Here is a 57430-nt window from a genome sequence, read left to right on the forward strand (position 1 = left end):
GTCTTGTTGCGGCGCCGGATGCGACGGTCTTGTTGCGGCGCCGGATGCGACGGGACAGCGTGTTGAAGCTGGCGGCGGGAATGCCGACGTGCATTGTCGCGATGGAAGCATGCTGCGGCGCTCATCATCTGGGTCGCCAYYTCCGTGATCAAGGTCACAACGTCCGGCTGATGTCGCCTGAGTATGTTCGTCCCTACGTGAAGGCTCAGAAGAACGACGACCGGGATGCTGAGGCGATTGCGGAAGCGGCGACCCGCCCGACGATGCGCTTCGTCGATCTGAAGAGTGACGCGCAGCTCGATATGCAGACGCTGCACCGGGCTCGTGATCGCCTGGTCGGTGAGCGCACGACGCTGATCAACCAGCTTCGAGCGATCCTCCTTGAGCGGGGGATCGTGGTGGCCAAGGGACGGCGTAAGCTCGAGTTCCGGTTGGATCAGCTTCTCGCCGACGAGATTGCGATCAGCAGCCGCATCCGGGGGCTGATCGAGGACATGCGGGCCGAATGGCGCGCCTTGGATACCCGGATCGGCGCTTTCGACGCGGAGTTTACGAACCTAGCCCGCGAGGACGCGTCGATGAAGTTGCTCTCGACKATCCCAGGGATCGGCCCGTTGAACGCGACCGCCTTCGTGGCCTCGGTCGGGAAGGCCGAGACGTTCGGACGAGGCCGCGACCTTGCCGCCTGGCTCGGCCTGGTGCCCCGGCAGATGACGACCGGAGGAAAGCCGAAGCTCCTCGGGATCAGCAAGCGCGGGAACGGCTATCTTCGCAAAATGCTGATCCACGGAGCACGGGCAGCTTTGCCGTCCCTGGCAAAAGGAAAGACCCTGCTRGGCGAGTGGCTTCGCGGCCTCCTGTCGAGAACGCACATGAACACGGCCGTCGTCGCGCTGGCGGCGAAGATGGCGAGGATCATCTGGGCGGTGCTGAGAAGCGGCCGTCCCTTCGAGCTGGCGGCAACACCGTCGGCTGGCTGATGGCAGATCGACCGGAAGGGAGACCTTCAGGTCGCAGATGTCTGTGAGTGGATTGGAAAGATGGCCTGACAGTCGAACGGTGTACCGACATCCTGACCAAAAAAATGGCGCCAGACGCCGTTTCGTTTATGAGGACCGGTACGCGCGAAAGCTCCATCTTGGCCGGGGACGATTGCAGCCCCGAGACCGGATACGTTGGCGCAGACTGAACAGCCGTCAAAAAGTCGCTTGCAGGCGGGGCGAGCCATACGTTTGGCCTGACAGTCGAACGGTGTACCGACATCCTGACCAAAAAAATGGCGCCAGACGCCGTTTCGTTTATGAGGACCGRTACGCGCGAAAGCTCCATCTTGGCCGGGGACGATTGCAGCCCCGAGACCGGATACGTTGGCGCAGACTGAACAGCCGTCAAAAAGTCGCTTGCAGGCGGGGCGAGCCATACGTTTTTTGAGGGGATATCGCATCATGCAGATCGGCATTATCGGGCTTGGGCGCATGGGCGCCAACATCGCGCGCCGCCTGAAGCGAGGCCGCCACGACTGCGTCGTCTACGACCGGTCGGCGGATGCCGTGGCGACGCTGGCGAAGGAGGAGATGACGGGCGTATCCTCGCTCGAGGCCATGGCGGGCGCTCTCGCCAAGCCGCGGATCTTCTGGGTCATGCTGCCGGCCGGCGATCCGACGGAGGAGACCATCCGGCAGCTCTCCGAGATCGCCGAGCCCGGCGACATCGTCATCGACGGTGGCAACAGCTTCTACAAGGACGACATCCGGCGCGCCGAGGCGCTGACGGAGAAGGGCCTGCACTATGTCGACGTCGGCACGTCCGGCGGCGTCTGGGGTCTGGAGCGCGGCTATTGCATGATGATCGGCGGCGAGGCGGAGACGGTGCGCCTGCTCGATCCGATCTTCGACTGCCTGGCGCCCGGCCGCGGCATCGTCGAGCCGACGAAGGGACGCGACGTCGCCGACGACCGGGCGGAGCGGGGCTATATCCATGCCGGCCCGGCCGGTGCCGGGCACTTCGTCAAGATGGTCCACAACGGCATCGAATACGGGCTGATGCAGGCCTATGCCGAAGGCTTCGAGGTCTTGAAGACGAAGAACTCGCCGCTGCTGCCGGAGGGCGAGCGCTACGATCTCGATCTGCGCGACATCGCCGAGGTCTGGCGTCGCGGCAGCGTCGTCTCCTCCTGGCTGCTCGATCTGACGGCGGAGGCTCTGGTGAAGAACCAGGAGCTCGAACAGTTCTCGGGCAAGGTCGCCGATAGCGGCGAGGGCCGCTGGACGATCCATGCGGCCATGGAGCAGGCCGTGCCGGTCAACGTGCTCTCGGCCGCGCTCTATGCGCGCTACCGCTCGCGCGAGGAGCACTCCTATGCCGACCGGCTGCTGTCGGCGATGCGCTTCGGCTTCGGCGGGCATGTCGAGATCCCGCAGTAATGGCAGCTTCCGCTGACGGAGCCGGAGGCGGCGGGGCCGCCCTCGGCAACATCCGCCTCGTCGTTTCCGACATCGATGGGACGCTCGTGCGCCCGGACAAGTCGCTGGCGCCCGAGACGATCGAAGCGGTGGGACGGCTGCGGGCCGCCGGCGTGGGCTTCACGCTGATCAGCGCCCGCCCGCCCAGCGGCCTTGGCCAGCTGATCGAAGCGCTTGGTCTTGACACCCCGCTCGGCGCCTTCAACGGCGCGACGATCTTTGCGCCGGACGGCCGGATCGTCGAGGCGCATCGCCTGGACGCGGCGGTCGCGCGCGGGCTGATCGAGACCTATGACGGCTTCGGCATTCCCGTCTGGCTCTTCGCCGACGGGCACTGGATGACGCAGACGCTCGATATGCCGCATATCGCGCAGGAGACGGTCGCGGCCGCGCTGTCGCCGACCGTGGTCGACGGGTTCGAGCGGTTTCTCGACCGGGCCGACAAGATCCAGGCCGTCTGCGACGATCCCGCTCTGCTCGCCCGCGCCGAACGGGCGGTAACGGAGCGTTTCGGCGCCGATGCCACGATCGCGCTCTCCCAGCCCTATTATCTCGACGCGACGGCACCTCGCACCGACAAGGGCCACGGCGTCTCCGAACTCGCCCGCGCCTTCGACGTGTCGCTCGGAGCGGTCGCGGTGCTCGGCGACATGCCGAACGACCTGCCGATGTTCCGCGTCGCCGGCCTCGCCGTCGCCATGGGCCAGGCGCCGGGCGAGGTGCGGGCGCAGGCGCATATCGTGACGGATTCGAACGAGGCGAACGGCGTCGCCACGTTCATCGACAGGCTGGTCCGGGCCCGGACCTAGGCACGGATTGGATCATCGAACGAAACGGCGTCTTCGACGCATGGATGGAGGACTTTCCCGCATGAGGAATTCGATCTGGCTTGCGACCGCGACAGGCCTTCTCGGCGCGACGCTTCCGGCTCCGGCGCAGACGGCGGATTTCAACCTGACCTATCACGTCGAACGCACGCCCGCGGCCAAGCTGAGCATCGAGACCTGCGGCGCAGAGGTGCAGAAGGCCGCCGGCGAGGCCGGGCTGACGGCCGACGTTCGAAGCTTTCCCGGCGAACTCGTGACGGTGAGCGGCGGCGCCGAGGGCTCCGGGGTCTTCGTCGTCCAGTGCATCGCCGTGGACGACACGACGGTCAGCGTCGTGCAGGGCATCGACTATCGCAACGAGAAGGGTCTGCTCGGCAGCTTCGCCGATGGCGCCATCGCGGCGGTGAAGGCGGCGGCGCAGTAGCGATCCGCCGGGAGGGCATCATCGGACCCCGCCCGGCCCAGGCCCGTTGCGACGGGCGGCCTCATCTGTTGCGGCGCAGGTGGTTGATGAGGTCGATGCGGGTCACGAGGCCGATGAACTCCTCGCCGTCGAGGACGATGGCGACCTCGTTCTGGTCGAAGACCGGCATCAGCGATTCCAGCGTCTGGCTGGCCTGGAGCGTGTGGACCTTCTGCGACATGGCCGAGCGCACGGGCGCGGCGAACCGCTCCCAGCGGCCCTCGCGGGGCCCATCCACCTTGGCGAGGAGATCGCCCTCGTCGATCAGCCCGACCAGTCGCCCCTCCTCCAGAACGGGCAGCTGCGAGACGTCGGCCCGGCGCATGCGGCCATAGGCGTCGAGGAGCGAATCGTCGGGCGAGGCGACGATCGCGGCGCCGTCGCGATGGCTGCGTGCCACGACGTCGCGCAGGTCCCCGTGCTGCTCCCGCTCGGCCAGGCCCTGCTCGGCCAGCCAGACATCGTCGAAGACCTGGCTGAGATATTTGTTGCCGCTGTCGCAGACGAAGGTGACGACCCGTTTGGGCTCCGTCTGCTCGCGGCAGTATCGCAGCGCCGCCGCCAGAAGCGTGCCGGAGGAGGAGCCGCCGAGAATGCCCTCGCGCGCCAGAAGATCGCGCGTCGCGGACATGCTCTGCTTGTCCGTGATCGTGTAGGCCTTGGTGACGAGGGAGAGGTCGGCATTGGGCGGGATGAAGTCCTCGCCGATGCCTTCCACGGTCCAGCTGCCCGCGCTCTCCACGATTCCGGTGCGGATGTAGGGGGCGAGCACGGAGCCGGCGGGATCGGCGAGGATGATCTCGGTCTTCGGCAAGACGGCGCCGAAATAGCGGCCGAGCCCGGTCAGCGTGCCGCCGGACCCGACGCCGACGACGACCGCATCGACGTCGCCGCCGAGCTGCTGGTGGATCTCCGGGCCCGTCGTCTCCTCGTGCGCGGCGGGATTGGCCGGATTGGAGAACTGGTCGAGATAGAGCGCGCCCGGCGTGCGCTTGGCGATGGCGAGCGCCCGGTCCTGGTAATAGTCGGGATGGCCCTTGCCGACGTCGGAGCGGGCGAGGTGCACCTCGGCGCCGAGCGCGCGCAGGTGCTGCACCTTCTCGCGCGACATCTTGTCGGGCACGACGAGGATGATGCGGTAGCCGCGGGGCACGCCGACCTGCGCGAGGCCGAGGCCGGTATTCCCCGCCGTCGCCTCGACGATCGTGCCGCCCTTCGGCAGCACGCCGCTGCGCTCGGCCGCCTCGATCATCGACACGGCGATCCGGTCCTTGATCGAGCCGCCGGGATTGTGGCTCTCGAGCTTGAGAAAGAGCCTGCAGCGGCCGGTGTCGAACTTCGTCAGCTCGACCATGGGAGTCTCGCCGACGAGATCGAGCACCGAACGCACGGGCGGGCGCAGGCGGCCTTTGCCGGCGGTCGGGCGAACGGACTGGATCGTCATCGGGCGAGCTCCGGTGATCGTAGGGTATGGCATGGGAGACGCCGTCGCCGGCGCCCGTGTTTCGTTCGCGCAGCATAAGGTTCGCCCGCGCGCTGCACAGGCCGAGCCGGCACGAACGATCGGCGAAAACCGGAATAGACATCTACCAGGACCGGCGAGAACGCAGCGCGCATACCTTCGGGGGCGCGGGACCGCGCGGGGACGAGCGGTGCCATGATCGTAAGTGCGTCTTCCATGTCATCCTTTTCCTGACATGACAGACGGGCGTCTCTCCTGGAAACTCGGGTGTTTTCAGACGAGGTTTTCAGCCATGCCCCAGCTTTTCATGTGGTTCGATTCCTTCGCGCCCTTCAGCGGCGGAGACCTCGATCAGGGCAGCGACCGCGGCCCCGCCCTGGGCATCGTGCTCGGCGCATGCCTCGGCCTCATCGGCTGGCTCACGATCATCTGGCTGGCGTTCAACTGACCGGCCGATGTGTCGGGGAGGGCGGGCAGCGCGCGGGCGGTGACGACATTCCGGTGGCCGCCAAGCAGCAGTCTTTGCCCCGCCCCGGCTGAGGCTTCGGTTTCCCGCGTCTGCGTTCGACGGCGCCTCCCTCTGTCCTGCCGGACATCTCCCGTCGAGAGGGGAGATCCGCGGCTCGATCGGCAGAGACAGGCCTGATGTCCCATCCATGAGGGGGAAGCTCCGGCAGGCAGAGCGGGCGCCTCGACGTTCCTTCGGATGAAAGTCCGCCACACCCCGACCACACCCAAATCGCTCGCAAAACGAAAATGGCGCCCGAGGCGCCATTTCGAATTCATCAATGATTTGAAAGGGTCGGATGGTGGGCGTGACAGGGATTGAACCTGTGACCCCTACGATGTCAACGTAGTGCTCTCCCGCTGAGCTACACGCCCATCCGACGAAGCGGGGTAGACCACAGGACCCGAGTTGCCGTCAAGAGGGCTCGGAAGAAAGTCGTGTCCGACCCTCATAAGGCCTGTGGAAAATCCGCTTCGGGACGAAAAATCAGGCGGCCTGCTCCAGCATCTTGCCGACTTCCTCGACGAGCTCGCGCAGGTGGAAGGGCTTGGACAGGATCTTGGCGTCTTTCGGCGCCTTGGAATCGGGGTTCAGCGCGACGGCGGCGAAGCCGGTGATGAACATGACCTTCAGGTCCGGGTCGAGCTCGGTGGCGCGGCGCGCCAGCTCGATGCCGTCCATCTCGGGCATCACGATATCGGTGAGGAGAAGCGAGAAGGGCTCCTCGCGCAGACGCTCGTAGGCGCTGCCGCCATTGTCGTAGGCGGTGACCTCGTAGCCGGCCTTCTCGAGGGCCTTGGCCAGGAAGCGGCGCATATCGTTGTCGTCTTCGGCGAGCAGGATCTTCGACATTCGGATCAGGTCCTTTTGCGCCGCGGCGACGTGTCTCGGCGGGCGGATTGTGGCAGCACAAACCCTCTTCTACCAGATCGTCCCTACAAATTCTAAAGGGAATGGAGTGACGATCGCCGCAGCAAGACATATTTTCCTTGCAGCCGCCAGACCGGGAAGGGGATGCCTTGTCCGAATCGACGCCGACCCTTCAGACGCTCGCGGGACGATGCCCCGCGTTCGAGATTCTCCGGCCGCCGGTCCAAACCCTCCCGATCGTCTTCTCCTCGCCCCATAGCGGGCGCGTCTATCCCCGGGCCTTCATGGAAAGCGCCAAGCTTTCCGCCGATGCGATCCGCCGCTCGGAGGACCTCTTCGTCGATCAGCTCTTCGACTTCGTGCCCTCGCTCGGCGCGCCGCTTCTCTTCGCGCGCTTTCCCCGCGCCTTTCTCGACGTGAACCGCGAGCCTTACGAGCTCGACCCGAAGATGTTCGACGCGGACCTGCCGGGTTTTGCCAATGTCGCTTCCGTGCGCGTCGCCGGCGGGCTCGGCACGATCCCGCGCATCGTGGCGGAAAAGGAGGAGATCTACCGCGGCCGGCTCTCCGTCGCCGAGGGGCTCGACCGGATCGAGACGATCTACAAGCCCTATCACGCGAGCCTCGAAGCCCTGCTGCGCGAAACGCGCGAGCGCTTCGGCATGGCGCTTCTTCTCGACTGCCACTCCATGCCCTCGACCGTTCGCGCGCTGCCGGGCGGGCGGCGGCCGGACATCGTGGTCGGAGACCGGTTCGGCACCAGCGCCTCCGGGCGAATGGTCGCGCAGGTCGTGACGTCCCTGGCGCGCCTCGGCTACGACGTGACGCGCAACAAGCCCTATGCCGGCGGCTACATCACCGAGCGCTACGGCTCGCCGGCGACGGGCATCCACGCCATCCAGATCGAGATCAACCGCGGCCTCTATGCCGACGAGCAGCGCTACGTGCCGACGCACATGTTCGACGCGGTGCGCGGCGATCTCTGCGCCTTCGTCACCGAGCTTGCCGCCGCCATCGGCGCCGATTTCGGCTATGCCGCGGCGGCGGAATAGCAACGGCTTTCCGCTTCCCGGCAAAAAAGAACCGCACTGCCGGGGGCAGCGCGGTCAAGTCTCGGGAGGAACACCCAGAATGGGCGGCGGCAGGGGGAGGCCTGCCGCATCGCGAAGGGTAATCCACGAGCCGGCAATCCGTCAATTAATATGATTTAATCCCGTCCGTCAGTTTTTCCGATCCTCTCCGATGTTGCGTTTGGCGGAGCCTGCCGGAGATTGCGCGGCGTGCTCCCGCCGCCTATGGCTGGCCGGACCGCGAAACCTCGCGACGACATGGGAGCCCCCGATGAAAGCCCTGCCGGACAAGGACTTCCTCTTCGGGCTGGCCGACGCCGCGGATGCGCAGAGCCTGCCGCGATTTCGGATGAACGGGGCGATCGACAACAAGATCGAAGGCGACTTCGATCCGGTGACGGAGGCGGATCGCGCCTGCGAGCAGGCGATCCGGGCGCTGATCGAGGCGCGATATCCCGACCATTCGATCCTCGGCGAGGAGTTCGGGACCTCCGGCGACAGCGCGCTGCAATGGGTGATCGACCCGATCGACGGCACGCGCGCCTTCATTTCCGGCGTGCCGCTCTGGGGCACGCTGGTCGGGCTGACCGTGGACGGCATCGCGCGCGTCGGCATCATGTCGCAGCCCTATATCGGCGAGCGCTTCTGGGCGGATGGCGGGGCGTCCTGGTGCGAGGGGCCGGCGGGCCTTCGGCAACTGGCGGTCCGGCGGACGGAGGAGCTTGCCTCCGCCACCGTCTTCACGACCTCGCCGCATCTCTTTTCCGCCGATGCGCGCGGAAGGTTCGAGGCGCTGGAAAGCGCCTGCCGCCTTACGCGATACGGCACGGACTGCTATGCCTTCGCCATGCTCGCGGCCGGCCAGATCGACCTCGTCGTGGAGCCCGGCCTGAAGCCTTACGACATCGTCGCGCTGATCCCGATCGTCGAGCAGGCGGGCGGGGTGATCTCGACCTTCGGCGGAGGGCGCGCCGAAGGCGGCGGCGACATCATCGCGGCCGCGACGCCCGCGCTGCACGCGGCGGCGATGAAGGCCATGGCGGGCTGAGAGATCGTTGCCGTCTGTTATCCGGACGAGATCTTCGATTCGCGGCGATCGCCGCGCGAAATCTCAATGGTTTTCCTGTCTACTTCCGGATGTGGTCCCGGGCGCCGATGAACGACGCGATGCCGGAAGGCCCAAAGGTCGGGAGGACGTCTCGCATGCCCGTGTCCATCGCAAGCCTCATCATCTGCAGCCAGACACAGCGCGATCCCATGGCGGAACGCCGACGCTGACGCTTCATGGCTGATCCGCGCCTCTAAGCGAAGGATCGGCCGGCCTCTTCGTGCCTCTTCGCGCCGGCGCTTCGGTCGCCTGCCGTCATTCCAGCGGCAGGGCTCCGCCCGCGAAGGCATCGAAGGCGGCGAGGAACGGCGCCCGGTGGCGGTCCGCCTCCTGCATCAGCTCGTGGCGCGCGCCGGGCAGGGTGATCGAATGGCCCGAGCGCATGCGCCAGGCGAGGCGCTCGGCTGCGGTGGACGAGACGACGCGGTCGGCGCCCGCCGTCACGAAGAGCGTCGGCACCTGGAGCCCCGCGATCACGTCGGAATCGTCGAGATGGCGCATCGTGGCGGTGGCGGCGCGCAGCCAGGCCGCCGTCGGGTGCCCGACGAAGAGCTGCGGGGCCGTCTCCACGAGCGCCGTGTTGCGCCGCAGCCGCCTCTCGTCGCCGGTGAGAAAGCTCGTCGCGATGCTCGGCGGGCCCTTGGCGCGGGCGGGCGAGGGCATGGGCACGCGGCCGAGGCCCATCCAGCGCATCGCCGTCGTGCCGGCCAGAAGCCGCCGCGGATCGGGGCCGCTCTCGGGCAGCGAGATCAGAGGGGCGGCGCAGACGATGCGCTCCACCCGGTTGAGCAGCCGGGGCGCGGCCAGCATGGCGACGGCGCCGCCCATGGAATGGGCGAGAATCACGAAGGGCCCGCGGCAATCGGGCAGGACCACCTCGCGGAAGACCGCTTCGAGATCCTCGGCATAGGCGGCGAAGCTCGTGACATGGCCGAGGCGGCTGCGCTTCAGAAGGCGGGCGGAGCCGCCCTGGCCGCGCCAGTCGAAGGTCGCGACCATGTAGCCGAGGGCGGTGAGGTCGTCGATCGTCTCGAAATACTTCTCGATCGCCTCGTTGCGCCCCTGGAGAAGGATCACGGTGCCGCGCGTCGCGGGCAGGCGGCTCGGGATCAGGGCGAAGCGCAGGGCCACCCGGTCGCGCGTCGTCACGGTGCCGGCGACGATGCCCTGCGGCAGCGGATTGTCCGGCGTCTCGAAAAGCCTCACGGGCCCAAACGTCTGATTCATCGATGCAAGACCTGCGCGCCCGTCGCGCCTTCGTCAATTCTAGACGGCACTCGTTCAAGCGACGTCAACGAGAGCAAGGCATGGAAGGCCGAGCCTGAACATAAGTAGGCCGGGAGCCCCGCGAACGGAACTCCCGGCCCAAGCGACCGCGGCGGAAGGGACGGGACGCCGCGGCCGTTTCGATATCCCGGTCGGCCGCAGGACGCGGTGACGCCGGGAAAGAGAAATCAGCGCGTGTAGATGCCGACGGATGCGCCGCCGAGATCGAACTCGATGCCGTCGCGGTCGCGCGGCGGGTGTGGGCGGCCGAAATCGCGCGGATCGGAACCGCGGTCGCGCCCATAGTCGGCGCGGGGACCGCGCGGGCCGCGATCGCCGGCCCAGCCGATCCGCTCGCGGGCCAGAATCTCGCCGTCATAGGCATCGACCGCGAGGCGAACGAGCGCGCCGTTGGGACGCACGGCCCGGACGATGTAGCGGTCGCGGCGCAGATCGATGTCCTCGATCTCGACGAAGCCCTGACGCCTCAGCTGGCGGGCGAGGCGGCGCTCGGAGATGATGTCGTCGTCGTCGCGTGCATCGCGCCAGTCGCCGCGGTCGCGAACCTGCTCATAGGACTGGACGACGACGATGTCGCGATCGTAGCGCCCGCCTGCGGAGGCGGCGCCGGTGAGGGCGATGGCTGCGACGAGCGATGCTAGAACGACGCGGACGGGCTTCATGCGGGCGGTCTCCTCGGTGGTTCCCTCGAACCATGGAGAGCACCCTAGACGCCGCCACCTGAACGCATCCGGACCGACGCGTTCATATCGCGTTCAGGCGGCGGAGACCGGGCCGCGACCGCGCCCACAAGGCGGCCCGAAAAAAGTGGAGCCGGCTCGCGACGAGTTCTTGAAGCCCCAAAATCGTGTCACCACCTTTGTTCTGCGGTCGCCGAAAGGGACCGCTGGCCCGGCCGGTCCGCCCGTTGAGGGGTGCCAAAGCGCCGTGTGCCAGACCGCAGACATCATGTTGCTTCTCAAGGAGAACATACCATGCGTGCCATCGATTTCGCTCCTCTCTATCGCTCCACCGTCGGCTTCGACCGCCTCTTCGCCAAGCTCGACCAGCTCAGCCAGCCCGAGAACGCCCAGTCCTACCCGCCCTACAACATCGAGCGGACGGGCGAGACGGCCTATCGCGTGACCCTCGCGGTCGCAGGTTTCTCGGATTCCGAGCTTTCGATCGAGAGCCGGGAGACCGTCCTGACGGTCAAGGGCGAGAAGACCGAGGAGAAGCCGGAGGGCCAGGAGAGCGAGGTTCTCTATCGCGGCATTGCCGGCCGCTCGTTCGAGCGCCGCTTCCAGCTGGCCGATCATGTCGAGGTGAAGGGTGCGAGCCTGAAGAATGGGCTTCTGCATATCGACCTCGTCCGCGTGATCCCGGAGGCGATGAAGCCCCGCAGGATCGAGATCGCGGCGGCGGACAACGCCAATGCGCGTCAGATCGAGGCCAACGCCGCCTGACCCCGTCGGATCGTTCGAAAAGACATGCGACGGCGCCCTTCGGGGCGCCGTTTTTCGTCGTCGGCGCCGTTCACTCCGCTGCCGATCGATAGGTCGAGGGGGCTCGGTGGTCGGGGTTGAGGTCGGCAAGCGCCCGCTTGGCGGCTTCGCGGGGATGCTCGGTGTCGATGTAGACGGAGGTGCCGTCCAGCGACTTGTTGACGAGGACGATCGTGTCCAGCACCTCGGTGAAGGTCGCGCGCTTGTCTTCGGGCCCGGCGATGAGGAGCTGGAGGCCCATGTCGCGGAAGAAGCGCAGGAGCGCCTGCGTGTTGGGTACGTCCAGCTTGTTGAATGCCTCGTCGAAGAGCGCGAGCCCCATGCCCGCCGGCCGGCCGGCGATGTGGCCGGGAAAGTAGGCGAGCGAGAGCGATGCCGCGATCGCCACGTAGAAGGGCACCTGCGCCTCGCCGCCCGAGCCCTTCATGGCGCGCGAGGAGAGGCTCGTGCGCCCGCCCTTGGCGTCGGTCATGGTGATCTCGAAGGTGAAGTACTGGCGGTAGTCCGCCATGAGCGCGGCGTCCTCCTGGCCCTCGATCATCGCCTCGACGTCGTCCATGGAGGCCTCGAAGATCTCGTCGGTCAGCCCGTCCTCGGCGGCCTTCGTCGCGAGGTCGTGCAGGCGGGCGAAGCGACCGTCGACGGCGAAGGTGAAGGCATAGGTCTGGCCGGTGAAGCGATGGCGCTTCAGGAGGCGGTTCATGCCGTCCATGCGATGCGAGACCTTGCCGAGCTTCTCGGAGAGGCGGGCGAGGAGGTCCTCCCGCAGCATGCGGCGCATTTCCTCGGCGGCGCGGGCGCAGGCGTCGCGATGGCTTCGAAGGTCGTTCTCCTCCAGGCGCCGCTGCTCCTCCGCGATCCAGCGATAGCCCGCCATCATGCTCTCGGCGTCGATCGCGGGAAGCGCGATGCGCCATTGCGATGCGTAGTCGCCGAGGTCCCGCAGGGCGGCGAGCTGTTCGCGCCGCGCCGCGCCGTCCGAGAGATCGGCGGCGGCACGGGCCTCGTTCCGCATCGTCGCGAGCCGGGCCGCGAGGTCGCGGCGCTCAGGGCCGCCCGCGCGGATCTCCGCGCGAAAGGCCCGGCAGACGGCCGCGACCGAGGGCGTTTCCGGATCGAGCGCGCCGAGCGCCCGATGGGTCTCGCCATCCATCACCGCGAAGGCGCGGCGGCGCTGGGCGTGGGCGGCCTTCAGCTTCTCCTCGGCGACGCCCGCCCGCGCCGTCGCGTGGGCGACGGCCTGCTGCAGCGCCTCGATGCGCGGCTCGACCTCCTCGGTAAGCTCCGCGGCATGGGCGTCGCGTTCGGCTTTGATGTCCTCCATCTCGGCGCGCAGCCCGCCGGCATCGCTGTCCTCCACCGCCCGGCGGTCGCGGGCCAGCGCATCCAGCCGAAGGCGGGCCGTGCCCACCCGGTGTTCGAGGTCGAAGGGCTGGGGGTCGGCGGCGAGGACGGCAAGAAGCCCGGGCAGGCGGCGGGCGGCGTCGCGCACGCGCTGGAGGCGCGCCTTCGCCTCGGTCAGGTCGCGCTCGATCCGGGCGCGGCGGTCCCGGTCCGCGCCGTCGTCGGAGGCGCCGGCGCCGCGCCCGAGCAGCATGTCCTTCAGATCGCGCTGCACGGAGAGGCCCATGCCGGACGAGGTCTTGCCGTTCTTCATGATGCCGCGGTCGAGCCGGTCGAGATCGGCTTCCGTTTCCGCCTTGCGGAAGGCGCCGATGCGCACGGTGAGAAAGGCCCGCGCGTGCTCGTCCTCGGTGCTGAGCGCTTCGAGGATGCTGCCCGGCTGCACGAACGAGCGGGTGGAGGCGGTGGCGCTGGTCTTGACGAGCGTGCAGCCGGCAAAGGCGTTCCGGTCCTGCCACATCAGATCGAAGGCGCGCGACAGAAGCGGGGGCGGCACGATGATCGCCTCCCGGCCCCGGCCGAGCAGCGATTCGGCAGCATATTGCCAGTCGGGCTCGGCGATGCCGACGACGTCGCAGAGCGGCACGGCCGGGATGCCGGCCGCTTCCAGGGCCGAGAGAAGCTTCACGACCTCGCGCGAGAGGAAGCCGCCATGGGGGCGCGCGCGACCGCTTGCGGCCTGTTCGTGATCGGCCTCCAGGCGTCGCACCTCGGTCTGGAGGCCATGCGCCAGATCGTCGAGCGCCACCTGCAGGCCGTCGATCCGGCGCGCCTCCTCCACGAGGGCCTGGAGCCGGTCGCCGCGCCCGCGAAGGGTCTCGTGAAGCGGCTGGCCCGCGGGGGCGAGGCTCAGCGCCTGACGGGCCGCATCGAGGGCTGCGAGCGCCGCGGCGCCGGGACGATCGACGAGGGCGGAGAGGCGCAGGATGTCGGCGAGGGCCGATTGGATGCGGCTCCAGGCGAGGCCCGCATCCGCGATGTCGCGCTCGGCGAGCTTGGCTTCGGCGTCGATCTGGCGAAGCTGCGCCTCGCCGCTGGCGGCGCCGAGAAGCGCCTGTTTGGAGCGGATCTCCTCGTCCCAGTTCCTGATCCACTCGCGACGGCTCGTCAGCACCCGCCGCTCGACGTCGAGGCTCGCCGCGCGCGTCGCAAGAAGCTCGAGGGCGGCGCGCAGCTCGATTCCGGCGCGGCAGCTGTCGGCCGCCGCCGCCCGCCAGCGCAGGCGGTCGGCCTCCATGCGGGCGCGGCCCCAGGCGCGAAAGCGCGCGGCCGTGCGCACGACGCGGTGGTGCTTGGCCTCGGCCTCCTCGATCAGCGCCTCCAGCTCCCGCCACGTCGCGATCGAGGTGCGCACGCGCTCGACGTCGAGCGGATCGGGCTCCAGCACGAACTCGCGCACGAAGACGGTCGGGTCGAAGATCGGCTTGAAGGCCAGCGCGTTGGAAAAGGCGCGCAGGAAGTGCCGGGCATTGGGCGGCGAGGCTGGCCCGCGCATGGCGGACAGCATGTCGGCGGTGAAGCGCTCGGCGGAGGACTTGTACTCCGTCATCTCGGGATGGGTCCGCCGCATCTCCGCGGCGATCTCGGCGAAGGGCGCGAGAGTCGAGACGCCGTTCTCCTCCCGGCGGATCGCCTCGATGGAGAAGGCATGGCCGGGCACGATGAAGCGCGAGAGCACCTCTTCGCGGCTGTCGCCATGGCGCGCGGCGAAGGCGATGCCGACCGAGATCGGCACGTTCGTGTATTCGTTGACGAAGGTCAGCGCGAGAATGGTCTCGCAGGACTTTCGCAAGGGCCTGCCGTCCTCGGCCGCGTCTCCCGTCATGCCGAGGCAGTATTCGAGCACGCTGCGCGACGAGCGCCCGCTGGCGCTGGCGTTCAGATGGAGGCGGTTCTGGTTGCCGCCAGCGATGACGGTCTGGATCGCGTCCTGGATGGAGCTCTTGCCGGCGCCGGTCGGGCCGATCAGGGCGGCTTCGCCCCGGATCTCGATGTCCTTGGCGTCGATCAGGTACCAATTGGAGATCGAGATCCGGCGAAGGCTATACATCGGGCCGGCCCCGATCGCCCGGCCGCCCGGCTTCGCCTTCGCTCGCCGCCGGCGGCTCGGTCCGCTCGATCTCGACGGCGTTCGGGTTCGGCCCGACACCCGCTTCAAGGCCGGAATCGACGCCCTGCGAGGGCGTCTCGACCCAGGCCATGAGGTCGGCGACGTAGGAGTCGGGCACCAGGGTCGCGATGCCGGGCAGGATCGTCAGCGGCGACACGCGGCCGACGCGGTCGCGCTCGCCGAGCCGTGCCGCGCCATGCCGCTGGAAGCGGCGCAGGATGTCGAGGAGGCGGTTCTCCTCGGGCGGCGGCCCCTGCGTGGCGCTCTCGATGCGGTCGACCAGCGCGTCGGTCGTCGTCTCCACCGTTCCGGCATCGCCCATCTCGTGAGCGGCGATCGCCTCCTCCCAGAGAAGGCGCAGGACGAGGAGCACGATCGTCTCGTCCTTGCGCAGGCGCTCGAAGACGCCGTCGTAGCGCGGCTCGTCCCCGGGCACGGCGAGCGCCACCATCTGGTCGCGCGCCGAGACTTCGAGCCGATAGCCGAGCGCGCCGAAATAGCGCTCGTAGAAGGTCGGATAGGCGCGCACCAGCTCGTAGGTCCGCCCGATGCCGGCCGTGTGCGAGTAGACGCATTGGCGCGTGATCAGGACCTGGAGCGAGCGGGTCATCTCCTCGGCCGAAGGGCGCTTGCCCGCGATGTTGCCGCCGGCCCAGTCGCCGTCCACGATGTCGCGGAATTCGTCGGTCTCACGCTGCATCGGTGTTTCTGCCTCCTCGTCGGCGGATGAGGAAATCCTGGCAGGAGATCCAGTCGTTGGAGCAGCGACCGGGAAGGAGGACGAGCTCGAAGCGGGCGGCGAGCGCCCCGTTGAAGATCGAAGGCAGTTCCCGCAGCCTTTGGAAAGCGACGAAATCCTCCACCGTCCGCAAGAGGATATCGCGCCCGCGCACCTCTGTCCTCTCGCCGAGCACCTTATCCACATAGGTTGCGAGGACGGGCGCGGTGACGCGGGTGCGCCGGACATATTCCTCCTTCGCCCGGGCGTAGAGGATCGCGGCGGGATCGACCGTCACCTCGCGGATCACCGATGGCGCCACCGCCATGCGCTCGCGGCGCGGGGCGGGCACATGGACGGGGCCGAGCGGCAGGAAGCGCGGCAGGAGCGCCGTCGGCACCGCGATCTCCTCGCGCGCATCGTCCGCCAGCGCCTTGATCGCCTCGGTCAGGCGCAGCTTGGCGGGATCGCCGATCCGGTCCATGTAGCGCGCGGCGTTGACGATGCGCCGCTCGATCCGCGCCACGGTCGCGTCGATCTCGTCGAGATGGCGGTCGGCGGCGTCGAAGACGGCGATGATCTCGGCCAGTTCCCGCCGCACCCGCTCCTGTCCGGCCTCTCCGTCCTCGGCCCGGCCCTCGCGCGCATAGGCCTCGCCGAGGATGGCCACGACCGCATCGTTCATCAGCATCTGATTGGCCTGGCCGACGATGGCCGCGCGGAAGCGGAAGGGGTTCTCCTTCGTGTGCAGCGTCTTGTAGTCGCCGATCAGGTGGCGGACCACGAAGTCCTCGAAGAAGTGCCGGAAGACGTCGCGCACGCTCGGCTGCTTCAGGATGCGCTCCTCGGCCTGTCGGAGCGAGATCGACACCGTGCGCATATGGGTCACGAACTCGCCGGCGCCGCGCAGCGCGTTGCGCAGGCTCTCCGAGCGGTCCTCGGGGTCGGCCGCCGCGCCCTCCAGGGCGCTGAGGACGCCGAGCACCGCGCCGCCATAGCTCAGCGCCTCGCCGCGCTCGATTTCGGCGAAGACCTGGACGAGGACGCTGGCTTCGGGATTGAAATCGACGAGGCGCACGTAGCGCTCCCGATGCTCGACCAGCCAGCCGGTCTCGACCAGACGCTGGTAGAAGGAGCGCGCGCGGTCGTCGGCGGTCGGCTCGGGCGCCTCCTCGTCGATGGCGGCGCCGTTGCGCGCTTCCCAGCCGGCGAGGAAATCCTCGATCTCCCGCATCACCTCCGCACGCCGCGGCGCCTCCGCGGACAGCTCGAACGTGCGGCGATAGAGGTGGAGCAGGAGATCGGAATAGAGCCGCCGCGAGGGGGAGGCCAGCGGCTTGAAGAGATCGGCCGGGAGGACGTCGAAGAGCGGCATTCCATCCCCGATCGCGACGCCCTGGATGCTCGAGCGGTTTCGAGCCGTGTCCTTATCGGGCTCCAAGGCCCGGATCAACACGGCCGGGCGGCGCGCCGTCCCAGACTGGATGCAGCCGGTCCTTGCCGGGGCTGAAGCTTTCAGTCGCCCGTCCAGCGCTTGAGGACGATCGAGGCGTTGACGCCGCCGAAGCCGAAAGCGTTGGACAGCGCGATCCGACCTTCGGACCGCCGCGTGGTGGGGCCGACGAGATCGAGCCCTTCGGCCATCTCGTCGGGATCGCGAAGGTTGAGGTTCGGGGGAAGGAGACCGTCCCGCAGGGCGAGGAGCGTCACGATCACCTCGAAGACCCCGGCCGCTCCCAGAAGATGGCCGCTCGCCGACTTGGTGGAGGAGATGGCGGGGCCGCGGCCCTTGCCGAAGACCGAACGGATCGCGGCGAGTTCGCTGGCGTCCCCGATCGGCGTCGAGGTGGCGTGCGCGTTGATGTAGTCGATCTCTTCGGGCGCGACCCGCGCCATCGCGAGCGCTAGACGCATGGCGCGCTGGGCCCCGTCTCCGTCGGACCTTGCGGCCGTCGGATGATGCGCGTCGGCCGTTGTGCCGTAGCCGGAAAGCTCGCCGAGCGGCACGGCGCCGCGCGCCAGCGCATGGGCCAAGCTTTCGATGACGATCATGCCGGCGCCTTCGCCCATGACGAAGCCGTCCCGCGCGCGGTCGAAGGGCCGGGAGGCCTCTTCGGGCCGGTCGTTGAAGCCGGTCGAGAGCGCCCGCGCGGCGCCGAAGCTGCCGAGCGTCACGCGGGCGATGCAGGATTCGGCGCCGCCGCAGACGACGACGTCCGCCTCGCCGCTCCGGATCAGCCGCATGCCGTCGCCGATGGCCTGGACGCTCGCCGCGCAGGCCGTGACGGGGGCGCCGAGCGGACCGCGAAAGCCGTATTGGATCGAGATCTGGCCGGCCGCGAGATTGACGAGGAAGGAGGAGACGGTGAAGGGCGACAGCCGCCGCACGCCGCGCGTCTGCACGATGTCCACGGCTTCCAGCATGCTGTGGAACCCACCGATGCCGGAGGCGACGATCGTCGCCGTGCGGTCCTTGCCGGCCTCGTCCGGCGCCCAGCGCGCCTGCGTGATGGCCTGACGCGCCGCCTCCAGCGAGAAGTGGATGAAGCGATCCATCTTCCGCCGGTCCCGCGAGGGCACGATGGTCTCGACGTCGAAGCCGAACGGGTCCTCGTCGAGGCCCGGCACGACGCCTGCGATCTTCGAGGCGACGTCGGGCACGGCCTCGTCGGGCAGGCGGCGGATGCCGGACCGGTTGGCGACGAGGCGGCTCCAGGCGGGCTCGGCTCCGACGCCGAGGGGGGAGACGACGCCCATGCCGGTCACGACGATACGCGCGGGGCTCTCAGAGGCCATTCACGAACCTTACGCTGCGGACCGCCGACGATCGCTCAGCGGCCGAACCCCGAAGGTCATCGGGGCTCAAAACGCGACGAGCTTGCGGGACGCGGGGTCCCATAGAGCCAGTCCGATGCAGCGAAAGCTCTCGCGGATGGACAGGCGCGAGATGGCACCCAGCCGCGGCTCCCCGTCAAGGCAGGCCTGGAGACGATAGTTCGGGATGCGGCTGTTCAGATGGTGGATGTGGTGGAGCCCGATATTGCCGGTGAACCACTGCAGCACCTTCGGCATCACGTAGTAGGAGCTGCCGCTGAGCGCGGCGAGCTGGAGGCTCCAGTCGTCCGAGCCCTCCCAATGCGTGTCCTCGAACTGATGCTGCACGAAGAACAGCCAGCCGCCGACCCAGGACGCGATGCAGGCCGTCGGCAGGACCGCGAGCGCCACGGCGCCCGCGCCGAAGGTCGCGACGAGGCCGCCGTAGAAGACGAGAAGCGCCAGATTAAGCGCCATGATGCTGCGCCAGGCTTCGCTGGCCGGCAGCGCCTGCCCGAAGGGCGAGCGCTGGAAGAGGATGAAGTAGATCGGCGGCCCGATCACATGGAGAAGCAGCGGGTGCCGGTAGACGCGGTAGCGCCAGCGCGCCCAGGGCGTCAGCGCGCGGTATTCGTCCACCGTCAGCGTGTCGACGTCGCCGATGCCGCGCCGTCCGAGATCGCCTGCGGTCGTGTGGTGGACCGCATGCGAGCGGCTCCAATAGCCGAAGGGCGTCAGGGTGAAGACGCTGAGCAGCCGCCCGACCCAGCGGTTGGCGCGCTTGGAGCTGAGAAAGGAATTGTGCCCGCAATCGTGCTGGATGCCGAACAGGCGGACCAGAAGAGCGCCGGCCAGGGGGAAGAGCGCGAGGAGCCCGTAGGCGCCGGAGGCGGCCCCGAAGAGCATGAGGCCGACGGTTGCGAGAAAGGGCGGAAAGGTCGTGGCGAACTGGAACCAGGCCGCGCGATCGTCGGCATCGCGAAAGCGCAGGCAGTGGCGCGACAATTGCCGGATGACGGTCTCATCCAGATGAAGGGATGGACGTTCGAAGCTGCGGCCCGCCGCGACCTGTGGGGATGACAATCAGGGAATCCGAATCTGGATAGGGAGGGAAGGCGCGCCTCGACGCGCGACAGCATCATGCCGCGGAATTGTGCTCAAGGCATGTTCGCGAGCACGCGGCCGCATCGCCGGCGACCGGGCGGGATCTCGGGGAGGCTACCGCATCAGTTCGACGAACCGGTCCACGTCGTCCTCCGTGGTCGACCAGCTCGCCACCAGCCGCACCAGCGTCTCGTTCTCGCTGGTGATGTCGTGGAGCGCATGCGGGGCGTTCCAGTCGTAGAACACGGCGCCCTTCGCCCGCAGCTCCGCGGCGCGGTCCTTCTCGAGGATGGCGAAGACCTCGTTGGTGCGGGTCGGCCAGGCCTGCCGGGCGTGGTTGGAGGCGTCGAGGCCGGCGCGCAGGCGGTCGGCCATGGCGTTCGACCGCGCCGCGAGGTCAAGCCAGAGCCCGTTCTCGAAATAGGCCATGAACTGGGCGGCGACGAAGCGCGTCTTGGAGAAGAGCTGGGCGCCGCGCTTGCGGATATAGGGAAACTGGCGCGCCTTCTCCGGATCGAAGAAGATGACAGCCTCGGCGCACCAGCAGCCGTTCTTGGTGGCGCCGAAGGAGAGGATGTCGACGCCGCGCTTCCAGGTCATCTCGGCTGGCGAGAGGCCGGTCGCGACCAGCGCATTGGCGAATCGCGCGCCGTCCATGTGGAGCGAGAGATCGTGCCGGTGGGCGATGGCGGCGATCGCATCCAGCGTCTCGGTCGGATAGATCGTGCCGGCCTCGCCGGGCTGGCTGACCGTCACGGCCATGGGCTGGCCGGCATGGACGAAATCGGGGTTGAAGCGCTTCAGCTCGCGGGCGAGATTGACGGGATCGATCAGGCCGTCCGCGCCGTCGACGGGCGCCATGCGCGCACCATGGGTGAAGAATTCGGGCGCGCCGCACTCGTCCTCGACGACATGGGCCTCGCGGTGGCAGAGCACGACGCCGCCCGGTCTGTTGACCGCCGCGAAAGAGAGGGAATTGGCCGCCGTGCCGGTTCCCACGAAGAAGACCGCGACCTCGCGCTCGAAGATCTCGTCGAATCGCCGCTCGACGGTCTTGTCGAGAACCGAGGAGCCGTAGGCGGAGGCCATGCCGGCGCCGTGTTCGGCAAGGGCGGCGGAGATGGCCGGATGGGGACCGGACCAATTGTCGGAGGCGAAGATCATGGGAAAGGGCGTAATTCGCTTTTGCGCCGAGAACAAGCTGGACACGCCGGTCGGAAGGTTTCACGACCTCGCGTAGCGGATGCGACAGATGGCGGGGCGCGTTTTGCGATGGGTCTCTTGCGGTCGGGGTCGTGTTCTGGCATGTTTCCAAAGATAGGTCAGCATTGCTGCCCTATCTCGGGTCCTGTCGAGGCGTCCGGGAGCGAGGCGCGTTGCGGCCTTGCGGTGAAGAGGCTCCATCCCGCCGATGCGGCGATCGTGAGGCTCCGACCGGACCTGAACGGCCTGAACGACAAGGATAGACGTGAAAATGACGGGCCGCCCCCGGAGCTACCGGGCCTGGCGGGTCTTCTGACGGGAGAAGAAGCGATGACGAAGCTGACGCCATCCAACGAAGCCGCCTTCGAGGCGGCGCCCGCCATTTCCCCGGTCGCGACCAAAGTGCGCCCCCGCCGACTGCCTGAAAAGCAGGGTCTCTACGATCCGCGCAACGAGCATGACGGCTGCGGAGTCGGCTTCATCGCGCATATGAAGAACGAGAAGTCCCACTCGATCGTCGAGAAGGGCCTGACGATCCTGCAGAACCTCACCCATCGCGGCGCCGTCGGAGCCGATCCGCTGATGGGCGACGGCGCGGGCATGCTCGTGCAGATCCCGCACGACTTCTTCGAGGCCGAGATGGCGGCGCAGGGCGTCAGCCTTCCCGCCGCCGGCCAGTACGGCGTTGCGCATGTCTTCATGCCGCAGGACGACGAGAGGCGCGCCGAGTTCGAGGCGCTGTTCGATGCGGTCGTGGCGGAAGAAGGCCAGACCGTCCTCGGCTGGCGCGACGTGCCCGTCTACAACGGCTCGCTCTCGCAGGCCCCGGAGATCGTCGCGACCGAGCCCGTCCACCGGCAGGTCTTCGTCGCGCGTTCGCCCGGCATCGGCAGCGACGACGATTTCGAGCGCAAGCTCTACATCATCCGCAAGGTCGTCTCCTCGCGCGTCTATTCGCGCGGCGGCGGCAAGGAGGATCACGACTTCTACATCGTCTCCATGTCGGCGCGCACCATCGTCTACAAGGGCATGTTCCTCGCCTACCAGCTCGGCGACTACTACAAGGACCTGAAGGACCCGCGCTTCTCCTCTGCGCTGGCGCTCGTCCACCAGCGCTTCTCGACCAACACGTTCCCGTCGTGGAAGCTCGCCCATCCCTATCGGATGGTCGCCCATAACGGCGAGATCAACACGCTACGCGGCAACGTCAACTGGATGGCGGCGCGGCAGGCGAGCGTGGATTCGGAGCTGTTCGGCAACGACATTTCCAAGCTCTGGCCGATCTCCTACGAGGGCCAGTCGGACACGGCCTGCTTCGACAACGCGCTGGAGCTGCTCACCGAGGGCGGCTATTCGCTCGCCCACGCCATGATGATGCTGATCCCGGAGGCCTGGTCGGGCAACGCGCAGATGCGCCCCGAGCAGAAGGCCTTCTACGAGTATCACGCGGCCATGATGGAGCCCTGGGACGGGCCGGCCGCCGTGTGCTTCACCGACGGCCGCCAGATCGGCGCGACGCTCGACCGCAACGGGCTTCGCCCCGCGCGCTACGTCGTGACCGATGACGATCTGGTGATTCTCGCCTCCGAGGCCGGCACGCTGCACGTTCCCGAGGAGCGCATCGTCAAGAAGTGGCGCCTTCAGCCGGGCCGCATGCTGCTGATCGATCTCGAAGAGGGTCGCATCATCTCCGATCCCGAGGTGAAGAGCGGCATCGCGACGGCGAACCCCTACAAGGAATGGCTGCGCAACACGCAGCTGATCCTGGAGGACCTGAAGCCCGTGGCGCCCCGCGCCTCGCGCGCCGACGTGTCGTTGCTCGACCGCCAGCAGGCCTTCGGCTATTCGATCGAGGACACGCGCACGCTGATGGCGCCGATGGCGACCACCGGGCAGGAGGCGATCGGCTCGATGGGCACGGACACGCCGATCTCGGCCATGTCCTCGCGCTCCAAGCTGCTCTACACCTACTTCAAGCAGAACTTCGCCCAGGTGACGAACCCGGCCATCGACCCGATCCGCGAGGAGCTGGTCATGTCGCTCGTGTCCTTCATCGGGCCGCGTCCGAACATCTTCGATCTGGAAGGCTCCTCGCGCCGCAAGCGCCTGGAGGTTCGCCAGCCGATCCTGACGAACGGCGATCTGGAGAAGATCCGCACGATCGGCCATAGCGAGGACCGGTTCGACACCAAGACGATCGACACGACCTACCCGTCCGAACAGGGCGCGGCGGGCATGGCGGGCGCTCTGGAGCGGCTCTGCGAGCGCGCCGAGGCGGCGGTCGTCGGCGGCTACAACATCATCATCCTCTCGGACCGGCAGGTCGGGCCGGATCGCATCCCGATCCCGGCGCTGCTCGCCTGCGCGGCCGTGCACCATCACCTCATCCGCAAGGGCATGCGCACCGCGGCGGGCCTCGTCGTGGAATCGGGCGAGCCGCGCGAGGTGCATCACTTCGCCTGTCTTGCCGGCTACGGCGCGGAGGCGATCAACCCCTATCTTGCCTTCGACACCCTGATCGACATGCACCGCCGCCGGGAGTTCCCGCCGGAGGTGGACGAGAAGGAGCTCGTCGGCCGCTACATCAAGTCGGTCGGCAAGGGCCTCCTGAAGGTCATGTCCAAGATGGGCATCTCGACCTACCAGTCCTATTGCGGCGCGCAGATCTTCGACGCGGTCGGCCTCAAGTCCGACTTCGTGAAGCGCTACTTCACGGGCACGGCGACGACGATCGAAGGCGTCGGGCTGGACGAAGTCGCGCGCGAGACGGCCGAGCGTCATCGGCTCGCCTTCTCCGACGACCCGGTCCTGGCGCGCTCGCTCGAGGTCGGCGGCGAATACGTCTACCGCATGCGCGGCGAGGCCCATCTCTGGTCGCCCGATGCGGTGGCGACGCTGCAGCACGCCGTGCGCGGCAATTCCTGGGAGAAGTTCCAGGAATATTCCGAGCTGGTGAACCGTTCGACCGTCGAGAAGTCGGCGATCCGCGGCCTCTTCCACATCAAGCTCGCCGAGGAGGTGGGGGCTTCGCCCGTGCCGCTCGACGAGGTGGAGCCGGCCGTCGACATCGTCCGTCGCTTCTGCACGGGCGCCATGTCCTTCGGCTCGATCAGCCGCGAGGCCCATGCCGCGCTCGCCGTCGCCATGAACCGGATCGGCGGCAAGTCGAACACCGGCGAGGGCGGCGAAGAGCCCGACCGCTTCCAGCCGCTGCCCGACGGCTCGCCCAACCCCGAGCGCTCGGCCATCAAGCAGGTGGCCTCGGGCCGCTTCGGCGTGACGACCGAGTATCTCGTCAACGGCGACATGCTGCAGATCAAGGTCAGCCAGGGCGCCAAGCCCGGCGAGGGCGGGCAGCTGCCCGGCCACAAGGTCGACGCGACCATCGCCAAGACCCGGCATTCCACGCCCGGCGTCGGCCTGATCTCGCCGCCGCCGCATCACGACATCTATTCGATCGAGGATCTGGCGCAGCTCATCTACGACCTGAAGAACGTCAACCCGGCCGCCGACATCTCGGTGAAGCTCGTATCTGAGGTCGGCGTCGGCACGGTCGCGGCGGGCGTCGCCAAGGCGCGCGCGGACCATATCATCGTCGCCGGCTACGACGGCGGCACCGGCGCATCGCCGCTGACCTCGATCAAGCATGCCGGCTCCCCCTGGGAGATGGGTCTGGCCGAGACGCAGCAGACGCTTGTCCTCAACGGCCTGCGCTCGCGCGTCGCCCTGCAGGTCGACGGCGGGCTGAAGACGGGCCGCGACGTCATCATCGGCGCGCTGCTCGGGGCCGACGAGTTCGGCTTCTCGACCGCGCCGCTGATCGCGGCCGGCTGCATCATGATGCGCAAGTGCCACCTCAACACCTGTCCGGTGGGCGTTGCGACGCAGGACCCCGTCCTGCGCCAGCGCTTCAAGGGCCAGCCGGAGCACGTCATCAACTTCTTCTTCTACGTGGCGGAAGAGGTTCGCATGATCATGGCCGCGATGGGCGTGAAGCGCTTCGCCGACCTGATCGGCCAGTCCGACCGCCTGGACAAGCAGCCGATGATCGACCACTGGAAGGCACGGGGCCTCGACTTCTCGAAGGTGTTCTTCAAGCCCGAGGGCGAGCACGACGAGATGCGCTGGACCCAGCGCCAGAACCACCCGATCGCCGAGGTCCTCGACCGCAAGCTGATCGCGGAGGCGCAGCCTGCCTTGGTCGGCCGCCAGAAGGTGTCGATCTCGACGGCGATCTCCAATGTCGACCGTTCGGCGGGCGCCATGCTCTCGGGCGAGGTCGCCAAGCGCTTCGGCCACAAGGGCCTTGCCGCCGGCACGATCGACGTCCAGCTGACGGGCACGGCGGGGCAGAGCTTCGGCGCGTTCCTGGCCAAGGGCGTGACCTTCGAGCTGATCGGCGAGGCCAACGACTATGTCGGCAAGGGCCTGTCGGGCGGGCGCATCGTCGTGCGGCCGGCCGAGAACACGCGCATCGTGCCGGAGGAGTCGATCATCGTCGGCAACACGGTGCTCTACGGCGCGATCTCGGGCGAGTGCTACTTCCGCGGCGTCGCGGGCGAGCGCTTCGCGGTGCGCAACTCCGGCGCGATTGCGGTCGTCGAGGGCGTCGGCGACCACGGCTGCGAGTACATGACCGGCGGCGTCGTCGTCATCCTCGGGCACACGGGCCGCAACTTCGCGGCCGGCATGTCCGGCGGCGTCGCCTATGTCTACGACGAGATCGGCGACTTCGCCGCCCGCTGCAACATGGCGATGGTCGAGCTCGAGCCCGTGCCGGAGGAGGACGATCTCCTGGAGAAGCTCCACCACCATGGCGGCGATCTCCAGCACAAGGGGCGCGTCAACGTCTCGTCCGACATGACGGGCCACGACGACGAGCGGCTCTACCAGCTGATCCTGAACCATCACCACTACACGGGTTCGGGACGCGCCAAGGCCATGCTCGACAACTGGGCGGAGTTCCGCACCAAGTTCGTCAAGGTCATGCCGGTCGAGTATCGTCGTGCGCTTCAGGAGATGGAGCGGATGCGTATGGGCGTCGCTGCGGAGTAAGCCGTGCTGGTCGTCGGGAGAACCATTGCGATCGTCATCGCGGTTGGTTTGCTCGGCTACATCCTCGTCGCCGCCGCGATATACGGCGGCGATGTCGACTGGCGAGTTCTGCTTCTCTTGGCGAGCGTTCCAGTCGGTATCGGCTTTTCCTTTTGGACATATCTCGACAGTGCGAGGGAGGTCAGGGGACGATCGGGCTCCGGGGATTTCCCGGGGCCGCCCGTCGAGCGGGCGGTTACGGATGGCGATCATAGGCGACAGCTCTAACTGCCCCGTCCCATCGATCTTTCGAAAGACATGACATGGCTACGATGACACTTTGGGGCTTCGACGGCTCCACCTACGTTCGCACGGTCAAGATGCTGCTCTCCGAGAAGGGCGTGTCGGATTTCGAGCAGGTTCCTCTCAATGTCCTGAAGGGCGATCCGCAGAAGCCCGAGCATCTTGAGCGCCACCCTTTCGGCAAGGTGCCGGTGCTCGATCATGAAGGTTTGCGCCTTCTCGAGACCTTCGCGATCGCGCGGTATCTCAACGACGTGCTGCCGGGCCCGTCGCTCGTGCCATCCGACGTCAAGGATCGCGCACGGATGGACATGGTGGTCGGGATCATCGACTCCTACGGGTACGGCTCTCTGATCGAAGGTGTCGCGGCCTACCATCTCTTCCCCGACTTCGTCGGTGGCAAGAGCGAGAAGAAGCACCGCGACGGCCTGGACAAGGGTCGCAAGGTGCTGGATTTCATCATGAAGACGAAGGGTGCCTCGCCTTTTCTGGCCGGCGAGGCGCCGAGCCTTGCCGATCTCTATCTCGCGCCGATCGCTTCCTACATCTCGCTGACGCCGGACAAGGACGCGCTCTTCGCGGCCGATGGCTTCGGCGCTTGGTGGGAGCGCGTTCAGGCGATGGAAAGCTACAAGGCGACGACGCCTGATCTCGGCTGAGACCGGCCGGGACCGACAGAGACTGCAGCGCGAGCCGAAAGCTTGCGTTGCAGCTCTAGAGCCCTTCTAAGAACGGCTGAATATCGTATTGTGCAGCGCGGCCACAGTTCGGCCGGCGGGCGGGGATGAACGTCGCTTCGCGACAGTTTCGAGTGGGGTAACGATGGGCAAGGTGACGGGTTTCCTGGAAATCGACCGGCAGACGGCGAAATACCAGCCGGCGTCGGATCGCATCCGGCATTTCCGCGAGTTCACCTTGCCGATGTCGGACGAGGAGGTCGGCAAGCAGGCGGCGCGCTGCATGGATTGCGGCATTCCCTATTGCCACGGCCCGACCGGCTGCCCGATCCACAACCAGATCCCGGACTGGAACGATCTCGTCTATTCCGGCGACTGGGAGAGCGCGATCCGCAATCTCCACTCGACCAACAACTTCCCCGAATTCACCGGCCGCATCTGCCCCGCCCCGTGCGAGGAAGCGTGCACGCTGAATCTGGAGGACACACCGGTCGCCATCAAGACCGTCGAACAGGCAATCGCGGACAAGGCCTACAAGCTCGGGCTCATCCGCCCGATGCCGGCCAAGACGATCTCGGGCAAGCGCGTCGCGGTCATCGGCTCCGGCCCGGCCGGCCTCGCCGCCGCCCAGCAGCTTGGCCGCGCCGGCCACGAGGTCCATGTCTTCGAGCGCGAGTCGCGGCCGGGCGGACTTCTCCGCTACGGCATTCCCGACTTCAAGATGGAGAAGCACTGGATCGACAAGCGCGTCGAGCAGATGAAGGGCGAGGGCGTCACCTTCTTCTGCGGCGTCAATGTGGGCGTCGACCGCAAGCTCGACGAGCTGACGGCGGAGTACGACGCGGTGCTCTATTGCGGCGGGGCGGAGAAGCCGCGCGCCTCGGGCATTCCGGAGGGCGGGCTCACCGGCGTCTACGACGCGATGCCTTATCTCGTGCAGCAGAACCGCCGCGTCGGTTCGGAGCCGGTCGACAGCTCCGGCTGGCCATCGGAGGAGATCTGGGCGGGCGGCAAGCACGTCGTCGTCGTCGGCGGCGGCGACACGGCGTCCGACTGCGTCGGCACGGCTTTTCGCCAGGGTGCCGTGAAGGTCACGCAGCTCGACATCCGGCCCCAGCCGCCGAAGACCGAGAACAAGCTCGAAGTCTGGCCCTACTGGGCGACCAAGATGCGCACCTCCTCCTCGCAGGCCGAGGGCGCGATCCGCGAGTTCCAGGTGGCGACGCTCGAATTCGTCGGCGAGGACGGCCATCTGACCGGCGTGAAATGCGCCGAGGTGGATGCTCGCCGCAAGCCGATCCCGGGAACGGAATTCGTCATCAAGGCCGATCTTGCCTTCATCGCGATCGGCTTTGCCGGCCCGATGGAGACCGGCGTTCTGGCCGATCTCGGCGACCGGTTGACGACGACCTCCGACAGCCGCGGCAATGTCGCCGTCCTGGCGGACGATCGGACCTACCGCTCCTCGGTGGACAAGCTCTACGTCGCCGGCGACGTGCGCCGCGGCCAGTCGCTCGTCGTCTGGGCGATCCGCGAGGGCCGTCAGGCCGCCCATGCGATCGACCTCGCCCTCATGGGCACGACCACCCTGCCGCGCTGAGCGTCTTCGCCGTCCCATGCGCCCTTCGATGGGCGCACGGGACGGCTTCAACGGGGCGTCTGGTCTTCTGCGAAAGGCGATGCGCTGATCGGGGCGCCGGCTTCGGCCTTCGGCTCCGATAGCGGCTCGGCCGGCGGCGAAGGCTCCGTGCTCGTCGCGGCGGGTGAGGCGGCGTCGGCCGGGGAGGCGGGTGCCTTGCTGCCTGCGGTGGCGTTCTGCGCGGCCCAGTCGTCCAGGATGGCGTCGGCAAGGCTCGGCATGGGCTTGGGCGCCTGAATGCCCTGGCCGTTCTTCAGCTGGCGCAGCTCCACGCTGCCGCGCGATATGACGTCGTCGGTGCCGCGCAGCGGCGTCACGGCTTCCGTCTTGCCGCTCCAGTTGAAATTGTCGGCGCGGCCGATCGGCGTCGCCGTAGGCTCGCCCGATACGATCAGGCGCTGGCGCGGGCTCGGCTCGGCGGAGACGAGCTGAGGCGAAGGGCCGCCGAGCAGCGCATCGCCGCCGTCGAGCGAGGGGTCGGCGAGGCCCACGAGCGGCGCCGAGGTCGCGTTGACCGGCCGCGTGGCGGCGGGGACGGCCGCGATCTCGCCCGGCGCGAGCGGGCCGGAGACGGCGGCCGTGCCGAGCAGGCGGAAGAGCGGCTTCTGGGCGAAGAAGGCGAGCTTCTCGGCCCCTTCCGGCGTCATGGTCACGCCGTCGTCGCCGCGCAGGCGCGCCTGCTGGCCGGCAATGTCCGGGCCGGAAACGCTGAAGGCGCCGGATGCGTCCACGAATCCGTCCCAGACATCGACGAAATCGCCGCCGACGCCGGCCGAGGCCTTGCGATAGACCTCGTTGAAGGTCGCCATGTCGGCGCTCATCTTGTCGAACTTGAAGGAAGGCATGCCGACCCAGACGAGCGGCACATCCTTGCCGTCGATCGTCTTGGCGAGCGCGTCGGCGCGTCGGGCATATTCGGCCGACCATTCCGGCGTGCCCGGCATGACGGTCGAGGAGCCCATCGTGATCGGCTGGCGGTCGTTGGAGCCGACCATGACGAGGACGGCGGCGGGCTTGGTTTCCTCGATCATCGGGCCGATCTTGGCGGTCCAGTCGAGATGATCGGTGCGCACGAGCCCGGACGATCCGTCCGCCTTGTTTTCGACGCGGACGGCGGCGTTGGCGATCAGCGTCTCGGCGAGGCCTTGTGCGAGGGACGCCGCCATGAAGTCGCCGACGACGAGAACCGTCTTGGCCGTCGCGCTCTTCTCGACGGGCCCCTTGTCCTCGCCCGCCAGCGCCGCGACGCCGGCGGTCGCCGCGGCGGCGCGGGCCGTCGCCGTCTTGGTGCTTCGGCTGCCGGCCTTTTCGGTGCGGCTCTTGGCGCTGCGCGGCGGTTTGGCTTGGCGCGGCTTGACGCGCGGGCTCTCGATGATGCGGCGGGGCGCGTAGTCGTCGTAAGCAGGCGCCGGGCGCCGCCGCACGCTCGGCCCGAACAGCATGTCCATGATGGTGCGCGGGCGCTCCTGCGCCTGCGCAAGGCTCGGGAGGCCGAGAAGCGGCATGCCGGGCAGGGCGATGGCTGCGGCGAGGGACACGGCCAGCATCCGGCGCATCCGTCGAGCGATCGCTCCAGCTTCGGCAGGCCGCTTCGTCATTCGCGTTCAGTTCCTGCGCAGGAGATCGAGCAGCGCCTTGGAGGCATTTCCGTCGGCATCGACGCCTGCCCGCTTCTGATAAGACATGATGGCGATTTTGGAGCCTTCGCCGATCTTGCCGTCGATCTTGCCGTCATAGAGCCCGTGATGGGTCAGGCGCTGCTGAACCTCGTAGCGCTCCTCCATGTTCAGCCGCTTGTAGCCGCGCGGCCAATCCTGCGCGAACTCGCCCGCGCCGCCGATCCGGTCGGACAGGTGGCCGACCGCGAGCGCGTATTTGTCGGCGTTGTTGTAGGCCTTCAGAACGTAGAAGTTCTTCGTCATGAGGAAGGCGGGTCCGTTCGGGCCGGCGGGAAGGACGAGGTTCGCGTTCTCGCCGGGCGAGGAGAAGTCGCGCCCGCCGACGCGGCGAACGCCGAGCTTGGCCCACTGGCCGACCGTCTTCTTGGAGCCCGCGAGCGCGGCGACCTTTTCAGAGGGCAGCACGACCTCGTAGCCCCAGGTGCGCCCGGTCTGCCAGCCGTTCTTGGCCAGGAGATTGGCGGCGGTGGCCAGCGCGTCGGGCACGGAGGTCCAGATGTCGGCATGGCCGTTGCCGTCCATGTCGGCGCGGTAGAGGCGATAGCTCGTCGGGATGAACTGCGTGTGGCCCATGGCCCCCGCCCAGGAGCCTGTGAGGCCCTGCACGGAAACGTCGCCGTCCTGCACGATCTTCAGTGCCGCGATCAGCTGCGAGCGGGCGAACTTGGCGCGCTTCTTGTCGAGATAGGCAAGGGTCGCCAGCGAGCGCGGAACGCTTCGGACCACGTCCGTGCGCGTCAGGATGCGGCCGTAGTTCGACTCCATCGACCAGATGGCGAGAAGGACGTCGCGATCGACGCCGAAGCGCCTCTCGATGCGATCGAGAACCGGCTTCAGCTTGGCGCGATAGGCCTGCCCCTCGGCGATCGATTCCTCATGGACGCGGTTGTCCATGTAGTCCCAGATCTTGTCCTGGAACTCCGGCTGGAACCGGGCCTTCTCGAGCACCTCCGGATCGGGGTCCGAAATGCCGGCGAAGGCGGCGCGATAGACCTGGCGCGAGACGCCGCTCTTGACGGCCGTCTCCTCGAAGCCGGCGATCCAGCGCTGGAAGCCGGCATCGGCGGCGGCCGGCAGGGCGGTGCCGACATAGAGCGCCGCGGCGAAACAGGCTGCGGCGGCGCGCCTCGTGGCGTGGCTGGACAGTCCTCTCATGGTCGTTCCTCCGAAGAAACCGGCATGCGCCGAGACGAGACGTCCCGATCCGCAATACCGCTGGAGCCTTGGCCGCTGGATCGAACCTTCGTCCGAGGGAGGCTTGGCGATGGTGAGACCGTAGCTGCAGGATGTTAATGGCGTCTTTACCACGATCTTCGCTCGACAACCGCGCCGGAATTGGTTCTTTCCCAGGTTGCTGGTATTTCGCGGCAGAAACGCGGCGTCCGTCGTGTCTGCCCCATAGCCCGAGAAGCACGGTAAAGGCCGGTGCTGCGGGCCGATCTGGAGAAAACGCATGCCGAAAGTACGTAAGGCCGTGTTCCCCGTGGCGGGCCTGGGGACGCGCTTCCTGCCTGCGACGAAGGCGATTCCGAAGGAAATGCTCACCGTCGTCGATCGTCCGGTCATCCAGTATGTCGTGGACGAGGCCCGGCAGGCCGGTATCGAACATCTGATCTTCGTCACCGGCCGGAACAAGGGCGTGATCGAGGATTATTTCGACATTCAGGTCGAGCTGGTCGCCACGCTGAACGAGCGCAACAAGACCAACGAGCTGAACCTTCTGGAGTCCATCCAGCCGCGTCCGGGCACGGCGAGCTTCACGCGCCAGCAGGCGCCGCTCGGCCTCGGCCATGCCGTGTGGTGCGCCCGCGAGCTCGTCGGCAACGAGCCCTTCGCGCTGCTTCTGCCCGACATGATCATGCAGGCCGAAGAGGGCTGCCTGAAGAAGATGGTCGAGCTCTACGACGAGACGGGCGGCAACATCATCTCCGTCGAGACCTGCGATCCCGCCGAGACCAACAAGTACGGCATCGTCGGGCGCGGCCCGGATGCGGGCATCGGCTTCAAGATCGAGGGCATGGTCGAGAAGCCCGCGCCCGAGAAGGCGCCCTCAAACTTCTTCATCTCGGGCCGCTACATCCTGCAGCCGGAAATCTTCGACATTCTGGAGACCCAGGAGAAGGGCGCCGGCAACGAGATCCAGCTCACCGACGGCATGCTGAAGCTCGCCGCGCAGCAGGACTTCTTCGGCTACCACTTCACCGGCCGCACCTTCGACTGCGGCTCGAAGGAAGGCTTCATCGAAGCGAACGTCGCCTTCGCGCTCTGGCGCAGCGACATTCGCAACAAGGTGTTGGACAACCTGAAGGTGCTGATGGAAACGGTCGAGCCCGCCGGCAAGGCCTGATCTACGCGACAGGCATTCGCGACCGGGCGCAGCGGCGTCCGGTCGCGAGACTTGATGGTCAGCGGACGGCTTCAGGCGCCTTGACGCCGCCGTCCGGCGAGACCAGCGAAGGCAATCCGCGGTTCAGCGCTGGACGCGCAGGCCGATCCGGACGGAATCGGCATCGTAGTCGCCGCCGGGCGTTTCGCTGTCGAGACGCTCGTGCCGCACGAGGCCCGTGACCGCGAAGGTCCGGTTGAGCCAGTGCACGAAGCCGGCTTCCACCCCGTAGCTCGTCTCCCGATCCAGCCGGATATCGGCGTCGCGATAGGCGACGGAGAGCGCGCCCGTCAGGTCCGTGCGCGCGGTCAGGCGATGGCGCAGGGCCAGGCCGCCTTCGTAGAGGGTCGAGGTCGTGGCGGTCAGCGTGTCCGGCTCGAAGCTGGTCGCGGCGGAGAAGACGAGATCGGTTCCGCGTTGGGGCGACCAGACGATCCGCGCATCGACCGTCGGCGCGCCGAGCGTCTCCAGCCCCGCCTCGTCCGGCACGTTCCAGGCATAGCCGGCGGCGAACTCGCCGAGAAACTTTTCACCGAGATCGAAGGCGAGACCGCCGCGCAGGGACTGGATCAGCGAATCGCGCTTCAGGCCGTCGAAGCTGCGCTCCTCGTCGAAGCTGCGCCGGCCGAGGCTGCCCGCGACGAAGGGCTGGATCGCGGGCGACAGTTCGTAACCGGCTCGAAGGCCCGCCGTCGTCGTGGTGTAGTTCTCGTCGAGGCTGGCGAAACCCGGCCTTTCCTCCCGCGAGGTCGTCTCGCGCAGGGTCGTGGCGTCCACGCCGAGCTTTGCCCGGCCGAAGGCCCGCTCCACCTTCGCGCCCGCCGAATAGGTCAGGATGTCCGGCCGATCGCCTGCTGCCTCGAAGGGGGACAGCTCGACCGGGTCTTCCTTGCGGTACTGAACGGCGCCGGTGAAGGTCGCGCTCGTCAGGCGGTCGATGTCGAGGCGCATGCGTCCGTCCAGAGCCAGCTTGGGCTCGGACTCCACGAGGCCCTCGAAATTGCGGCGATAGGAGACGAGCCCGTTCAACTCGGCCTGATGGCGCGACCAGTCTGACAGGAGGCGCAGGGCCAGCTCGGTCTCGGACAGGCCGCCGGATGCGCCGCCGGGGCTGCGGCTAAGATTGGTCGAGGCGCCGAGGCTCTGGTCCAGCGTCGAATAGAGCACGAAGCTGCCGGCGCGGATGCCGACCGGCGCGAAGGCATCGTCGCGATCGAGGGGAACCGAGGGCCGCAGGCCCGTGACGGGCAGGTTAATGCGCCCGCCGATCCCGTCCGATCCGCGCGACGTCGCGGCGCTGGCGGGAACGGCGAGGTCGAGGGAGCGCACGCTCCGGCGCTGGGCGTCGATCAGGAGATCGTTCTCGCCGGCCGCCGAAGAGCCTGCGGGCGGCTCGGCGAGGATGGCGGCGGAATCGGGATAGGTGCCCGCCGCCTGCGCGGGGCTCGACGCGAGATTGTCCGGCCGGGCCGCCCGCCGACCTTCGGCGCTCGTTGCGGGGCCGTCCATCAGGTCGAAGGGCTCTTCCGGCGCTTCCGCCGCTCGGTCGCGATCCTCGCCGGGCGCAATCCCGTCGAGATCGTCCAGCCGCGTGCGCTGCCCGTCCGCCGGGCTGGGCGGCGTCTCGTAGAAGGTTCGCGCCGGCGCCGGCGCGAGCGTCGTGCTCGGGCCGGTCGCGCCCGTGCGGCGCTGGTCGCCTGCGAGGTCCGCGGAGGAGCCGGTGCGCAGGCCCGCCGCCGCGAGATCGCCGGACGCGGAGACGGACCGCGCGGCCGAAGGCGTCTCCGCCGCCCCGGTCGACAGCGTGAAGAGGCAGGCGCTGCCGGCCGCAAGCGCCGCGATGCGTCGAAGGATCGGGGAACGGGTGGACTTCAACGCGGCACCGGGCTGAGCATCGGTCCACATGGACCCGCGCCGACCCTAGAAGGCCAGGATGGAGGGAAGCTGACGCGGGGCTCGCCTCGCGCCAGGGAAGCCCGGCGCTGAGCGTCGTCCCGCCTGTCGCAGACCCCGGCCGCGACATCGGCGAGCGATGCCGCTCTCCGCCGTCAGGGCTGCGGCGTCTTCGTCCGGCTCGATGCTGCGGCCTCGACGATCAGCGTCGAGCCGTTCGCTCCGACGATGCGCACGCGCGCTCCCTCCGGCAGGTCCGGCCCTTCGGCGGTCCACCAGCTGTCGTCGATCGCGACCCTGCCGCGTCCGGCGGCGATCGGCTCGCGCACGGTGGCGACGCGGCCGACGAGCCGCTCCGTGCCGGTCTTCAGCGTGGGCGACGCCGCTTCGTCGCGCGACCCGTACCAGAGCCGGCCGATGAGGACGGCGACGGCGGAGACCACGATGAAGGCGACGATCTGCTGTTCCCAGCCGAACCATCCGGCCGAACCGAGCAGGACGACATTCGTGCCGACGACGATCGCCGCGATGCCGAGAAAGAGGAAGTAGACGCCCGGCGCGACGATCTCGAGGATGAGGAAGACCAGCCCCAATATCCACCAGCCGTAATTGCCGAGGAGGTCGATCATGGCGTCTTGCCGAAGGGCGGGGCGTCGAAGCTGACCGTCGTCGCGGGAACGCTCTGGGTTCGCCGCGATGGGCCGGCCGCGGGCTTCGGCGGCTGGGGCGGCGGGGCGTCCGGGAAGGAGGCTTTCGCCAGTTCGGCGATGCCGCCGATCGCGCCGATGAGGGAGGAGGCCTCCAGCGGCATAAGAATGACGCGCTGGTTGTTGGCGGAGGCGAGCTTGCCGAGGGCCTCGGTGTATTTCTGCGCCACGAAATAGTTCAGTGCCTGGACGCTGCCGGAGGAGATCGCGTCGGAGACGACGCGGGTCGCGTTGGCCTCGGCCTCCGCCAGACGCTCCCGCGCCTCCGCCTCCAGAAAGGCCGCCGCCTTGCGGCCTTCAGCTTCCAGGATCTGCGACTGCTTTTCGCCCTCCGCGCGCAGGATCTTGGCATTGCGCTGGCCTTCCGCCTCCAGCACCTCGGCGCGCTTCTCGCGCTCGGCCTTCATCTGCCGGGCCATGGAGTCTACGAGATCGCGCGGCGGGTTGATGTCCTTGATCTCGATGCGCGTGATCTTGATGCCCCAGGAATGGGCGGCCTGATCGGCGACGCGCAGGATGCGCTCGGAGATCGCATCGCGGTTGGAGAGGAGTTCGTCGAGATCCATCGAGCCCATGACCGAGCGAAGGTTGGTCATGACGAGATTGAGGATCGCGTTCTCCAGCCCGGACACTTCGTAGGCCGCCGCCGCGGCATCGAGGATCTGGTAGAAGGCGACGCCGTCGGCCGCGACCGAGGCGTTGTCGCGGGTGATGACCTCCTGCGTCGGGATGTCGAGCACCTGCTCCATCATGTTCAGCCGGCGGCCGATGCGCTCGATGAAGGGCGTCGTGATGTTGAGGCCGGGCGTCAGCGTGCGCGTGTACCGGCCGAATCGCTCCACCGTGTAGGCATAGCCCTGCGGCACCGTGCGCACGGTCGAGACAAGGAGGAAGATGCCGAGGATGAGGAGGACGACGAGAAAGACGCCGAAACCTGTCACTTCCATCATCCGAGGGGACCTTTCCGTTGAGACACCTGCGGCCAAGGCTTGCCCGTTCGACGTGCCCGCCGCAACTGCAAACGAGTCAAAGGGCCGGTTCGACCGCCGGCTCCGGGCGCGGGCGCGCCAGATAGACGCCGGCCAGCACGAGAATGCCGCCTGCGACCTGAACGAGATCGGGCCGCTCGCCCGCGAAGGCCCAGGCGAAGAGCGCGGCCGCGACGGCTTCCACGAAGATCACCAGCGAGGAGAAGGAGGCGGAGAGAACGCCGAGCGCGATGGAGAGGAGGCCTTGGCCGCCGGCATGGCTGACGATGCCGAGCGCCAGGAGATTGACGATCCCCGAGACCGTGCCGGGGAAGAAGGCTTCGCCCGAAAGGAGTGCGGCCGCGAAGAGGCCGAGCGTCGTGACGAGCGTCGACAGGAGCGTCATCGTCCCCGCCGCGAAACTGCCCCGCGCGCGCCGGGCGGCGAGGAAATAGAGGCCGAAGAAAAAGGACGTGGCGATGCCGTAGAGATCGCCGAGCAGGCGGGAATCGTCGGACCCGGCCGAATGGAAGATGAGCAGCGCCGCGCCGAGAAGGCAGACGGCAAGGCCTGTCAGCGTGTTGCGCGAGACCTTCTCGCCGAGCGTGATCGGCGAGAGGATCGCCACCCAGACCGGCGCGAGGCACGCAAAGAAGGTGGCGTTGGCGATCGAGGTGTTGGCGATGGCCAGATGCCAGAAGATGAGATCGCCCGTGAAGAACAGTCCGGCCAGAAGCACCGCGCCGTAGGGCCGGGAGCGCGGCGCGGCGCCGGGGAGGGGGCGCTCCATCACCGACCAGAGGGCGAGCACGGGCAGACTGAGCGCGACGCGCCAGAAGGCGCTGGCAAAGGGGCCGACCTCGGAGTGGCGCACGAAGACCGGCGAGATGCCCATGGCGAGGGCGCCGAGCACGAGAAGCCCGAGGGCCGCCGCCGCCGAGATGGGGATCGCGGCCTTCGGCAGCCGGGCAAGGGGCAGGGTCATGGCAGGTCAGCTCTTTCGGACGCGGTCGCCCTTCGCCTTGAAGACCGGCGCGGCAGGGGTGATATGCGACATGGAAACGGATCGGGCAACGAGGAGCGGATCATGGCTGCCGACGAGGACAAGCGCATCGCCTACGAGGCCGCGGCCTTTCGCAGGCTCCTGTCGCATCTCAGCGAGCGATCGGATGTCCAGAACATCGATCTGATGAATCTCGCCGGCTTCTGCCGCAACTGCCTTTCCAACTGGTATCGCGAGGCGGCCGAGGCGGCGGGCGAGCCGATGACGAAGGAGGCCTCGCGCGAGATCGTCTACGGCATGCCCTATGACGAGTGGCGCGCGCTCCACCAGAAGGAGGCCGCGCCGGATGCGGCGGCGGCCTTTGCCGCGCGCCAGCCGCACGGCTGACCTTCCGCAGCGAATCATACCGACGAGCCTTGGAATTCACTTGTTTCGCCGGAGTGGCCAGCGTTGGGCTCAGGTCGCGGCCGACAGGCCGTTCCGGCGAAACAGGTCAATTCGAGGGCTCGTCGGTATTAAGGCCGTTCCACCGTTCAAACCGCGTGCGCTTTCTGCTAGTGCCGCGGGCGGACGCCGTTGAAGCTGCCGTCGATGCCCGGAGCGGGCGTCCGGCGGCCGATCGGTGAAAGACCGGAGCAGGGGACCACCCATGAGCGATGCGAACGCCGAGACGAACGTTGCGGCGGAGGAACTGCGGGCCTTCATCGAGCGCATCGAGCGCCTGGAGGAAGAGAAGAAGACGATCGCCGACGACATTAAGGATGTCTACGGCGAGGCGAAGGGGCGCGGCTACGACACGCGCGTCCTGCGTAAGATCGTCTCCATCCGCAAGCAGGACCAGAACGAGCGCGCCGAGCTCGATGCGATCCTCGAGCTCTATCTCCAGGCCCTCGGCATGATGTGAGCGGCGGGCGCGGGATACCGTCCGGCATCCCGCATCCCATGCTCGCGACCGTAACCCTCGGCGATCAGGCGCGCAGGGCCGCCTCGATATCATCGAGCAGCTTGTCGCGGCCGATGCCCGTCAGGAACGGCAGGCCCTTGAAGGTCGGGCGGCCGAGATCGTCCGGGACCGGGGTCGTCGCGACGATGAGGTCTGCGTCGGCGGCAAGGCCGCGCACCTCCGTCGCCTTGCACTGGCGCACGTCGACGGGAATGCCTCGCTCGGCCATCGCTTCTTCGATCGCCACCGCAACGACGGTCGAGGTTGCCACCGCGGTGCCGCAGGCGATCAGAACGGTTTTGCGCCGCATGGACGTTCTCCTAGAGGTTTGTCAGGGATAGGTGGAAGCCGCTTGTCTCGAGAAGACAAGCGACGACAGCGGAGTCCGGAGTCCGCCGGTTTCGGGATGAACCGGACGGAGTCTAGGACTCGAGAGCCGTGAAGGCTTCGTCGGGGTTGCGGGCCGCCGCGAGGCGCGCCAGCCGTTTTTCGTCGGACAAGGCTTCGATCACGGCCTGTAGCAGAGGGATCTGCTCGGCCTTGTCCTTGATGGCGAGCGCGAAGACGATGCGCACGTCGAGCCCCGTGTCGGGATCGTCCATCGACTGGAAGCGGACGGGCTCCGGCAGGATCGCCAGCCCGACGGCCGCCTCGACCACATGCTCGGGGTCGGTATGGGGGATCGCGGCATTGAGGTCGCCGAGCGGCAGGCCGGTCGGCATCGTCTCCTCGCGCGTCCGGGCGGCGGGGCCCCAACTCGGATGCACCCGGCCGATCTCCTGCAGCCGTGCCGCGAGATGGTCGATAGCCTCCCCGTGGTCGGCGGCCGGCATGCCGACGAGGACGGCGCGGCGATCGAGATATCGGCGCAGAAGGTCGCTCACGCCCGCTTCTCCATCGGGCGCGCAGGCACGGTCGCGGGAACCGGGGTCGGCTCTTCGGCCCCGGCCAGCCGCTTCATGGCCCCCGGCGCGGCGCGCCAGACGAGAAGGAGGGCGACGACGCCGGCCAGCACCAGAAGAAGCCCGACGAGGCCGAGCATCTCGGTCAGGCGGATCACGATCCAGGGGATGTAGAGGAAGCCGTCCACGACGCTGGTGATGCCGGTCGCATTGGCGGGGATGGCGAAGCCGGAATCGGCGGCGGTCGTCGTCATCAGCGGCGAGAGGGCCATGCCGACATAGAAGCCGACGACAAGCGTCACCGTGCCGATCACCACCATGCGGAAGACGTTGCCGTTGACGATGGGCGCGGCCATCGCGACCACGAAGGGGATCACGGCGAGATCGGCGAAGAGGATGATCCGGTTGCCGGGAAGGATCAGCGACAGGAGGATCGCGACCGGCACGAGGATCAGCGACGACGCGATGGCGGCGGGGTGGCCGATCAGGATGGCCGAGTCGAGGCCGACATGGATTTCCCGGTCGCCGGCCCGCTTCTGAACGAAGTCGCGTGCGGCTTCCGAGACGGGGATCAGGCCTTCCATCAGGATCTTCACCATGCGCGGCAGAAGCAGCATGACGGCTGCCAGGCTCATGCCGGTCTGCAGGCTCTTGGTGATGACGGTGCCGAGATCGGCGGAGCCGGCATAGGCGACGAGGCCGAGCACGAGGCCGATCATCAGGCCCATCACGATCGGCTCGCCGAAGACGCCGAGACGGCGCTGGACGGTTTCCGTGTCGACGCGGATGCGGTTGACGCCGGGGATGCGGTCCATGATCCAGTTCAGCGCGATGGCGAGCGGCACGATCTGAGCGGAAGCCAGATGCGGCACGGACACGCCGGGCACGCCGTAGAAGCGCTGCACGCCCTTGGCCGTCCAGTCGGCGAGCACGAGCGACAAAGCGGCCATCAGCGCCGCCGCGAGAAGGCCGTAGCCGAGACTGCCGGTCGCGGCGACGACGAGCGAGCCCACGAAGGCGAAGTGCCAGAAGTTCCAGACGTCGACGTTGAGCGTGCGCGTCAGTCCCGTGAACAGGAGGGCGACGTTGACGAGGATGCCGATCGGGATCACCCAGAGGCCGACCGAGGAGCCGAAGGCGATCGCCGCGGCCGACGGCCAGCCGACGTCGACGATGTCGCGCTGCATGCCGGTGTTGGTGACGATCGCCTGCGCCACGCCGCCCAGCGTCGTCAGCATGAGGCCGAGCACGAGGTTGATGCCGATGAAGGCGATGCCGATGGTCAGGCCCGCCCGGAAGGCGCGGCCCGGCTTGGCGCCGAGCACCAGCGCGATCACGAAGATGATGATGGGAAGAAGGACGGTGGCGCCCAGCGCATCCACCACGCCCTTCAAGGCGGCAAGTATGTCGACCAACGTATCCTCCCGAATGACAGGCGGGGCCGGCTCTTCGAGCGTCCGGTTCCTCCGCGCCTGTCATCCTGAACACCTGTTCGATAAACTTGCAATATGTTCCAGGGACGGTTCCCGGTCATTCTTCGTCGCGATGTCAGCCGAGAGCGAAGTCGAAGAGGAGCTTCACGTTGAGCGCCGCGATGACGATGGCGATGAAGACGGCGATGGCGACAAGCCATTTCGGCGCGACCAGGGCGCCCATCTTCGCCTTGTTGGAGGTGAACATCACCAGCGGGAAGACGGCGAAGGAGAGCTGGAGGCTGAGCACGACCTGCGTGAGGATCAGAAGTTCGGCCGTGCCGGCATCGCCGTACCAGATGGTGACGCCGGCGGCCGGGATGATGGCGATGCCGCGCGTGATCAGGCGCCGCAGCCACGGTGCCAGCTTGATGTCGAGGAAGCCCTCCATCACGATCTGCCCGGCAAGCGTCGCCGTCACCGTCGAGTTGATGCCGCAGCAGAGGAGTGCCACGCCGAAGAGCGTCGGCGCGACGGCGAGGCCGAGAAGCGGGGCGAGCAGGGAATGCGCCTCGCCGAGTTCGGCGACCTCCGTGCGCCCCGTCGTGTGGAAGACCGAGGCCGCCAGGATCAGGATCGAGGCGTTGATCAGAAGCGCGAAGCAGAGCGCGATCGTGGAATCCAGCGTCGCGAAGGTCAGCGCCTGACGCTTCTCCGGCAGGGTCTCGCCGAAGGCGCGTGTCTGCACGATGCCCGAATGGAGATAGAGATTGTGCGGCATGACGGTCGCGCCGAGAATGCCGAGGGCGAGATAGAGCATTTCCGGGTTGGTCACGATCTCCGTCGTCGGCGCGAAGCCGCGAATGACGTCGCCCCAGTTGGGATCGGCCAGCGCGATCTGGACGGCGAAGCAGACGGCGATGACGCCGAGCAGGCCGATCACCAACGCCTCCACCCAGCGGAAGCCGAGCCTCTGGAGGAAGAGGATCAGGAAGACGTCGAGCGCCGTGATGACGACGCCGATCTCCAGCGGAATGCCGAAGATCAGGTTGAGGCCGATGGCCGTGCCGATGACCTCGGCGATGTCGGTCGCGATGATGGCGATCTCGGCGAGCAGCCAGAGCACGAAGGCGACGGGCTTGGGAAAAGCATCGCGGCAGGCCTGGGCGAGATCGCGCCCCGAGGCGATGGCGAGGCGCGCGCAGAGCGACTGAAGCACGATCGCCATGATGTTGGAGACGAGCGCCACGACGAGGAGCGTGTAGCCGAAGCGCGATCCGCCGGCGATCGAGGTCGACCAGTTGCCGGGGTCCATGTAGCCGACGGCGACGAGATAGCCCGGCCCCATGAAGGCGGCCGCCTTGCGCAGATTGGGGCCGCCGAGACCGACGCGGACGGAACGGTGGACATCGGACAGCGAACCTTCCGGCCGCGCCCGCCGCCATCCACCGGCTTCGCCCACCCTGATTGCCTCGTCGGTCATCGTCGAAACCCCTCGTCGACGTGCCGGCCCGTCGCTTGCTGCGATCGGCCGCACGAACCTGTCTTCGAGCCCGGCGCCGAAAAGCGCCGGACGATCCATCCGCCCGGACTTTAGGTGCACGGCACCAAAGTTGTCCAGTGACAAACTTTGTGGCTTCGACAAATCACTGCGCAGATGCGAACGGCGCCGAGCACGGCGCCCCGACGCGGGGCGCGGCGTGTTTCAAATCCGGAATCGATGGCGCTCGCTTCCCGTCTCTTGGAGACGATGCTTGGCGGCCGGAGGATGCGCTGGATCGCCGACAAGCGGGAAGTGCCTCGCGACCGGCCGCTCGCGGCTTGCAGCAGTTTGGCGGATGGCGGTCGGAACGGGCGCGTTGTCTCGGGCAGACGTCGAAGATGCGGCTCGACCCGAAGGGAGCGCGACGCTGTCAGTGATTTCGCTTGCGGGGGGCCGGTTGCAAATCCGCCCTCATCCCTCGAAGGCAAGCAGGTGAAGCGCGCTGACCACACGCGACTGTACGGTATCGTACCAATGGCGGCAGGGAAGGGTCGATGAGCTCTTTCGGAGCGAGACGGGGCTGCACCGGTCGTACAGTCGCTCCGATGCGGCTGACCGATCATGTCAGGCCTCGGTTCGATACCCGCGGACGTGCGACGGCAATCTTTGTCTTCGGCCGTCACTGGCCTTGAACGAGGAGCGCCAGCCGCTCCCCGCCTCCTGTCGGGTCAGGCGCGGCCGCGGCGGCGCTTGTGGCCGAGGCCCATCTGCTTGGCCAGGCGCGAGCGAGCGGCGGCGTAGTTCGGCGCAACCATCGGATAATCGGCGGGAAGATCCCACTTCTCGCGATATTCTTCGGGCGAGAGATTGTAGTGGGTCATGAGGTGCCGCTTCAGCGACTTGAACTTCTTCCCATCCTCCAAGCAGACGATGTAGTCGTCCGTAACCGACTTCTTGACGGGAACCGCGGGCTTGGGCTTTTCGGCGACGAGAGCTGCGGGCCCGGCATTGGTGCGCCCGAGCGCGCCGTAGACATCCGCGATCAATGACGGAAGATCCGTAACAGCAAGAGAGTTGTTGCTGACATAGGCCGCCACAACCTCGGCCGTCAGTTCCATCAGTATCTCGTTGCCTTCGATGTGTTCCAACTGGTCCATGTGACAACCAATCCTTGTGGTGCGTGGTGCAAGCAGTTGCGCAAGTGCAACGGGACAGCGTTCCGTTCTTCCAGGCGAGCATCTAGCGAGGTCGAGAGAAAGTCGATAGAACTTTTATTGATAGAGAATTACTTCATGTCAAGGCGAAAGACGATGTTTCTGGCCATCGTGCGATCTGTATAAAGCTCAATACAAAGCCATGTCGGTCGCAACTCTTGATTTAACGGGCGTTGATCGCTTGCGAAGGTTCCCTTCGAAGCGCAGGCGAGTGCGATCGACGGTTTCATCGGAAGACAATTTCGCTTACCGCGAAATCGTGTCGATGGAAACGATATGTCGGACAAAATTCGAAATTGATTCGCCGCGTCTGAGTAAGTCCAAAAATAAGGTTGTGTCGGCTTAGTGTCTAGAACGCGGCTCGTAAGTTGTTCGGCATCCCGGTCGAAGGTGACAAGACGGTGTCGGGTCTTCGGCGAGTTCAACGGGTGAAAAGCCCGTCCGGTTGCATGTCAGTTCATCTCGACCGGACAAAGGTTGTGCCGCCTCGCTTGCCCTGCGATGGACGCTGCGAGTTCGGTGAGGTCGAAGACTATGGTGATGGGTGACGACCGCGCTCGTCGGCGTCATCCGAAGCATCGGCGACAGGGCGGACGAGAAGCCTGAAACGAAAGATGCCGGCCGCGATGGTCGCGATCCGGCATCTTGTCCGTCAGATGATCGAGTCTGCTTTATTCTTCCGCGAAGGCGGCGGTCATCGCCATCTCGATGCGCGACTGAATGGCGTCCTGGTTCGGCTGCGCCGCCGCGGGCGCAGGTGCAGCGCTGGCCGACTTGCGGACGAAGCGTCCGGTCTTGCCGTCCGGGATCGCATCGAGGGCGGCGGCCGCGGTCGGGCGCTTCTTGGCGGGCGCCGGGTTGGAGGCGACGATGAGGTTCTGGCGCGGGGTCGTCGCTGCCGCCGTCGGCTTCGGTGCCCGAGCGGAGATGGAAGCGGTCAGGGTCGCCTTGTCGAGGGGCGCCGCACTCAGCGCATGCGGCGCCGGGGCGGTCGCGGCCACGCGGGACGGCATGGCGGACGGCGTCGGAACCACGATATTGGCGATTTCGCGAATGGCCTCGGCGCTGGCCGGCTTGGCCGGCTGGCCCGCCAGGATCGCCTCGAAGGGCGGGCGGCTGCGCGGCGTCGGGACGGCATAGGCCATCTGCGCCGGAGCGTCGGCTTCGATCGCCTTCACCTCGGGCGAGGCCTCGACGGCGGCCATCAGGGCGGAGACCTCGTCACGCGGCGCCGCCGGCTGCGGCATGGCGGGCGCGGCGAGTTTGGAGGCCACGCGCTGCGGCGCCCATTGCGGAAGCGGAACGCGCTTGGGCACCAGCGAAGCGACCTCGGTCTCGGCGATGGCAGGTTCGGCCGCAGGCGCGGCGGGGCGCTCCGCGATGCCGGCCGGCGGGGTCGGAGCACTCGTGTCGAACGTGTCGCGGATCGGCAGGGGGACGCCGCCGGGCAGAATTCTCGGCTTCTGCACCGGCACCATGGCGGCGACGGCGACCGGAGCGTCGTCCTGCTTCGCGGCTGCCGGCTCGGGCGCCTTCTTGGCGACTTCGCGCTTCGGCTCGGTCTGCGCTGCCGCGACCACGACGTCCGCGTTGTCCTCCTCCTCGTCGGCACCGCCGCCAAAGAGGGCTGCGAAGAGAGTCTTGCCGCCGCCGCGCGAGGGCGCGGAGGCCATCATCGTCGCGCTGGCGCCCTTGCGGGACTTGTAGGCGGCCAGAGCCTGCTCGTAACCCGGCAGCGGCTTGCCGTCGGTCGGAACGTGGATCGTGTTGCCCTTCGGGAAGACGGCGACGAGCTCCTTGCGGCTCATGCGCGGCCAGTGGCGCACGTTGCCGACGTCGAAATGGACGAAGGGCGAACCGGAGCGCGGATAGTAGCCGACGCCGCCGACCTCCATCTTGAGGCCGATCTCGCGCATCTTCTTCAAAGGCACGTCGGGGATGAAGAAGTCCATCGCACGACCCTGCGTGTGCTGGCTTTCCTTGGCGACGCCGGAGGAGCGCGAGCGCAGCATGTTGTTCGTGCCGGGCGAGCGGAAGCCGCAGACGACGTTGATGTAGTCGCGCGAGCCGGACTGGCGGTAGGCTTCCCAGATCAGGTCGAGAAGACGCTTGTCCATCTGCGTCGGCTGCTTCTTGCGCCAGTCGCGGAGGAACCAGTTCAGGTCTTTCAGGCCCTGCGGCAGGTAGCGTCCGTCCTTCTTGAAGGCGATCGCGACCTTTTCCTTGGTGTGGAGATTGTAGAGTTTGAGGACCCGGGTCTCGGCCGTGGCCGCCCCCGTCATCAGTGTGAAGGAAAGGAGACCCAGGGCCGCCACGGAAGCAACGCGCATCGACATGCGGCCGAGCAGGTCGTTCAGTCCGATCATTCGGTCCTAGTCCCTCATATACCGATCTCGGCGACGGTGAAATCCAGCCAGAAATCAATAACTTCGAATGGTTAACAGAGTCTTGCCGGCCCTGTCGTGCAACGCTGAAGACGAGTGTTCATCTCTCTCGCGACTGCGGCACGAAGATGACGCTTAGCCGAAAATCGTCAAAGGGCAAAAGAAAAGACTCCCAACCTTTCAGGAGGGAGCTAACGAAGAAGGCGATTCGCGGCCCGTTTCCGCCTCGCGATCCGTGTCCGGATCGACGTCGATTCCGTAGTCGCGGACCTTGCGATAGAGGGTCGAGCGACCGATCCCGAGACGCCGCGCGATCTCGCTCATCCGCCCGTCGTAGCGCCGCATGGCGAGGCGGATGATGTCGGCCTCCACCGCCTCCAGCGGGCGCAGATCGCCGGCCGCGTCGAAGACGGACAGCTCCGCTTCGCCCTGTGCCTCCGGCGGAAGAGGCTCGGCGGGCGGCGCCGGCTCGTTCCATCCGCTATCGTCGCTCCGGCCGATGTCGACGAAGGGCAGGATCTGTGGGAAGTCGGCGGGCTGGAGAACCGGGCCCTCCGCGACGACGGTGGCGCGGTGGAGCACGTTTTCGAGCTGGCGGATATTGCCGGGCCAGTCGTAGGCGAGGAGCAGCCGTCGCGCCTCCGCCGACAGGCGCGGAACGGGATCGACGCCTTCGAGGCTCGCAAAGCGCTTCAGAAGGTTCGCCGCGAGGCCGTCGATCTCCAGGCGCCGCTCCCGCAGCGGGGGGATGCGGATCGAGAGCACGTTCAGGCGGTAATAGAGATCCTCGCGAAAGCGGCCGCTGCGCACGTCGGCGGCCAGGTCGCGATTGGTCGCCGACAGGATGCGAACGTCCGCGCGCACCGGCGCTCTGGCGCCGACGGGGTCGATCTCGCCGGTCTGGAGAACGCGCAGCAGCTTCACCTGGGCTTCGGGCGGAAGCTCGCCGATCTCGTCGAGAAAGAGCGTGCCGCCGGAGGCTTCGAGGAAGCGGCCGGTGCGGCGCTCCGTGGCGTCGGTGAAGGCTCCCTTTTCATGGCCGAAGAGGATGCTTTCCACGAGCTGCGCGGGGAGGGCGCCGCAATTGACCGCGACGAAGGGCGCTTTCGCCCGTGGGCCCGCGGCGCGGATGGCGGAGGCCAGCCATTCCTTGCCGACGCCCGTCTCGCCCTCGATGAGGACGGGAATGGTCGAGCCGGCCGCGCGCCGGGCGACCGTGATCGCCGAGGCCATGGCCGGGCTCGGCGTGCCGTCGAGGCTGCCGGGCGCTCCGCTGCCCGCGCGCTCGCGGGCCGGGCGCTTGGCGGCGGAGAGCTTCAGCGCGTGGCCGATCGTGGCGCGCAGCTTTTCCGGCGAGACCGGCTTCACCACGAAATCGAAGGCGCCGGCCCGCATGGCCTCCACGACGGTCTCGACGCCGCCGCGCGCGGTCTGGACGACGACAGGCACCTCGCGCCCGTCGCGGCGCAGCGCCGCGAGCACGTCGAGCCCGCCGACGTCGGGCATGCTGAGGTCGAGCACGACCGCCGCGATGTCGCGGCCGGACGCCCCGCGCAGGATGTCGAGCGCGCGTGCGCCGCCATCGGCCGTGCGGGCGCGGTGGCCCATGCGCGTCACCTGCGCCTCCACGAGGCGAAGCTGGACGGGGTCGTCGTCGACCACGAGGATATCGGCTGTCATGAACGACGCCTTCGAGTTGTCCGGGACCGATCGGTCCGAACCGGCATTATCGCTGACAGGGTGCTTCGATTGGCTTGACGATCACGCTCAACGCACCCTTAACCGGTGCATTCCTCGTTCGTCGTGCCTTCCCCGCGGAAGACCACGACGGCCGGACGCACCGAACCGGAGCTTGCCCGATGACCGCCCACCCTCGCGCCGTCCTCTCCTCCCGATCCCCTGCCGGCCGATCCTCTGCCGGCGACGGCGCCTTCCGCGCGGACGAGCTGCCCAGCTGGAACCTCTCCGACCTATATGCGGGCATGGACTCCCCGGAGATCGCGGCCGATCTCGCCAGAAGCGCCGAACTGGCCAGCGCCTTCCAGCAGCGCTGGCGCGGCAATCTCGAGACCGAAGTGGCGCTGCCGGGCGGGGGCGGGCTTGCCGAGGCCGTTCGCGCCTTCGAGGGCCTGGAGGAAATCCTCGGCCGGCTCATCTCCTATGCCGGTCTCGTCTATTCCGGCGACACGTCCGATCCCGAGCGCGCCAAGTTCTACGGCGACATTCAGGGCCGGATCACCGACATCTCGTCCAAGCTCCTGTTCTTCGCGCTGGAGCTGAACCGGCTGGACGACGCCGCCATCGACCGCGCCATGGCCGAAAGCGCGGAGCTTGCCCGCTACCGGCCGTGGATCGTCGATCTGCGCAAGGACAAGCCCCATCAGCTGGAGGACCGCGTGGAGGAGCTCTTCCACGAGAAGTCGATCACCGGCCATGGCGCCTGGAACCGGCTCTTCGACGAGACGATGACGGCGCTGCGCTTCGAGGTGGACGGGGAGGAACTGGCGCTGGAGGAGACGCTGAACCTTCTTCAGGATGCGAACCGCGCCCGTCGCAAGGCGGCGGCTGCGGCTCTCGCCCGGACCTTCGGCGAGAACCTTCGCACCTTCACGCTGATCACCAACACGCTCGCCAAGGACAAGGAGATCTCCGATCGCTGGCGCGGCTTCTCCGACGTCGCGGAGAGCCGGCATCTGGCAAACCGCGTGGAGCCGGCCGTGGTCGATGCGCTGGCCAAGGCGGTGGCCGAGGCCTATCCGGCCATTTCCCACCGCTACTATGCGATGAAGGCCAAGTGGCTGGGGCTGGAGATGCTGGAGGTCTGGGACCGCAACGCGCCCCTGCCGGACAGCCAGCGCCGCGACATTTCCTGGGCCGAGGCGCGCCGGACGGTGATCTCGGCCTATGCCGGCTTCTCGCCCGAGATGGCCGAGATCGCGGAGCGCTTCTTCGACCGGAACTGGATCGACGCGGGCGTGCGGCCGGGCAAGTCGCCCGGCGCCTTCGCGCATCCGACCGTGCCCTCGGTGCACCCCTACGTGCTGCTCAACTATCTCGGCAAGCCGCGGGACGTGATGACGCTCGCCCACGAGCTCGGCCATGGAGTGCATCAGGTTCTGGCGGGGCCGCAGGGCGCCCTGATGGCGCCGACGCCGCTGACGCTGGCCGAGACGGCCTCCGTCTTCGGCGAGATGCTGACCTTCCGCTCGCTGCTCGACGCGACGACGACCAAGGCCGAGCGCCGCACGCTGCTCGCCTCGAAGGTGGAGGACATGATCAACACGGTCGTGCGCCAGATCGCCTTCTACAATTTCGAGCGGCGTCTGCACGAGGAGCGGCGGGGCGGCGAGCTGACGGCCGAGCGGATCGGCGAGATCTGGCTGTCGGTCCAGGCCGAGAGTCTGGGTCCCTCCGTCAATCTCGCGCCGGGAGCCTTCGGTCCCCAGCATGCAGGTCCCGGCTACGAGACCTACTGGACCTACGTCCCGCACTTCATTCACTCGCCGTTCTACGTCTACGCCTATGCGTTCGGCGATTGCCTCGTGAATTCGCTCTACGCGGTCTACCAGAACTCGGAAGCGGGCTTTCAGCAGAAATACTTTGCTATGCTGAAAGCAGGTGGAACGAAGCATCATTCCGAACTTCTGGCGCCGTTCGGGCTGGATGCTTCCGATCCGTCCTTCTGGTCGAAAGGTCTTTCGGTCATTTCCGGCTTCATCGACGAGCTGGAAACGCTGTCGGACTGAGCCGAACGTGGCCTTTTCGCCCGGCAGCGCGATGCCGGGCGTGTGCGCCGCGGCGAAAACGGTGGATCGCCCGGCCGTTTCGCGGAGCCGGGGAAAAGCGAAGCGCCACAAATGGTTCTAGCCTCTTTGTGACAGCATTCCGACGGTCCCACGGCGGCTGTTCACGCCCCCGACGGGCTGCCATCGCTTGGAAGAACTAGTGCCTCCGCGCGTTATGCTGTAGCTGAACCATTGACCTTCTTCGTGCATGGCGGCGCCTTTCAACGGCGCCGCTGAAAGGAACTTGCATCATGACCACCGAAACCCACCCGATCCATGGCGTCATCACCGGCCCTATCGTGATGATCGGCTTCGGCTCCGTGGGGCGCGGCACGCTGCCTCTGATCGAGCGCCATTTCGAGTTCGATCGCTCGCGCGTGACCGTGATCGATCCGGTCGGCGACCATCGCGCCCTCGTGGAGGAGCGCGGCTTCACCTTCGTGCAGAAGGCGCTGACCAAGAAGAACTATCAGGAGGTCCTCGCTCCGCTTCTCACTGAGGGCGGCGGGCAGGGCTTCTGCGTCAACCTTTCGGTCGACACCGGCTCGGTGGACATTCTCGGCCTCTGCCGCGAGCAGGGCGCGCTCTATATCGACACGGTCATCGAGCCCTGGCTCGGCTTCTACTTCGACGAAGCCCTGTCGAACGGTGACCGCACGAACTTCGCGCTCCGCCGCACGCTCCTGAAGGAGCGCAAGCGCCATCCGGGCGGCGCGACCGCCGTGTCCTGCTGCGGCGCCAATCCCGGCATGGTCTCCTGGATGGTCAAGCAGGCCCTGCTCGACGTCGCTCGCGACACCGGCCACGACGTCGAGGCGCCCGCCATCGGCGATCGCGAGGGCTGGGCGAAGCTCATGAAGAAAGTCGGCGTCAAGGGCGTCCACGTCGCCGAGCGCGACACGCAGCGCGCCCGCAGCCCCAAGCCCTACGGCGTCTTCTGGAACACCTGGTCGGTGGAGGGCTTCATCTCCGAGGGCATGCAGCCGGCCGAACTCGGCTGGGGAACGCACGAGACCTGGAAGCCGAAGAACGCGCGCGGCCACAAGAAGGACGACGGGCTCGGCCTCTACCTGGAGCAGCCGGGCGGCGACACGCGCGTGCGCACCTGGTGCCCGACGCATGGCGCGCAGTTCGGCCTGCTCGTTACGCACAACGAGGCGCTCTCGATTTCGGACTACTTCACCGTCCGCGACAAGCATGACGAGGTCGTCTACCGCCCGACGTGCCACTACGCCTACCACCCCTGCAACGATGCGATTCTCTCATTGCACGAGCTCTTCGGGGCGGCCGGGCGCATCCAGCCGCACCACCACGTCCTGTCGGAGGGCGAGATCCTCGACGGCGGGGACGAGCTCGGCGTCCTTCTCTATGGCCACGATCGCAATGCCTACTGGTACGGCTCGCAGCTAACCGTCGAAGAGGCCCGCGAGCTGGCGCCGCATCAGAACGCGACGGGGCTGCAGGTTTCGTCCGCGGTTCTGGCCGGCATGGTCTGGGCGCTGGAGAACCCGGAGGCGGGGATCGTCGAGGCCGACGAGATGGACTTCCGCCGCTGCCTCGAGGTCCAGCGTCCCTATCTCGGCAAGGTCTCCGGCACCTATACGGACTGGACGCCGCTGCAGGACCGGCCGGGCCTTTTCGAGGAGGATCTCGACCGCAAGGACCCCTGGCAGTTCCGCAACATCCTCGTGCGCTGAGCGAGTCTTCCGGGGAGCGCCGCGCAGCGGTGATTCCCCGGCGACGGGCCGGTTCCGCCGACGATTTTCGTGGCCGGGAACCGATCTCGGGGTGTTTTCGGGGGATGACCTCCAATTTCGGCTTTGAATGGAAGGGGATGACTGGTCAATCCGTCGTGATGCCCTAGTGTCGTCTTTCGGCGACAGTAGCGTCTTGAGGAGCCGGGATGAACGATCTCCACGAGGGGGCCGACCGGAAGCGGGCCGTGCTGAAGGAAGTGATGGATGCGGCGCTGTCCGGGCGCCCCGGGCCGGTGACGCGCCATTTCGCGCCCGGCGCGATCGTTCGACACCGCAGCAATGCCGGCATCATCGACGCCCCCTGGTACGACCGGATGGAGGGCGAGTTCCGCCTGAACGGCGAGAACGAGGCCAAGACCCATTTCGAGGAGCTGATGCGCCGCGCGGCCTACATTTCTTACGAAGATCGCGGCATCATCGTCGAGGACGATCAGGCCGCCAGCCGCTGCGACTGGACGCGCCGGGACGAGCGGGACGGTTCGCTCGTGATGGGAACGACCATGTACTGGTTCGGCTTCACCAGCGATCTGCGCATCCGCTCCATCGAGACGATCAGCTCCATCCACTCCGTGATTCCCGCCGATAACGGGCGCAGCGTCGTCTGAGATCGACGGCCGAGGCGCCGCTCCATCCGGCGGCGGAGGCCGTGCGGCTATCTCGATCGCGTCGAAGGCGGAAGCCCTTCACGGACGGGATGGGCGCAAGCGATTTTCGATGGCGCATCGTGTAAGGCTTGCTTGCGGCGTATTGCGGTGCATCTTGTCTGTCGAACGAGAACGCGACCCCGCTCTCTCCCATTTCCATCCGACATAAGGCCTCCCATGCGTCCCCTCATCCGCATCGCGATCCTCTCGCTCGCCGCCCTCTCGCTCGGCGCCTGCCAGACGGGAACGCGCGAGGCATCGATCGCGCCCGTCGCAGAGGCCAAGCCCCGCGGCATCGAGGGCCGCTGGAACTCGATCGGCGGGCCGATCGCCTACAATGCGAACTTCAACGGCGGCCGCTTCTCCTCGGTCGAGGCCAATACGGGCGCGGTTCTGGCCGAGGGCACCTACATCAATCTCGGGCCCGGCCAGGTCTCGATCGACTACACGTCGAAGGCGCGGGGCCTTCGCGTGGCGGCCAACTGCAACCAGGTCGAGCCGAACCGGCTGGCCTGCGCCTCCTCGAACGGAAACCGCTTCGAGTTCACGCGGACCTGATCGGCCGCGCCGCGCGGCGCGACCTTCCTCCGCGTTTCTAACTCGCTTCATTCGGCCTATATCGTGCTGGAATCGTTCCAGAGCGGCACCGCGACAGACCGTGGTGCCGCCGATGCATGCCGAAGGACAAGACGCGATGAACGCCCATGCGCCGCTCGACGCCAACCGCGCCACCGGTCCCCTGCCGGTGGGCCATCCCCGGGTCCTCGCGCGCAAGGTCGGCGTCCTCCTCGTCAATCTCGGCACGCCCGACGGCACGACCTATCGCCCGATGCGGCGCTACCTGAAGGAGTTCCTCTCCGACAAGCGCGTGATCGAATGGCCGCGCGCGGCCTGGTATCCGATCCTCTACGGCATCGTCCTCAACACGCGGCCGACGAAATCGGGCAAGGCCTATGCCTCGATCTGGAACAAGGAGCGCAACGAATCGCCGCTGCGCACCTTCACCCGAGCCCAGGGCGAGAAGCTCGGCATCAGGCTGGCCGGCGAGCCGGAGATCGTGGTCGACTGGGCGATGCGCTACGGCAAGCCCTCGATCGCCGAGCGCACGGATGCGCTGATCGAGGCGGGCTGCGACCGCATTCTCGTCTATCCGCTCTATCCGCAATATGCCGCGTCCACGACGGCGACCGTCAACGACGCCTTCTTCCGCCACATGCTGACCAAGCGCTGGATGCCGGCGGTGCGCACCGTGCCGGCCTATCACGACGACCCCACCTATATCGACGCGCTCGCCCGCTCGATCGAGACGCACCTGGCCGGTCTCGACTACGAGCCCGAGCGCGTGATCGCCTCCTATCACGGCATTCCGCAGAGCTACTTCCGCAAGGGCGATCCCTATCACTGCCACTGCCAGAAGACCTCGCGCCTGCTGGAGCAGCGGCTCGGCTGGGAAAAGGGGCGCTTCATGACGACCTTCCAGTCGCGCTTCGGCCCCGAGGAGTGGCTGCAGCCCTACACGGACAAGACCGTGGAGGCGCTGGCGAAGGAGGGCGTGAAGCGGATCGCGGTGCTCAATCCCGGCTTCGTGTCCGACTGTCTGGAAACGCTGGAGGAGATCGCGGAGGAGGCCGGCGAGATCTTTCTGCACAATGGCGGCGAGAAGTTCAGCCATATCCCTTGCCTCAACGACAGCGAGGAGGGCATGGACGTGATCGAGACGGTGGTGCGGCGCGAGCTGAAGGGCTGGGTCAGCTAATCGTTTCGCATTTTCTCCCGTTGCGGTGCAGCGGTGTCGTTGACAGGCTCGGGCGGCGGACCGAAAGTCCCGCCGTCCGGTCCGCCGGTTCGATGCCTCAAGGCCGGTTCGTTGCCTCAAGGAATGTCCATGCCTCACCGACCGTTCAGAGCCTTGTCCGCTCCGCTGTCGATTCCGCTCCTCGCCTTTCTCGGCCTTTTCGCATCGGCGCCCTTCGCGGCGACGGAGGCGCGGGCCGATTTCCGCGTCTGCAACGGCACGCAATCGCTGGTGGGCGTGGCGATCGGCTACCGGGCCGAGAGCGGCTGGACGACGGAAGGTTGGTGGCGCATTCCGGCGACGACCTGCAAGTCGATCATCGAGGGCGCGCTGTCATCGCGCTATTACTATCTCTATGCAGAAGATGCCGAGGGCCAAGGCCGCTGGGCGGGAACGACCGATCTCTGCATCGACGAGAACGAATTCAAGATCACGGACGTCAAGGACTGTTTCGCGCGAGGCTATCAGAAGATCGGCTTCCGCGAATACGACACAGGCGAACAGGGCAGCTGGATGGTTCAGCTGACTGAAGCGCCACGCGGGGGCACGGGCACACCATGAAACGCAATCGCCGAGTGAAGATTCTTGCAACTCTCGGCCCCGCCTCATCCGACGAGGCGATGATCCACAAGTTGCACGAAGCAGGCGCCGACGTCTTTCGCATCAACATGAGCCACACGGATCACGACACGATGCGCGAGCTCGTGCGGCGCATCCGCTCCGTCGAGCTCTCGCTCGGCCGCCCGATCGGCATCCTCGCCGATCTCCAGGGCCCCAAGCTTCGCGTCGGCAAGTTCAAGGACGGCGCCGTGACGCTGACGCTCGGACAGGAGTTCACGCTCGACGCCGATCCGACGGACGGCGATTCCACCCGCGTCTACCTGCCCCATCCCGAAATCCTCGAAGCCGTCGAGGTCGGGCACCGGCTCCTCATCGACGACGGCCGCCTGCAGCTCGTCTGCATCGCGACCGACAAGACCTACATCCGCTGCAAGGTCGTGGCCGGCGACAAAATCTCGAACCGCAAGGGCGTCTCGCTGCCGGATTCGACGATCGCGACCGGCGCGCTGACGGAGAAGGACCGCAAGGATCTCGACGCGGTCCTGGCGGTCGGCGACGTCGACTGGGTGGCGCTGTCCTTCATTCAGCGGCCCGAGGATCTGGCCGAGGCGCGTAAGATCGCGCGCGGGCGCGTCGCGCTCATGTCGAAGATCGAGAAGCCGCAGGCCGTCGAGCGTCTCGACGAGATCATCGAGCTGTCCGACGCCATCATGGTGGCGCGCGGCGATCTCGGCGTGGAACTGCCGCTCGAGCGCGTGCCTTCGATCCAGAAGCGTATCACGCGCGCCGCCCGCAAGGCCGGCAAGCCCGTGGTCGTCGCGACGCAGATGCTGGAATCGATGATCACGGCGCCCGTCCCGACGCGCGCCGAGGTCTCCGACGTCTCCGTCGCCGTCTACGAAGGCGCGGACGCGATCATGCTCTCGGCCGAGTCGGCCGCCGGCGCCTATCCGGTCGAAGCCGTGCAGACGATGGACCGGATCGCGATCGAGATCGAAAAGGACCCGATCTATCCCGGCATCATCTTCGCCCAGCGCTCCGAGCCCGACGCGACGGGTGCCGACGCCGTCTCGCTTGCCGCCCGCCAGATGGCGGAGACGCTGAAGGTCGCCGTGATCGTGACCTACACGGCCACGGGCACGACGGGCCTGCGCACGGCGCGCGAGCGCCCGCAGACGCCGATCCTGGCGCTCTCGCCGGTCCTCTCCACCGCGCGCCGGCTCTCGCTCTGCTGGGGCCTGCACTGCGTGGTGACGGAAGACGCCTACGACATCGACGCGATGATCGACACGGCCTGCCGCATCGCGGTGGAAGAGGGTTACGCCCGCGCCGGCGAGCGCGTGATCGTCACGGCCGGCGTGCCGCTGCGCATTCCGGGCTCCACCAACATGCTGCGCATCGCTCATATCGGCTCGGACGGCCTCTCGGCCGTCTGATCGCAGCACTCGAAACGACGAAGGGCACGGCGGATGGTCTCCGCCGTGCCCTTTTTCATGTCCGGCGTCAGCGTCCGCCGAGGCCATGATCCGAAGAGTTCAGGCCGAGGCGGCCAGACCTTCGCCGACCTTCGCCAGATGCTCGGACAGGCCCTTGTCCTCGACGCGGCCGCTGATCTTGGTGGTCTTCTCCGCCAGCGAGCCGAGGAGCTTCTTGACGGCCTCGCCGTCGACCTCGTCCGCCTGCAGCTTCTTCTTCAAGGATTCCAGGTCGGAGAGGATGCCCTTCGAGCCGGAAACCTCGACCTCGGCGAGCTGCTCTTCCCAGTACTCGATCTGCGTCACCGCCGCCTTCGCCGCCATCGTCTTGAGGCCGGCGGACAGGGCATTGTCGAGCTTGGTGAAACGTACGGCCATTTCGATCTCTCCGAAGTTCTGCCCGGCCATCCGAGCATTCGGGGTTCGAAACAGCGACGGCGCGCGATTGGTTCGCTCCGTTCGGCACGCTGTGGCATCATGTCTTTCGGCGCTTCCGACGGGAACGATCGCGCCTCCGACGCCCGTCGATCTCCCTGTGACCCAACAGTCAGCCCGGCCGCAGTAGCTTCAGATGGCGCGCCCCGACAGCTCTTCCGACAGGCGCCCGACCGCATCCTGCGCCGATTTCATCGCGGGAAAGATTTCCAGCACCTTCGTATAGGCTTCTAAGGCCTGCGGCTTGCGGTCGGTCTCTTCCAGAATCGCGCCGAGGCCCATCAGGGCGCCGTAATGGCGCGGCTCGCGGGCGAGGGTCTGCTCGATATCGGCGAGGGACTTGCCGTAGTCGTCGGAAAGGAAATGCAGGGTCGCGCGGCGATTCCAGCTTTCGGCGAAGTCCGGCTTCATCGTGATCGCCTCGCCGAGGAGGTCGAAGGCGGCGGCCTTGTCGTCCTTGGCCATGGCCTCGCCGGCCCAGCCGACCAGAAGATCGACCGTCGCGCTGCCGCTGTCGGCCCATTCCGATTCGATGCGCTGGGCGATGCGCCCGGCCGCCGCGCCGTTCGATTCGCGCTTGAGATCGGCGAAGAGCTTGTCGATCCGCTCCTCCCGCGTCAGCGAGGCCTCGGGCGGCACCGGGGGCGGGGGAGCGCGCTCCGGCGCCGGCGGCGGCCTGACGGCCTGGGGAGGTGGCACGGGATGCTCCGGCACCTCGTCCGGTTCGGTGTCGAACTGGTCGGGCAGGAGATCCTCGATGCCCGGCAGATCGAGACCGGGAAGCGGTTCCAGGCTCCTGTCCTCGGCGCTCGCCTGCGCGAAGGCGCCGACGGGGGCGAGGGACAGGACGAGAGCGGTGAACAGCAAGACGGCGCGCATGCTTCGGACGATAGTCCTCGCAGGCGCGCCGTCAAACTGAAAAACACGATCGGTCATCGCGCCGGCATCACGCCGGCGGGAAGGCTCAGCCCTGGCGCGCCTTGTAGCGCGGGGCGACCTTGTTGATGATGTAGATGCGACCCTTGCGGCGCACCAGGCGGTTGGCGCGGTGGCGGGCCTTCAGGGACTTCAGCGAGTTCTTGATCTTCATGACATTCACCGTCGGTCGTGGTGTCGCGCGACCGGGGCCTCCCGTCTCGCCACTCAAGGAAAAGCGCGCCGTTTCGGGCGCGCTTCAGTTGCGTGCGGGATAAACCATGTGACATCGAAATGTCAACACGGCGCCCCGCTTTACGGCGGCGCGCAAGCCCTTGCGCCGCCGGGATCAGCCGAGCCCGAGGGGCTTCAGCCGCGTGAAATGGCCCATCTTGCGGCCCGGACGGGCTTCGCTCTTGCCGTAGAGCGTGAGCACCAGATTCGGCTCGGAGAGGAGCGGCAGCGCCTTCTCCACGTCGGCTCCGATGAGATTCTCCATCACGCAGTCGGAGTGGCGCTGGGTCTCGCCGAGCGGCAGGCCG

At 67.5% G+C, this 57430-nt stretch carries 49 protein-coding genes and 1 tRNA gene (1 of these 50 cut by a window edge); 22 read left to right on the forward strand and 28 right to left on the reverse strand.

The annotated features are described in order from the left end of the window. The 4 genes from ASG62_RS23965 to ASG62_RS23980 form a co-directional block, all read left to right on the forward strand. The coding region (locus ASG62_RS23965) for an IS110 family transposase (protein WP_057180615.1) at window positions 1-980 on the forward strand (980 nt) is incomplete at its 5' end. Window positions 981-1445: 465 nt separating this feature from the next. Further along, a complete protein-coding gene (gene gnd, locus ASG62_RS23970; protein WP_056697798.1) occupies window positions 1446-2423 on the forward strand; it encodes a phosphogluconate dehydrogenase (NAD(+)-dependent, decarboxylating) in 978 nt (325 codons plus the stop codon). Beyond that, complete coding sequence (locus ASG62_RS23975) at window positions 2423-3271, forward strand: Cof-type HAD-IIB family hydrolase (protein WP_056697795.1); 849 nt, start codon at window positions 2423-2425, stop codon at window positions 3269-3271. Before gnd ends, ASG62_RS23975 begins: the two co-directional genes overlap by 1 nt. Before the next feature lie 61 nt (window positions 3272-3332). Continuing rightward, window positions 3333-3713 (forward strand): DUF6180 family protein, encoded by a 381-nt coding sequence (locus ASG62_RS23980; protein ID WP_056697793.1) that lies wholly within the window; start codon window positions 3333-3335, stop codon window positions 3711-3713. Window positions 3714-3774: 61 nt separating this feature from the next. On the opposite strand, the gene ASG62_RS23985 is transcribed toward ASG62_RS23980, so the two are convergent. Beyond that, complete coding sequence (locus ASG62_RS23985; protein ID WP_056697789.1) at window positions 3775-5196, reverse strand: pyridoxal-phosphate dependent enzyme; 1422 nt, start codon at window positions 5194-5196, stop codon at window positions 3775-3777. A gap of 310 nt (window positions 5197-5506) precedes the next feature. On the opposite strand from ASG62_RS23985, the gene ASG62_RS26850 reads away from it, so the two are divergent. Continuing rightward, the gene (locus ASG62_RS26850) at window positions 5507-5662 is read left to right on the forward strand and encodes a hypothetical protein (RefSeq protein ID WP_156382344.1); all 156 of its coding nucleotides are present in this window, start codon (window positions 5507-5509) and stop codon (window positions 5660-5662) included. Window positions 5663-6021: 359 nt separating this feature from the next. Here ASG62_RS26850 and ASG62_RS23990 read toward each other — a convergent pair. Next, window positions 6022-6096: transfer RNA gene (locus ASG62_RS23990), tRNA-Val, on the reverse strand. Between the two features lie 112 nt (window positions 6097-6208). Then, on the reverse strand, window positions 6209-6574 hold the full coding sequence (cpdR, locus tag ASG62_RS23995) for a cell cycle two-component system response regulator CpdR (RefSeq protein WP_056499749.1): 366 nt from the start codon (window positions 6572-6574) through the stop codon (window positions 6209-6211). A gap of 167 nt (window positions 6575-6741) precedes the next feature. Between cpdR and ASG62_RS24000 the strand changes: the two genes are divergently transcribed. Together ASG62_RS24000 and hisN are read left to right on the forward strand one after the other, a co-directional pair. After that, window positions 6742-7644, forward strand: coding sequence for an N-formylglutamate amidohydrolase (locus ASG62_RS24000; RefSeq protein ID WP_056697784.1), 903 nt, complete (start codon window positions 6742-6744; stop codon window positions 7642-7644). A gap of 289 nt (window positions 7645-7933) precedes the next feature. After that, on the forward strand, window positions 7934-8710 hold the full coding sequence (gene hisN, locus ASG62_RS24005; protein ID WP_056697781.1) for a histidinol-phosphatase: 777 nt from the start codon (window positions 7934-7936) through the stop codon (window positions 8708-8710). A gap of 315 nt (window positions 8711-9025) precedes the next feature. Here hisN and ASG62_RS24010 read toward each other — a convergent pair whose 3' ends face one another. Both ASG62_RS24010 and ASG62_RS24015 read right to left on the reverse strand, forming a co-directional pair. After that, a complete protein-coding gene (locus ASG62_RS24010; protein WP_244487653.1) occupies window positions 9026-9976 on the reverse strand; it encodes an alpha/beta fold hydrolase in 951 nt (316 codons plus the stop codon). A 248-nt stretch (window positions 9977-10224) separates the two neighbouring features. Beyond that, a complete protein-coding gene (locus ASG62_RS24015) occupies window positions 10225-10719 on the reverse strand; it encodes a hypothetical protein (protein ID WP_056697776.1) in 495 nt (164 codons plus the stop codon). 312 nt (window positions 10720-11031) lie between these two features. On the opposite strand from ASG62_RS24015, the gene ASG62_RS24020 reads away from it, so the two are divergent. Further along, entirely contained in the window at window positions 11032-11502 is a 471-nt protein-coding gene (locus ASG62_RS24020; protein ID WP_056697773.1) for an Hsp20 family protein, read from the forward strand. Window positions 11503-11572: 70 nt separating this feature from the next. On the opposite strand, the gene ASG62_RS24025 is transcribed toward ASG62_RS24020, so the two are convergent. The 6 genes from ASG62_RS24025 to ASG62_RS24050 form a co-directional block, all read right to left on the reverse strand. Next, entirely contained in the window at window positions 11573-14995 is a 3423-nt protein-coding gene (locus tag ASG62_RS24025; protein WP_056697771.1) for an SbcC/MukB-like Walker B domain-containing protein, read from the reverse strand. After that, window positions 14988-15755 (reverse strand): DUF4194 domain-containing protein, encoded by a 768-nt coding sequence (locus ASG62_RS24030; protein ID WP_082537410.1) that lies wholly within the window; start codon window positions 15753-15755, stop codon window positions 14988-14990. The genes ASG62_RS24025 and ASG62_RS24030 overlap by 8 nt, the downstream gene beginning before the upstream one ends. After that, entirely contained in the window at window positions 15745-17148 is a 1404-nt protein-coding gene (locus tag ASG62_RS24035; RefSeq protein WP_056697768.1) for a Wadjet anti-phage system protein JetA family protein, read from the reverse strand. Before ASG62_RS24035 ends, ASG62_RS24030 begins: the two co-directional genes overlap by 11 nt. Before the next feature lie 140 nt (window positions 17149-17288). Then, window positions 17289-18569: a beta-ketoacyl-ACP synthase II gene (gene fabF, locus ASG62_RS24040; protein ID WP_056697765.1), complete on the reverse strand. Its 1281-nt coding sequence runs from the start codon at window positions 18567-18569 to the stop codon at window positions 17289-17291. A 66-nt stretch (window positions 18570-18635) separates the two neighbouring features. Beyond that, window positions 18636-19670, reverse strand: coding sequence for a fatty acid desaturase (locus ASG62_RS24045; RefSeq protein ID WP_082537409.1), 1035 nt, complete (start codon window positions 19668-19670; stop codon window positions 18636-18638). Between the two features lie 135 nt (window positions 19671-19805). Continuing rightward, complete coding sequence (locus ASG62_RS24050; protein ID WP_056697762.1) at window positions 19806-20855, reverse strand: threonine aldolase family protein; 1050 nt, start codon at window positions 20853-20855, stop codon at window positions 19806-19808. 369 nt (window positions 20856-21224) lie between these two features. Between ASG62_RS24050 and gltB the strand changes: the two genes are divergently transcribed. The 4 genes from gltB to ASG62_RS24070 all read left to right on the forward strand — a co-directional run bounded on the left by gltB (window position 21225) and on the right by ASG62_RS24070 (window position 28508). After that, a complete protein-coding gene (gene gltB / locus ASG62_RS24055) occupies window positions 21225-25949 on the forward strand; it encodes a glutamate synthase large subunit (protein WP_056697759.1) in 4725 nt (1574 codons plus the stop codon). Between the two features lie 3 nt (window positions 25950-25952). Next, window positions 25953-26216 carry a hypothetical protein gene (locus ASG62_RS24060; protein ID WP_056697756.1) on the forward strand — a complete coding sequence of 88 codons (264 nt, stop codon included), beginning with the start codon at window positions 25953-25955 and terminating at the stop codon, window positions 26214-26216. Between the two features lie 35 nt (window positions 26217-26251). Further along, window positions 26252-26890 (forward strand): glutathione S-transferase family protein, encoded by a 639-nt coding sequence (locus ASG62_RS24065; protein ID WP_056697754.1) that lies wholly within the window; start codon window positions 26252-26254, stop codon window positions 26888-26890. A gap of 163 nt (window positions 26891-27053) precedes the next feature. Next, window positions 27054-28508: a glutamate synthase subunit beta gene (locus tag ASG62_RS24070; protein ID WP_056697752.1), complete on the forward strand. Its 1455-nt coding sequence runs from the start codon at window positions 27054-27056 to the stop codon at window positions 28506-28508. 47 nt (window positions 28509-28555) lie between these two features. Here the strand turns inward: ASG62_RS24070 and ASG62_RS24075 are convergent, their stop codons facing one another. Further along, window positions 28556-30094 carry a DUF459 domain-containing protein gene (locus ASG62_RS24075; protein WP_162246038.1) on the reverse strand — a complete coding sequence of 513 codons (1539 nt, stop codon included), beginning with the start codon at window positions 30092-30094 and terminating at the stop codon, window positions 28556-28558. A 57-nt stretch (window positions 30095-30151) separates the two neighbouring features. Beyond that, window positions 30152-31381: a lytic murein transglycosylase gene (locus tag ASG62_RS24080; RefSeq protein WP_056697746.1), complete on the reverse strand. Its 1230-nt coding sequence runs from the start codon at window positions 31379-31381 to the stop codon at window positions 30152-30154. Between the two features lie 298 nt (window positions 31382-31679). On the opposite strand from ASG62_RS24080, the gene galU reads away from it, so the two are divergent. Beyond that, window positions 31680-32573: a UTP--glucose-1-phosphate uridylyltransferase GalU gene (gene galU / locus ASG62_RS24085; RefSeq protein ID WP_056697743.1), complete on the forward strand. Its 894-nt coding sequence runs from the start codon at window positions 31680-31682 to the stop codon at window positions 32571-32573. Window positions 32574-32696: 123 nt separating this feature from the next. Here the strand turns inward: galU and ASG62_RS24090 are convergent, their stop codons facing one another. The 4 genes from ASG62_RS24090 to ASG62_RS24105 all read right to left on the reverse strand — a co-directional run bounded on the left by ASG62_RS24090 (window position 32697) and on the right by ASG62_RS24105 (window position 37165). Then, window positions 32697-34517: an outer membrane beta-barrel protein gene (locus tag ASG62_RS24090; RefSeq protein ID WP_082537407.1), complete on the reverse strand. Its 1821-nt coding sequence runs from the start codon at window positions 34515-34517 to the stop codon at window positions 32697-32699. 143 nt (window positions 34518-34660) lie between these two features. Next, window positions 34661-35134 (reverse strand): NfeD family protein, encoded by a 474-nt coding sequence (locus ASG62_RS24095; protein ID WP_056697739.1) that lies wholly within the window; start codon window positions 35132-35134, stop codon window positions 34661-34663. Then, window positions 35131-36159 (reverse strand): SPFH domain-containing protein, encoded by a 1029-nt coding sequence (locus ASG62_RS24100; RefSeq protein ID WP_056697831.1) that lies wholly within the window; start codon window positions 36157-36159, stop codon window positions 35131-35133. The genes ASG62_RS24095 and ASG62_RS24100 overlap by 4 nt, the downstream gene beginning before the upstream one ends. A gap of 79 nt (window positions 36160-36238) precedes the next feature. Next, a complete protein-coding gene (locus ASG62_RS24105; protein WP_056697735.1) occupies window positions 36239-37165 on the reverse strand; it encodes a DMT family transporter in 927 nt (308 codons plus the stop codon). A 102-nt stretch (window positions 37166-37267) separates the two neighbouring features. Here ASG62_RS24105 and ASG62_RS24110 point away from each other — a divergent pair, with 102 nt between their 5' ends. Together ASG62_RS24110 and ASG62_RS24115 are read left to right on the forward strand one after the other, a co-directional pair. Then, entirely contained in the window at window positions 37268-37570 is a 303-nt protein-coding gene (locus tag ASG62_RS24110) for a DUF1244 domain-containing protein (RefSeq protein WP_156382345.1), read from the forward strand. A gap of 262 nt (window positions 37571-37832) precedes the next feature. Continuing rightward, on the forward strand, window positions 37833-38087 hold the full coding sequence (locus ASG62_RS24115) for a DUF2312 domain-containing protein (protein ID WP_056697732.1): 255 nt from the start codon (window positions 37833-37835) through the stop codon (window positions 38085-38087). Window positions 38088-38151: 64 nt separating this feature from the next. Here the strand turns inward: ASG62_RS24115 and ASG62_RS24120 are convergent, their stop codons facing one another. The 7 genes from ASG62_RS24120 to ASG62_RS24150 all read right to left on the reverse strand — a co-directional run bounded on the left by ASG62_RS24120 (window position 38152) and on the right by ASG62_RS24150 (window position 47201). Beyond that, window positions 38152-38436: a PTS sugar transporter subunit IIB gene (locus ASG62_RS24120; RefSeq protein WP_056697729.1), complete on the reverse strand. Its 285-nt coding sequence runs from the start codon at window positions 38434-38436 to the stop codon at window positions 38152-38154. A gap of 112 nt (window positions 38437-38548) precedes the next feature. Continuing rightward, window positions 38549-39010 (reverse strand): PTS sugar transporter subunit IIA, encoded by a 462-nt coding sequence (locus ASG62_RS24125; protein WP_056697727.1) that lies wholly within the window; start codon window positions 39008-39010, stop codon window positions 38549-38551. Further along, entirely contained in the window at window positions 39007-40443 is a 1437-nt protein-coding gene (locus ASG62_RS24130; RefSeq protein WP_056697723.1) for a PTS galactitol transporter subunit IIC, read from the reverse strand. The genes ASG62_RS24125 and ASG62_RS24130 overlap by 4 nt, the downstream gene beginning before the upstream one ends. 133 nt (window positions 40444-40576) lie before the next feature. Then, a complete protein-coding gene (locus ASG62_RS24135) occupies window positions 40577-41923 on the reverse strand; it encodes an Nramp family divalent metal transporter (RefSeq protein WP_056697721.1) in 1347 nt (448 codons plus the stop codon). A gap of 728 nt (window positions 41924-42651) precedes the next feature. Next, on the reverse strand, window positions 42652-43080 hold the full coding sequence (locus ASG62_RS24140; protein WP_056697719.1) for a MucR family transcriptional regulator: 429 nt from the start codon (window positions 43078-43080) through the stop codon (window positions 42652-42654). A gap of 728 nt (window positions 43081-43808) precedes the next feature. After that, entirely contained in the window at window positions 43809-45503 is a 1695-nt protein-coding gene (locus ASG62_RS27345; RefSeq protein ID WP_056697716.1) for a DUF882 domain-containing protein, read from the reverse strand. Between the two features lie 198 nt (window positions 45504-45701). Beyond that, on the reverse strand, window positions 45702-47201 hold the full coding sequence (locus ASG62_RS24150) for a sigma-54-dependent transcriptional regulator (RefSeq protein WP_056697713.1): 1500 nt from the start codon (window positions 47199-47201) through the stop codon (window positions 45702-45704). Between the two features lie 179 nt (window positions 47202-47380). Between ASG62_RS24150 and ASG62_RS24155 the strand changes: the two genes are divergently transcribed. The 7 genes from ASG62_RS24155 (at window position 47381) to pyk (ending at window position 55499) form a co-directional block, all read left to right on the forward strand. Next, a complete protein-coding gene (locus tag ASG62_RS24155) occupies window positions 47381-49267 on the forward strand; it encodes a M3 family oligoendopeptidase (protein WP_056697710.1) in 1887 nt (628 codons plus the stop codon). 290 nt (window positions 49268-49557) lie between these two features. Further along, complete coding sequence (locus ASG62_RS24160; RefSeq protein ID WP_056697708.1) at window positions 49558-51003, forward strand: homospermidine synthase; 1446 nt, start codon at window positions 49558-49560, stop codon at window positions 51001-51003. A gap of 206 nt (window positions 51004-51209) precedes the next feature. Further along, window positions 51210-51668: a hypothetical protein gene (locus ASG62_RS24165; RefSeq protein ID WP_056697705.1), complete on the forward strand. Its 459-nt coding sequence runs from the start codon at window positions 51210-51212 to the stop codon at window positions 51666-51668. Between the two features lie 216 nt (window positions 51669-51884). Beyond that, on the forward strand, window positions 51885-52265 hold the full coding sequence (locus ASG62_RS24170) for a hypothetical protein (protein ID WP_056697702.1): 381 nt from the start codon (window positions 51885-51887) through the stop codon (window positions 52263-52265). Between the two features lie 136 nt (window positions 52266-52401). Then, window positions 52402-53463 carry a ferrochelatase gene (gene hemH, locus ASG62_RS24175; RefSeq protein ID WP_056697699.1) on the forward strand — a complete coding sequence of 354 codons (1062 nt, stop codon included), beginning with the start codon at window positions 52402-52404 and terminating at the stop codon, window positions 53461-53463. 123 nt (window positions 53464-53586) lie between these two features. Continuing rightward, a complete protein-coding gene (locus ASG62_RS24180; RefSeq protein WP_082537406.1) occupies window positions 53587-54063 on the forward strand; it encodes a DUF1036 domain-containing protein in 477 nt (158 codons plus the stop codon). Then, window positions 54060-55499, forward strand: a complete 1440-nt coding sequence (gene pyk / locus ASG62_RS24185; RefSeq protein WP_056697695.1) for a pyruvate kinase — start codon at window positions 54060-54062, stop codon at window positions 55497-55499. Before ASG62_RS24180 ends, pyk begins: the two co-directional genes overlap by 4 nt. Window positions 55500-55598: 99 nt before the next feature. On the opposite strand, the gene ASG62_RS24190 is transcribed toward pyk, so the two are convergent. The 4 genes from ASG62_RS24190 to ASG62_RS24205 all read right to left on the reverse strand — a co-directional run. Beyond that, window positions 55599-55916, reverse strand: a complete 318-nt coding sequence (locus ASG62_RS24190) for a hypothetical protein (RefSeq protein WP_156382346.1) — start codon at window positions 55914-55916, stop codon at window positions 55599-55601. A gap of 189 nt (window positions 55917-56105) precedes the next feature. Beyond that, on the reverse strand, window positions 56106-56852 hold the full coding sequence (locus tag ASG62_RS24195) for a tetratricopeptide repeat protein (protein WP_244487652.1): 747 nt from the start codon (window positions 56850-56852) through the stop codon (window positions 56106-56108). Between the two features lie 85 nt (window positions 56853-56937). Next, complete coding sequence (gene ykgO, locus ASG62_RS24200; protein WP_056697687.1) at window positions 56938-57063, reverse strand: type B 50S ribosomal protein L36; 126 nt, start codon at window positions 57061-57063, stop codon at window positions 56938-56940. Window positions 57064-57237: 174 nt separating this feature from the next. After that, window positions 57238-57430: the end of a 5-(carboxyamino)imidazole ribonucleotide synthase gene (locus ASG62_RS24205; RefSeq protein WP_056697683.1), read on the reverse strand. The gene runs 887 nt beyond the window's last position; the window shows 193 of its 1080 coding nt (coding positions 888-1080); its start codon lies off the right edge, out of view; its stop codon occupies window positions 57238-57240.

Source organism: Aureimonas sp. Leaf427 (genome assembly GCF_001425485.1).
Classification (GTDB): domain Bacteria; phylum Pseudomonadota; class Alphaproteobacteria; order Rhizobiales; family Rhizobiaceae; genus Plantimonas.

Bases quoted from the DNA above. Each gene is read 5' to 3' on its own strand.
- gltB (WP_056697759.1), top strand. From the start codon at position 21,225: ATGACGAAGCTGACGCCATCCAACGAAGCCGCCTTCGAGGCGGCGCCC.
- ASG62_RS24070 (WP_056697752.1), top strand. From the start codon at position 27,054: ATGGGCAAGGTGACGGGTTTCCTGGAAATCGACCGGCAGACGGCGAAA.
- ASG62_RS24195 (WP_244487652.1), bottom strand. From the start codon at position 56,852: ATGCGCGCCGTCTTGCTGTTCACCGCTCTCGTCCTGTCCCTCGCCCCC.
- ykgO (WP_056697687.1), bottom strand. From the start codon at position 57,063: ATGAAGATCAAGAACTCGCTGAAGTCCCTGAAGGCCCGCCACCGCGCC.
- ASG62_RS24190 (WP_156382346.1), bottom strand. From the start codon at position 55,916: ATGGCCGTACGTTTCACCAAGCTCGACAATGCCCTGTCCGCCGGCCTC.
- ASG62_RS23985 (WP_056697789.1), bottom strand. From the start codon at position 5,196: ATGACGATCCAGTCCGTTCGCCCGACCGCCGGCAAAGGCCGCCTGCGC.
- fabF (WP_056697765.1), bottom strand. From the start codon at position 18,569: ATGGCCTCTGAGAGCCCCGCGCGTATCGTCGTGACCGGCATGGGCGTC.
- ASG62_RS24110 (WP_156382345.1), top strand. From the start codon at position 37,268: ATGGCTGCCGACGAGGACAAGCGCATCGCCTACGAGGCCGCGGCCTTT.
- ASG62_RS24105 (WP_056697735.1), bottom strand. From the start codon at position 37,165: ATGACCCTGCCCCTTGCCCGGCTGCCGAAGGCCGCGATCCCCATCTCG.
- ASG62_RS24065 (WP_056697754.1), top strand. From the start codon at position 26,252: ATGGCTACGATGACACTTTGGGGCTTCGACGGCTCCACCTACGTTCGC.
- ASG62_RS24165 (WP_056697705.1), top strand. From the start codon at position 51,210: ATGAACGATCTCCACGAGGGGGCCGACCGGAAGCGGGCCGTGCTGAAG.
- hemH (WP_056697699.1), top strand. From the start codon at position 52,402: ATGAACGCCCATGCGCCGCTCGACGCCAACCGCGCCACCGGTCCCCTG.
- ASG62_RS24115 (WP_056697732.1), top strand. From the start codon at position 37,833: ATGAGCGATGCGAACGCCGAGACGAACGTTGCGGCGGAGGAACTGCGG.
- ASG62_RS24030 (WP_082537410.1), bottom strand. From the start codon at position 15,755: ATGCAGCGTGAGACCGACGAATTCCGCGACATCGTGGACGGCGACTGG.
- ASG62_RS24020 (WP_056697773.1), top strand. From the start codon at position 11,032: ATGCGTGCCATCGATTTCGCTCCTCTCTATCGCTCCACCGTCGGCTTC.
- ASG62_RS24025 (WP_056697771.1), bottom strand. From the start codon at position 14,995: ATGTATAGCCTTCGCCGGATCTCGATCTCCAATTGGTACCTGATCGAC.
- ASG62_RS24180 (WP_082537406.1), top strand. From the start codon at position 53,587: ATGTCCATGCCTCACCGACCGTTCAGAGCCTTGTCCGCTCCGCTGTCG.
- ASG62_RS24080 (WP_056697746.1), bottom strand. From the start codon at position 31,381: ATGAGAGGACTGTCCAGCCACGCCACGAGGCGCGCCGCCGCAGCCTGT.
- ASG62_RS24015 (WP_056697776.1), bottom strand. From the start codon at position 10,719: ATGAAGCCCGTCCGCGTCGTTCTAGCATCGCTCGTCGCAGCCATCGCC.
- hisN (WP_056697781.1), top strand. From the start codon at position 7,934: ATGAAAGCCCTGCCGGACAAGGACTTCCTCTTCGGGCTGGCCGACGCC.
- ASG62_RS24140 (WP_056697719.1), bottom strand. From the start codon at position 43,080: ATGGACCAGTTGGAACACATCGAAGGCAACGAGATACTGATGGAACTG.
- ASG62_RS27345 (WP_056697716.1), bottom strand. From the start codon at position 45,503: ATGATCGGACTGAACGACCTGCTCGGCCGCATGTCGATGCGCGTTGCT.
- ASG62_RS24170 (WP_056697702.1), top strand. From the start codon at position 51,885: ATGCGTCCCCTCATCCGCATCGCGATCCTCTCGCTCGCCGCCCTCTCG.
- ASG62_RS24095 (WP_056697739.1), bottom strand. From the start codon at position 35,134: ATGATCGACCTCCTCGGCAATTACGGCTGGTGGATATTGGGGCTGGTC.
- cpdR (WP_056499749.1), bottom strand. From the start codon at position 6,574: ATGTCGAAGATCCTGCTCGCCGAAGACGACAACGATATGCGCCGCTTC.
- ASG62_RS23975 (WP_056697795.1), top strand. From the start codon at position 2,423: ATGGCAGCTTCCGCTGACGGAGCCGGAGGCGGCGGGGCCGCCCTCGGC.
- ASG62_RS24075 (WP_162246038.1), bottom strand. From the start codon at position 30,094: ATGCTGGCCGTGTCCCTCGCCGCAGCCATCGCCCTGCCCGGCATGCCG.
- ASG62_RS24035 (WP_056697768.1), bottom strand. From the start codon at position 17,148: ATGCCGCTCTTCGACGTCCTCCCGGCCGATCTCTTCAAGCCGCTGGCC.
- ASG62_RS24135 (WP_056697721.1), bottom strand. From the start codon at position 41,923: ATGACCGACGAGGCAATCAGGGTGGGCGAAGCCGGTGGATGGCGGCGG.
- gnd (WP_056697798.1), top strand. From the start codon at position 1,446: ATGCAGATCGGCATTATCGGGCTTGGGCGCATGGGCGCCAACATCGCG.
- ASG62_RS24050 (WP_056697762.1), bottom strand. From the start codon at position 20,855: ATGATCTTCGCCTCCGACAATTGGTCCGGTCCCCATCCGGCCATCTCC.
- ASG62_RS24155 (WP_056697710.1), top strand. From the start codon at position 47,381: ATGACCGCCCACCCTCGCGCCGTCCTCTCCTCCCGATCCCCTGCCGGC.
- ASG62_RS26850 (WP_156382344.1), top strand. From the start codon at position 5,507: ATGCCCCAGCTTTTCATGTGGTTCGATTCCTTCGCGCCCTTCAGCGGC.
- ASG62_RS24090 (WP_082537407.1), bottom strand. From the start codon at position 34,517: ATGTGGACCGATGCTCAGCCCGGTGCCGCGTTGAAGTCCACCCGTTCC.
- ASG62_RS23980 (WP_056697793.1), top strand. From the start codon at position 3,333: ATGAGGAATTCGATCTGGCTTGCGACCGCGACAGGCCTTCTCGGCGCG.
- pyk (WP_056697695.1), top strand. From the start codon at position 54,060: ATGAAACGCAATCGCCGAGTGAAGATTCTTGCAACTCTCGGCCCCGCC.
- ASG62_RS24160 (WP_056697708.1), top strand. From the start codon at position 49,558: ATGACCACCGAAACCCACCCGATCCATGGCGTCATCACCGGCCCTATC.
- ASG62_RS24100 (WP_056697831.1), bottom strand. From the start codon at position 36,159: ATGGAAGTGACAGGTTTCGGCGTCTTTCTCGTCGTCCTCCTCATCCTC.
- ASG62_RS24120 (WP_056697729.1), bottom strand. From the start codon at position 38,436: ATGCGGCGCAAAACCGTTCTGATCGCCTGCGGCACCGCGGTGGCAACC.
- ASG62_RS24150 (WP_056697713.1), bottom strand. From the start codon at position 47,201: ATGACAGCCGATATCCTCGTGGTCGACGACGACCCCGTCCAGCTTCGC.
- galU (WP_056697743.1), top strand. From the start codon at position 31,680: ATGCCGAAAGTACGTAAGGCCGTGTTCCCCGTGGCGGGCCTGGGGACG.